Origin of the sequence: Lysinibacillus sp. NPDC098008 (genome assembly GCF_044760715.1) — a bacterium.
Lineage (GTDB): Bacteria > Bacillota > Bacilli > Bacillales_A > Planococcaceae > Lysinibacillus.
Map to the genome: position 1 here is coordinate 402883 of NZ_JBIWBA010000001.1, position 57671 is coordinate 460553.

Here is a 57671-nt window from a genome sequence, read left to right on the forward strand (position 1 = left end):
AAACTACACTATCCAATTACTATAATAGAGCTTCTATATAACTGGCACACCTGTAAAGGATTAGGGAGCACTATTTGCATTATTATGTTGCATACCTCCTAAACAAAGTATAACATCCATTTGCTCTTAAACTAACCAGATACGTTATTGAAATTCCTTCTCTTATTTATGAATGTGAAGGTCGCTTCATAACATTTCCACCTAACCGAGATCATCATGACTTTGTCATTTTATTTGGAATTTTCATTGAAAATGCCTTTGATGTAGTAAAGGACGCACAAGTTGGGTGGAACGTGATTCACCTATCAGTTGATAAAGACGATGATGTGTTAGCCAGCCTTGGCACAAATAATAGAGTTGGCAGGACAAATGAATCAAGAAGCATATTTTTGACAATGGCTATCCCACAAAATAGAAATAATACGACAATACGTAATTATTTTTTATTTTTTAGTTCTAACAGTATAGGAGCTATATTTAGTAAGATAGAAACAATTGCCAAAAACCATAATGCCTTTTCCATACTAGGTACTACATCCCCTAAAGCTGACCAATCCTCCACTTTTACCCACCGAGATACAAGGCTATATTCTGCACAGAGTGTCAATGCTGTAAATGATAATCCCATTGCCATCGCAAGTTTATAATCTTTTCCTGTTTTATACATATAAAGATTTATAAAAGTTGCTACTATGGCAATACATCCTAATATTAACCACATCATTATACCTCCATTATATTTTTATTTAAGATTAACATTTATCTACAAATTTATATTAAAAGGTCCAGTTATCTTATTGCGAAATTTAGACTGATCATTAAAGGACGTTCCTTGTTTAAAATGTACCCTCCATTAAAAAAAGTTAGGCAACTTGTTGAAGCTGCTGTCTGTATATTGCAGGCGATAAACAAAAATACCCTGTAAGATGACCTTTTTGAAAGTAGCTATCTTATAGGGTACATATTATATTAACGGTTCCACCTTTTTCCTTTAGGAATTAGCTGCTGCAACAACCCAGATGCAAATGTTAGAAAAAATAAGAAGAAAAAGTGTGTAAATTAGATACTTTTCACTTTCCTTCTTCTCTGTTGTAAAGAATAAAATTTTGATTAGCATCAACACAAATCCAAGACCGCCAAGTATTTTTGCCAGTAGGAACACAGACACCTTTGTTTTTCTCTCCTTTACTTACTAACTGATGAACATTGTGAACCTGTCTTGAATGGATGATCAAAACTCCACATCCATTTGCATTAGCAACGGTTAACGCACCTGCTCCTATTTCATCAAATTGAATTTGATTGCCAATGAACGTTAATAACGGGGGACATTGCTAGAGCGTTTTTGCTTCTTTTTAGATTCTCTATAAATCCTTGTTTTACTAAAATCCCCGTTTGTTTAAGTACATTTTTTCAACCTTATAAAGCAACTGGACTTTTAAGGGTTAATAGCATCCTTTAAGAACTTCTCCGTTAATATTTCTCAATGTTTACTGTTATATTTTCTTCGCGAATTGTTACGTTTGCTGTTTTAGAAGCATTCTTAATAGAATCTTTAACTATTTGTTGAATCATTGTATTATCAACTTTTACATCCTTCGGGAAACTTACTGATACAGAAATATCTTCAATATTACCACCTAACATTATTGCTATTGACTCACTATCAAGTTCCGTTTGTTCTGTAATAGATACTATGATGTCATTTTTTAATTCTGATAATAAATTTCCCTGCTCATCCTCTACTATGCCTTGTTCGCTTTCTAATACTTGAACTTGTTCTTCGTTCTCGTTTCCATTACACCCAACTAACAAAATTGAACATACAACTCCTGAAATTATAGCTTTTTTCATCATTTCTAATTTCCCCTTTCAACAATAAAGTGCATATTCCGCAATAATTTTCCATACATAAGTTTGACGATACTTTATATCACTAAGTTTCCTTGTAACATTTCCTCATCATCAATATTTACTAAGTTTTAGCTGCTTTCTGTAATCAGTAACTTAAGAAGTTGTCTTGCATTTATACTACAGTTTTACATACCTTTATTCATTCAACTGGTAAGATTAAAATCCCATTGTTATTGCATATTCACACAACATAGCTCCCTTCATCTTTAGACTTATATACGGCTCTAATTTATTACCAATAGATGGCACGTTTTGAAATTCAGCTAAACTAACTGGTCGATGCCTAAAATAGGTACTTTGCTTATTTTCACTTTAGCATTTCTAAGTTTTGTTTTTCATTTTTCTATTCTCAACTTATGATGTTCTTGCTCTTTTGGACATAAAAACACCCCTTTAGACAACTATAATCTAAAGGGGTAAAACGCTACGACTTTATTTCAATTCTACAAATAGACATTCTTTACTATTTTACAGACCACATTTTAACTGTGCACCACAGTTTGTACATGTGTTACAGCCACCCATTTCTTCGACTGTACCTTTACGACAAACTGGGCATGTATTTCCTACGTCTGAGCCAATTACTGTTGTGGATTCTAATGCTTGAATTGTGTCGACTAAAACAACTGGACGTGTTGTATGCTCCTCCACTAATTCCTCTTCAAATGATAATTGATCCATATCATTTTCTTCCGCTTTTAGTGTTAGAACTTGTGAATCGCGGCTACCATCTACATAAACCGTACCGCCTTTAGCGCCACCTTTATATAGTCGCTCATAAACTTTTTCCACTTGCTCTACTGTATAGCCTTTTGGTGCGTTCACTGTTTTAGAGATAGATGAGTCAATCCATTTTTGAATAATACATTGAACATCCGCATGTGCTTCTGGCTTCAGCTCCATCGCTGTCACAAACCATTCAGGAAGCTCCTGTTCATTTGCTTCTGGATGACGCTCTAAATACTCTTGGACAATTTCAGCTTTTACTTCAATAAATTTACCTAGACGACCAGAACGGTAATATGTGAAGGAGAAGTATGGCTCAAGACCTGTTGCTACTCCCACCATTGTGCCTGTTGATCCAGTTGGCGCAACCGTTAATAAATGTGAATTACGGATACCCGTTGCTAAAATTTGCTCCTTGATATGAACAGGCATTTTTTGCATAAAGCCTGTTTCTGTGAAGGCTTTGCGTAAGCGAGCTGTTTCTTCGTCTGTAGCACCTACTAAGAATGGGAAGCTACCACGCTCTTTGGCAAGCTCTGTAGACGCCTCATATGCCGTTTCAGCAATGGTTTTAAAAATTTCATCGACTAACGCATTACCTTCCTCTGAGCCATATTCCTTTTCACAGTAAATAAGTAAGTCAGCTAAGCCCATTACCCCTAAGCCAACGCGACGCTCGCCAAGTGCTTGTACACGATTTTCTTCTAAGAAATAAGGTGTCGCATCGATTACATTATCCTGCATACGAACACCCACACGTACTGTTTCACGCAATGCTTCATAATCAACTGTTTGATTGTCCTTATTTGCAAACTGTGCAAGGTTAACAGCCGCTAAATTACACACAGAGTATGGTGCAAGTGGTTGTTCCAATATTGTTATCCTAAAGGCTTTTTATCCTTTAGCTCTTACAGTTCAGTTCCTGTAAGTTCAGCATACATTTTCATTACCTATTTTTGTAATGTTGCGGTCTCGTGCCCAGATTATAGTCTACATGGTAGGATCACTGGGTATGCGTTGCCCCTGACTAACGCTTTACCATTAGCCTTCGGTTCGGATTAGCATCACAGCCTTCCCGCTTTATCCCGCAATTTTTAACGTGAGGCGAGGTTCACCACACGGGTTTGTTGCTACAACGCTTTGCCCATAGGCTTTCGCATTTGTCATATCATTAGCATTGTCGATAAAGAAAATACCTGGCTCTGCAGAGTATGTTGCACAAACATTAATTAAGTTCCATAACTCTTTTGCTTTAATTGTACGGTACGTGCGCACTTTATAGCCCATTTTCTCCCATTCACGCACATCGCCAACTTTATGCCACTCTGTGTTGTAAATGTTCATTTCTTCTTTTGTATATTCTTCAACGGCTGGGAAACGAAGCTCGAAGTCAGCATCGTTTTCAACAGCTTCCATAAATTCTTTTGTCAGCGTTACAGAAATATTTGCGCCTGTTAAAAACTCTGGGTTATGAACCGTATATGTTCCACCATCACGCAATTTATTTTCAGCTTCTCGAATAATCGCCGTATCAAATCCACCTAAACCTTCAATATTTTTATAGTTCAGGATGCCTTGATACATCGCTTCCTCTTGTGCCGTTAACGGCTTAAAGTTTAATTTTTCTTTTGCAAGACGAATAATCGTTTCATCTGTTGTATTTTCGATTAAGTACCGTAAAATACGTGGATTTTGCATTTTTGAAATAATAAATTCCACAATATCAGGGTGCCAATCTGCCAGCATTATCATTTGTGCCGATTCCTTGCGCGGGTTCGCTACACCCACTCTCTATGTCACCATAGACGTTGAGACCATATCTTACATCATTATAGATGCCCTCGCACTTCGGAGTGGCTTCACTCCTACTCTACTCACTTCCGCTTTTATAAGCGTGTTTTCGATGGTCGTTGAACCTTCCTCTTTTTAGAGGCTTGGCTGCTGATTGTCTTTATCCCACTGCTATTTTCAAGCATTCACGCTTACCGTTCCCAGTTACGTTGTAGCTAGCAGTGCATTTATAATGCGTTGTTTAACATTTTCAAAATCGTTTTTGACCTCATCTTCCCAGAAGCGGAGTAATGTAAAGCCATATTTTTCCGCTAATTGATTTTTTTCCATATCCCTCATCATAATTCTTTTTTGAACATCGTAAAAAGTGGAATAAAATTTGGGGTTGCCATGCCAAAAGTCCCCATCACATTCGATTAAAATTGTCGTACCTACTAACAGAAAATCAAATTGCGCTCCTTGCAAAATAAATGAATATTGGTAAGGAATAGCTTCCTCAATCAAGAAGCCTTCAACGATTTTTTCAATACTTGTTTTTCGAAATATTTCTCTTTCTAGTTGTTTTAAAGTAGCTTGTCGAATTTTCTCAATCGTTTCTTGACTATACACTCCTGTTTTACCACTATTCCATGAAGGTGTTCCATTTAATTTTCGTGTTTGTGCTGTTTTGGAAATGATTTTTTCAAAATGAAACTTTTTCAGTTCACAAGGCATTTCTTGATGCCATTTACTCGTATTTTGAGATCTAAGCTTACTTGTACATTGCTTGCTACAAGTCTTCGTTTGACGATGTTTTCCATCAAAACGCTTACCACAAATTACGCATTTTAATGGCTCTCCCTTTCCACGACAACTTCTACTACAAAATTGATTAGGAATACCACGTCTAAGCTTCACGATGTTAGTACATAGAGGATATTGGCACGTAATCATTTCAATGGGATAAAAATAAGATAATAAGTAATTGTCTAATGTTAAATTGTGCTCTTTTTTCAAATGAGCTGTAAACCAGCCTTGTTACATATTAAACAAGTTTGAGGTTGTTTCGCATTATAAACTTCCATATTTTTCACCTCGCTAAAAGTGATCATATTTCCATTAAAGAGTTCCCAGCAATTCACGAGGTTTGTTTACGCAGAAGCACTTAGACAATGCATACCTCTGCGCGAACCTCCTTGTTCGACAAGGTGGGTCAGTTTTGCAATATCATCCAGCCATGAAACAGAGCCAGAGGATTTGCCGTTAACACCGCGTGCTAATGTGTTGCGCGGACGTAGTGTTGAGCCATTCGTACCAACACCACCACCACGGCTCATAATTTCCATTACTTGCTTACGGTGATCACTAATGCCTTCACGCGAATCAGCGACAAATGGCATCACGTAACAATTGAAAAATGTCACATCTGTTTCAGAGCCTGCTCCATAAATAACACGCCCTGCTGGAACAAATTTCAAGGATACTAATTGCTTATAAAATTTTTCAAACCATTCTTGGCGTTTTTCTGGTGTTTTTTCAACAGCAGCAAGCCCTGTTGCATTTCGTTTGGCAATTTGTTCATAAAAAATTTCAAGAGGCTTTTCTATCACGTCAATTGAACGCGTAATCATACCCGTTTCTTGCTCTTTTGGATCATCTAAAGCACTACGATAATCTTCCTCAATCAAAATTTCTGCCGTCTTTGAAGACATGTCCAGTTTTTGAATTGTCCCTAAACCACGCGCAGGGAATTTTGGATCAGCTTTGACCGTTAAAACAACAAAATCACCAGCTTTGAGTGTTTTCTTTTCTGTGTCTTTAAATGAATAGCGATCAATCATCACCAGTCTTGATACACCTTTATGTGTAATATGCATATCAGGCGTTACTGGATGAACCTGCGGGAATTGTTCAATATCTTTGTTTAACTGTTCAAATGAATTGTTTACTTCGGGTTGATGATTTGTGAGTACCATCGTTTTGCCTCCCTTGTTTTCTGTGTTACAAAATAAATACACAATATTGCGTGTTGCTAAACACTACATATTGTGTATTTGTCTTTAAAAAAGATACTATATATAGTTTTTTAATTCAACTCTTGCTTTTTTTCATAGACTTAGAACTACTTGTTACAACTAGGCTTGGGTGCGAAAAAATATTTTTTATTTCCTAAAATTCCACTCATCACATGCATATTTTTTTTCTTCTAGTGCATGCACATACGCTAATTGCTCCTCAGAAAGTGTAAATGGTTTTAAGTCAATTTGCAACGATTTTGCAAAGCCATCGCGGAAAGCTGTCACACATTGTTCAATCGTTACAGGCTCTTTAACAAGATTGTTAATTGCGACTGCCTTTTCTGGTAGCTTTCTACGCATACGCTCCTTCGCTTCCTCACTAGAAAAATTAAAGACTGATAATAATTTCTCTTGATCGAGGTCTAATAAAATAGCCCCATGCTGCAAAATAACACCTTTTTGACGTGTTTGTGCACTTCCTGCTACTTTTTTCCCTTCAACAACTAATTCATACCAGCTTGGTGCATCAAAGCATACTGCACTTTTTGGACTCTTTAAGTCTGCTCTTTGTTCCTCTGTATTAGGCACACTAAAATAAGCATCCATTCCTAAGTTATGGAAGCCTTGCAATATTCCTTCACTTAGCACACGATATGCCTCTGTCACAGACTCGGGCATATTCGGATAGCTTTCCGTCACAATAACGCTATATGTAAGCTCATGCTCATGCAGCACAGCTCGTCCACCTGTTGGTCGACGTACAAAGCCTAAGCCCTGTTCACGTACAGCCTCTAAATTAATATCGCGCTTCGCTTGTTGAAAATAACCAATCGATAATGTCGCAGGCTCCCACTCATAAAAGCGAATCACTGGTGGAATTAATCCCTCACTATGCCAATCCAGCAATGCCTCATCTAATGCCATATTAAAAGAAGGACTACATTTTCCTGAATTTAGAAAGTACCAAGTTGTCATCTTTTCATCTCCTACAAATATAAAATAATACTTTAGGCGTTCATGTTACATATATACTTTTGTAGCACGACTAAATCTGCCACAACCTAGTTAATTTTATCAAACTCATTGGACTATCGCTAGCGCATCTTTTATAATAATAAAGAAGATAGAAAGGGGTAAGAAAATCTTGGACATACTTATCACAATCGGTGTCGTTTTAGTAGTCTTAATTGCATATATCGGTATTAATGCACTACGACTCAAAAAAGCCGTCACAAACCTAACACAAGAACAATTTATAGAAGGCTATCGAAAAGCACAGCTCATCGATGTGCGTGAGCAAAAGGAATTTGATGCTGGTCATATTCTTGGTGCACGCAATATTCCTTCCACAACACTACGTCAGCGTTATAAAGAAATTCGCCCAGATTTACCAGTATACTTATACTGTCAAAATACAGGCCGTAGCTCACGTGCTGCACTATTTCTTAAAAAACGTGGGTACAACCAAATCTACCAACTTCAAGGTGGCTTCAAAACTTGGACAGGTAAAATAAAAGCAAAAAAATATTAAATTTTCTATGAAAAAAGTCGTCTCAAAGCACTAGGAGGCGGCTTTTTTTATTAATAACGCCCTGTTGTAGAGTTTCTACTATTTGGTTTATCATACTCCTGATACTTTATAAAACCAAAAGAAAAAGCTGACTTCGACATTTCCGTTGAAGTCAGCTCCAGCTATTTATATATCTGTTGCGTACATATTGTTATACAGCAGCTCTAATTTTTTCGAAAGCTTACTATAGGCAGTTTGCCAAGCTTTACGAGCCTTATTATTATCCTCTGTTGCTGGCACATATAAGGCATGAACTTCTTCCACCTTTTTTAAATCACTTTCTGCCTGTGTAAGCTTTGCATAATTTTTAATAAGCTTCTTCTCTGCCTCGCTCAATGCATCATAGGTTGTACGAATTTCTTGTACCTTTTCCTGTAAATTTGCAGTATACTCTCCTTTTACAAGTAGCCCATTGATAGCTTCAATCACGCTTAAAGCACTATCATTTGTTTGCTGTTGTTCCTGTTGCTTTGCTATAATTGCTTGTCTAATCGCTGGCTCAATAAGACTTACTTGTTTAGCTGTTAGCTTTGCAAATGCCTTAATAACCGTGCTTGGATTTTTTTGAAACGATTTATCATATTGTTTCATAAAGGATTCAACCTTTTTTACATCAGCAAGTGCTGTTTTTAATGTCGCATAATGAGTAATTAGCTTTTTATCGCTTGCGCTTAAGCGATTATATTGCGTAGAAAGCTGCTGAATGTGCGCTATCGACACATTATATTGCTCTCCTGCAACAATTTGTGCAATCTCAGCATTAAGCTGTGTCGTACTTGGTGCATGCTCATCAATAATGCGATTATTTAATAAAGCCTCATATTGTGCTTTCGCTAAATATTGTTGATTGGCAGGTAATTTCGCATATGCCTTTTGCACGGTTTGAATTTTTTTCGCCTGCTTCGCAGCATCTGTTTCCTCTCTAGCAGCCTGCACTTTTTTATGGAAGGATTGCACACCTGAAATATCCTTTTTCGCCGCTGTCAATAAATGATAATTTGTCACATATTTCCGTGCCGCTGCGGATAAATCTTTATAAGCTGCTGATGCTGCGTCAACCGCTGCCTCTAATTGGACAAATGTATAGCTTGTGACATTTGCAAATTTCGCAATATCCGCCTTTAATGCCTCTGCAGCCGCTACATCAGCAGGCACTTTCTCATTGCCATCCACTGAAACCTTTGGTGTATTGAGTAAAAAATCATCTGCATTATAGACAAGCGATTGCTGCAAAGTGGTTAGTTTTTGATAAGCTTTCAATGTACTCGTATAGCTTGATTGCAGCTTACTTTCCTTGACACCCGCTACTTCAGCCAGCTTTTGATAAGCATCGATACTTTTAATCACTTTTTCAGCTACCTTTAAATCCTTTTGTAGCGTAGCCAGACTATTATAGTCTGTAATTTGAGCTGCTGAGGCTTTCGTTAAGCCTTTATACTCCTTGATCATGCGATTGACATTATTGACATGACTTTGCCATGAACTAGCAGATGGATGAATGGGATAAGCATCCTCTCCAATATAGCTCTCAATATCACGATTTAATGCGTCGATTTGACTTTCTTCTGCACCCTCTGCCAGCAATAACTGCTGTATATAGGCGTCTGGTACTAGCTGCAATTGTTTATACGTTAATTTCTCATAGGCAGCACGAATGGATTTTGCAGCCGTTACTTGCTTATTTGGTGTATTGCTTGGTGATAACTTATCAAACAATTTTAGAAATTGCTCCACCTTTTTACTATCCGCTTTAGCTTCCTGTAAAATAGCTTGGTTTTGTACAGCCGCACGGTAATGTGGTGATAATTTAGCAATATCCGCTTCAATCGTCGCAATAAGCTGCTGCAAAGCATCTTTATCTGTAGCTACATATCGCACATACGAATTTTCGTATCGTAGTAATTGAACAATTGCTTGCTGAATCCTTCTAACTTCCTGTACTTCCTCTACATCATTTGGCTCATTTTGTAAGCTTTTAATGCTTGTATACAGTGCATCCTCTACATCTAAGCTGCGTTGCAATAAATCCAATTGCTCATATGCCTCTGTCAATTCTTGAATATATTTAGGTAGGTTTTTCTCCTGTACCTCCCCGATTTTATCCATCTTATCATTTAAGCTGCTAACTAGCTCTACATCTGCAAGCGCTCGCTTTAACACCTCATAATTGGACACATTGCCTCTAGCTGCTGGCGATAAAGCCTGATACTTACTTTCCAGTGTTGTTACTTGTGCCTTAAACGATTCTAGGCTTGACACATTATAACGATTATCATGAACAAGCAATGCCTGAATATCATTCATTAATGTATCGATTGGCGCTTTCGACACTGTCATAACATCCGAAAAATCTGATTCTACAATAGAGTCGCCAACCTTTGCCTTTACTTTCACAATAATATCTTTGATGCCCTTATCAACAGCATCCTTTGGTATTGTATAGGTACTACCAGTTGCTCCTTCAATAATCGTAAAGGCATTCTCTCCAAGTTGATAAAACCATTGATAACTATATGTAATTTGACTACTCTGTAAAGTAGCACCTGCTCTATCTGTTACTTTCGCACCTGCTACTTTTATCGTTTCCCCTGGTGCAACAAAATCGGCTGTTGCATAGCCCTCCAATGTCGGACGTGCAATTGTTAGATTGAGCTGTTGAATCGTCCGTGGGGCACTTTGATATTTTTGCCCTTCTGTTGTAGTAGCTTCGACAAAAATCGTCTTGCCTGCAGCCTCTACAGGTACTGTTAAGGATGCAGAGGTTGCCCCAGCAATTGGTTTATTCGTTGTTGTAGGGGAACCATCTTCACTGTCAATTTGCTCAAGATAATACCATTGATAGCTACTAACAATCGTATTAGCTGGTAATTGATCCACCTTTAATACTTTATTGACTATATTCTGCCCTGTGACTGAAATCGTTTCTGTCGCTCCCGCTACTGTTGGAGCAACAAGTGCTACAGAAGAAATCGTTGCTGCTGTTAAAAATAATTTCTTACTCACTACTAATAACCTCCTCTATCCATCTAATGAATTATATCGGCTCTACTTCCAATATTTCCTTTGTTTAGAGGATATTTTTCTAAAAGGTGCATTTCTTCCTAAATTATCATTGCTACACTTGTACTATTTTGCTGTATCGTGTTAAAAAAATAAAAGCCTTCTAATCTACATTCATAGCAACTACGAAGTGATTAAAAGGTTAAAAAGATTGCATTATCCTCGGATCGTATAAGTAGGACGTTTTAATGTGTTGTATGCATAAGGTTGAGGATTATTTGCTTCACTTACTTGAATGCGAATGGTCATCCCTTCTCCAGCTTTCGTATCTAACGCAAATTTGCCATTAAAGGCTTGAACACGCTCCTGCATCCCACGAATCCCCATCGAATCAGCAAGGATAATATCATCCATATTACAGCCTACACCATCATCCGTATACATAATTTCAAAGCCTTCCTCAGTGCCCAGCAAATGCACTTCAACGGTATCAGCGTAGGAATGTTTCAGTGCATTGTTTAGTAGCTCCTGGAAAAGTCGATAAATCATTAAATTTAAACGCTCATCCTCTAAATACAGACGGTCCATCGTATAAATCAATAAAAAATCAGCACGTTTATGAATTTTTTGAATCAGTTTTTCAAGTGCCGCATTTAATCCCAATGTATCCAATAACGGCGGCTTTAAATTTTCACAGTAGCCTCTTAAATCATTTAACGAGGTCACCATCTGTTCATGTACTTTCACAAGCTGCGATGGTATAGCTTCTGTATCTTTGGCATGTATGAGAACATCCATCTCTCTTGCTATATGAAGTTGCTCTTGTAAAATCGTGTCATGCAGCTCTTGTGCCAATTGATATTTCTCTTCCTCAAAGCGTAGCCATAGTAATTTATTCAACCATGGTAGCTGTTGATTATCAGCTTCTTTCATATGCTTTAACTGATCTAACAGCTCCTCTACCATTTTCGTATTTTCAATAAAGTTATTTAAGTACAGTAGCAATAGCTCAAGCCATAGCAATTCTTCATCCTTCAGATAAATCGTTTGGCAATGATCAATCACGAGCATTCGTTTATAATGAGTATCTTGATGAATAAAGGCTATATAATAATGCTCTGTTTTTTGAATGTCGCCCAAGCTCAACCGTTCCAGCAATCCCTCATCAATTTCATACTGCTTATATGCCTTGGGTTGATTTGTTAAGGTACTGTGGTGCGTATGAAAATCGTAGGTAAGCACTGAAACATTTTCCACTTCAAGCTGAAGAATTACTTCCTGCACAAACCGCTCCAATAAATCTTCAATTTTCACAACTCTTCCAATACTATCAACGGTTGTATACAGGCGGTGAATATAGTCGCCCTTTGTGGAGAAAAGAATCTTGCGCTTGCGATAATCAACCCGCTCTTTTATGTAAAACAACGCTATTAATGAAAGAAAAGCAAAAAAGAAAATCTCCGTTAAGCGCGTCATTGATAAATCTGTTAAGACATAAAGCCCTAATAATAGCCAAAGGGTAAAGGCAAAAGAAAAATTAAAATAATAACGCAGCCTAGAAATAAAATACTCCATATCAAATATACGCTCAGTAAGCTGTGTGAAAATAAAACTAAAAGGGATTAACAGTAGAAATAATGAACTTATTTCTGCAGAGAGTAAAAAATCATTGAAAAAAATCTCTGGCAGCGCATAAAGAAAAAGGAAAGGTATAAAAGGAATAATAATGCTACTTAATAATATTTTTAATTCTGGTACTTTGTATTTAATATAACTAGCAATCATTATGCTAAGAATAATTACTAGTAATAAGAAAAATAAACTTAAAATAACATTAGATATGAGAGAATGAATACTATCGAAAATTATCCCCAATATACTTAAACATATTACAATAAGAGGGAGTATGTAAAATATCTTAATATTTTTCACAAACAACCATTTAATGCCTAAAAAAATAAAATATTCCTTTAGAAACTGCAATAACAGCACTAGGCAAAGTAGCATACTACCACGGTTTACAATAATGCCAAAAGTATTTAATACACCTGAAGCACCTATGCTTAAATAAGCCAAAGAAACAGTTAAAATAAATAGTATTAGTAAATTAATTAAAATAGTATTTTTCGGTTTTAAATATAAATATATAGCGATTACTAATGATAAAAAATAAAAAATTGATGGTATGAGAAAAACAGAATAAAACGGTTGGGTGACATCAAAAGGTTTGATATTTATATCGACTAGACTTCCATCAGGCTTCATTATAGATAATTCATTTGCAGATCGAATTACTAAATCATGCTTAATATTAGAAACTTTATCTATATCATTCCCATTTATACTTAATACGATATCCCCGGGTGATATTTGCTGTTTGACTGCCCAATCTTTATAATAAGGATTCGTTACTATCAAAACACCATTATCTTCTTCAACTTCTATATTAATAAAAGGTTTACTATAAATGATAAATAATAAATAAAATCCTATTATTAAATATACACTTACAGTAAACCAAAACCATTTTTTATTATTTAACTTTAATTCCACAAACGACTTTCAGTACCTAATTCTTCATTAAACGAATCCAAAATTGCCTTTTGCTCTAGCTCTGAGATACCGATTAGAGAAGCTTTTTTTTCTTTTAACAATGTTACTAACGACGGATTTTGCTCTAAATACTGAATCATGTTAATCATAAAATCTCCCCATTCCACTAGTTTTTTATAGTTACATCGTATGTACCCAATAGCCCTTAATATAAGGAATTATTAACCATATTTGTAACTATACCTTTATTATACTACCGCTTTCCGAGATTTCAACATAATTTTCTAAAAAATTCAAAAATATTAGAAGAAATGTAATGTTCTTTCTTATTTTTCGCTATCTTCTCCCTATAAACTGACATAAACTTTCAAATAAATAAGCTTATTTAGTGAAGCATGCATAGAAAGCGGCTAGCCCCTTTCGCACCCATTCAGCTAAATAAGCTGTTTTCTTTATTATATAAGTATTGGCTTTTTCTAACATAAAAATATTATGTAAATGAAAAATTTGTCACCGCCCTTTCTCGTATTGTCACTTATTTTTCATGTTCCTGCTGGACACATGCTTGATAAAATGACAGCAGTAATTGGTCAATCTCCTGCTTTTTCACAACTTTATTTAACCATTCAGTTGGAATATCCTCTAGCGGATAATACATACCTGCCAGCGTTCCAGCAATCGCTGCCACCGTATCTGTATCCTCACCTAAATTGACAGCCTTTAAAACAGCCTCCTTAAACGTTGCTGTAGTGCCAACACACCATAAAGCTGCCTCTAACGAATGGATAATATAGCCGCTTGATTGAATAGCATCCTCAGCAAGCTTGAAAAAGTCCTCCTGAAAAATGCGATGATAGGAGGCAAGTTCTGCCTTTGCATCCCCTTGTAAATGATTATTTACTAATAAATGGACTTCCTGTAACGCTGCTGCGAGCGAATTATTTCGGTATAAGCTTAATAATATCTCAATATAAATGATAGACCCTACAAGAGAGCGGGGATGGGCATGTGTAATCGCTGTATATTGTTGAATAAGTGCTGCGCGTTTCGTAAAATCTAGCTCATTTAGCATAGCAAATGCTATTGGAGCGATTCTCATCAATGCACCATTGCCATTATCAAATTCGCCTGTTTTTCCGCAATGCTCAGGTAAGCTACCCTTTTTATAGTTTGACACTGCCTCAGCCGTTGTAATTCCTATATCAAACATTTCGTCAAAAGGCGTGCAGTAGCCCTGCTCCATATATAGTACAAATTTATCCATTAAGCTCGCCGTATTCCCTTGCTCAATGATGTTTTCGACTAAACATAGTGTTAACGAAGTATCGTCCGACCAAGTGCCGGGCGGCTGATTATAGGTGCCATATCCAATCATATCCTCTACATAAAAAGTACCTCTAGGCTTAAATTCAACAGGTACGCCCATCACATCGCCAATGATTCCTCCATATAAAGTCGCTAGCATTCGTTCCTTTAGATTATGATTAGCCATATCATTCACGCTCCTTCTCTAAAACAGCACTTTTTTATACTACTACCTCAAATTATTGTAAGAAAAACATCTTTTTTGTATTACCATAAAAAATACTTATCTACTCACGGTATTTTTGTCTGCTTGTATGTGTTGCTAAGTCCGCATATCTAGTGGTAATAGGTAAACGGCTATCTTTTTCAATCAAATGGAGCGTAATTTGAATGGAAGTAGCTAAGTCTATCCAGTTCCCACATGATACAAAAATAGGCTTAACATCTTTTCTTGTTCTTAATGCTGCACCATATATTTTACCATTCACGTTTATATCTGTCGCATCACCTTTGTTATTTTCAGGCATTTGAAAATCTGTATCGTCTATTTTTAAATAGCTTTTCGCAACACCGATTGTAGGTCGGTTTAAATAAAAGGAAGCATGTGTGGCAATACCCATATTGCGATAATGCAAATAACCATTTCCATCAAACATAAAAATATCTGGTTGATATTGAAGTTTTTGCGCTGCCTTTATCACTAACGGCAGCTCTCGAAAAGCTAAATAACCAGCCATATAGGGTACATCTATTTGTGCATAATAGTCAACCTCCTCAATAATTTCTTTTGTTGCATAATCTATTACAACAATGCAACAAACTCCATAATCTACTTGATCTTTCGTCCAATAGGCAATATCAACGCCCGCTACTAAACGAATATCCTCAAGCTGAAAACGATTTTGCAATGAAATTTTAGTTCTCCACTTTTCTTGCTCTTTTTTAAATGCTTGTTCCATATCTTTTCTTCCTTCCAGCTACCCTCTTTAAGGCTTGCTTACAGAGATAATATGACTCCTCAATCGGATTTTTACAGCCTATTCATACGAGATAAAATCTATCGGGATATAATCAGCAAGCCATACTTGTTGGTTTCCTCGATAAAATGTAACACCATTGTTGCGAGCTGCTTCCGTATCAATCCATACGATTACTGGCTCTGGTGCTTTCCGTTTGCCAACAATCCATGCTGTTTCCCTATCTTCTGATAGATGGACATATTGTCTGGACATTGGTAACAAACCCGTTTCACGAATACTCTTCATTAATTTTGGTGAAGTACCATGATATAACCGTTTGGGCGGTATAGCCTCTTCTTTATTGATTTTCATAGGTGTTGAGTGCCCATATAAAGCTCTAATTCTATGATCCAGCAATTCATGACGCTTCTTGTCAGCTAAAAAAATAGTTTGCTGTATATCTTCTAAGCTGATATCTTGCCATTTTTCTGATTGACTAAAAGCTGCTAATAATTGCGCTACAGGAACCCAGCCCTCCGCATCTAATTCCAATTCATATTTCCACGGCTGATGGCGTAAAGCATATGATAGCTCTTTGCTTAATGCCGTGTAAAATGCTGTATCTCTCAATTTTTACACCTCCTAGTAAACAATTAAGTTGTCCTTATCGCTCCAGCCGCATGGGAAATGACCAGATTCATATATTTTCAGCAATTCTAAGAAAAACGCTGGTTCTTTTTCGTTTCTATAATAATATTCCATAATAGCATGTAGCACATCCCATTTAACACAATCTAAAATGATAGAAGGCAGCTCTCGCTGATGGACATATGCTGTTATTTCAGGTATAACACATATGTCCATCAGTGCCTTCCCTTCCTTCACGACTTTATTCCATTGCTGATATTTATCACGAAAATTTATACATAAAAATTCTGTTAATTCATTGCCTGCCTCAAGCGTTATAGCTTCCCAGTAGTCACTTTGACAATGCTCCACAGCCTGCTCCCAATTGATTGCTTGGACAATCGTAAAGGAAGTATCATTATCTAATGGCTTCCCACAATTTGCAAGCCAAGCAATATTTTTTAGTCGATCCATCATTTCTTCGTCCATCATTATTCCTACTCCTCCTATCATGCCATACCTCTAAGTGACACTGCTTTGGTCTGTAGCAATAAACATTCTCAAACTAGCTCTTTAATTACGCCCCAGCTTAATTGGCACTGACGCTTCGCTTTCGATACAAAAAAATTTGCTGAACCGAGATAAACTACTTTCAATCAAGCCACTTAGTTCTAATACAGACAAAAAACCATCCAATAAATACAACTATACTTATCAGATGGCTTCTCTATTTTTTTATGCTTTTTGATAACGCAATACTGGTGTACGAGCAGCGCGTGTTTCGTCTAGACGAGATACGACTGTTGTATGCGGTGCTTCTTGTACAATCGATGGATTTTCTTCTGCTTCCTTCGCAATTTGAATCATCACATCGCAGAATGCATCTAATGTTTCTTTAGATTCAGTTTCAGTTGGCTCAATCATTAACGCCTCCTCCACATTTAATGGGAAGTATGTTGTTGGTGGATGGTAGCCAAAGTCTAACAAACGTTTTGCGATATCTAATGTACGAACGCCTAGTTTCTTCTGACGACGACCAGATAATACAAATTCATGTTTACAGTGACGGTTATATGGTAGATCATAGAATGGCTCTAAACGACGCATCATATAGTTGGCATTTAATACAGCATATTCTGTAACAGCTTTTAAGCCATCTGGACCCATTGTACGAATATATGTGTAAGCACGTACATTGATACCAAAGTTACCATAGTAAGGTTTAACACGACCAATTGATTGTGGACGATCATAGTCAAAGTGGTATGTGCCCTCTTCCGTTTTTACTAACACTGGCTTTGGTAGGAATGGAATTAAATCTGCTTTAACGCCTACTGGACCAGAACCTGGACCACCGCCACCATGTGGGCCTGTAAATGTTTTGTGTAAATTTAAATGCACACAGTCAAAGCCCATATCGCCAGGACGTGCTTTACTCATAACGGCATTTAAGTTTGCACCATCATAGTACACTTTACCGCCTACAGAGTGAATTAGCTCTGCCATTTCGATAATGTTTTCTTCAAACAACCCTAGTGTATTCGGATTCGTTAACATTAGAGCTGCTGTATCAGAACCTACTACTTTGCGAAGGTCTTCGATATCAACTAAGCCATTTTCATCTGATTTAACAGTGATTGTTTCAAAGCCCGCTACTGTCGCTGATGCTGGGTTAGTACCATGTGCTGAGTCAGGAACGATTACTTTATTACGGTGACCTTCCCCATTTGCTTCATGGAATGCACGAATCATCATTAATGCTGTCCACTCACCATGAGCACCTGCTGCTGGTTGTAATGTTACTTCATCCATGCCTGTAATTTCTACTAAAGAAGTTTGAAGATCATAGAGAAGCTCCATTGCGCCTTGTACTGTTGATTCATCCTGTAATGGATGGACATTGGCAAAGCCTGAGAAACGTGCAACCGCTTCATTAATTTTTGGATTATATTTCATCGTACAAGAGCCTAGCGGATAGAAGCCAGAGTCTACTCCATGGTTACGGCGAGAAAGTGCCGTGTAATGACGCATAATATCAAGCTCAGATACTTCAGGTAATTCCGCTGCCTCTGCACGTACTAGGTTTGCAGGTAATAAATCTGCTAGGTCTACTTCAGGCACATCTAGTGCTTCTAAGCTATAGCCAACGCGGCCTTCTTTTGAAATTTCAAAAATAAGTGATTGATTTTCGTTATGCATGAAGAGCCTCCATTTCTGCAACAAGTGCATCAATTTCTTCTTTTGTGCGTAATTCTGTAACTGCAATTAATACATGATTTTTAAGAGAATCATAGTTTTGACCTAAAGGATAGCCACCGATAATGCCCTTTTCGATTAAGCCTTTATTAATTTCCTTTACGCATTTATTTGTTTTCACAACGATTTCGTTAAAGTGTGCGCCTTGGAATGCTACTGTAAAGCCTGCTACTTCAAAGGCATTTTTCGCATAGCGTGTTTTAGCAATATTTTGCATAGCCATTTCACGAATACCTTGTTTCCCTAGCGCTGTCATCGCTACAGAAGCTGCCAGTGCAAGAAGTGCTTGGTTTGAGCAAATATTCGAAGTTGCTTTATCACGACGGATATGTTGTTCACGCGCTTGTAGTGTTAATACATAGCCACGACGACCTTCACCATCCACTGTTTCACCAACAAGACGACCTGGCACTTTACGCATTAATTTCGTTGTCACAGCAAAGAAGCCACAGTGTGGGCCACCAAATGCCTCAGAGATACCGAAAACTTGTGCATCCCCTACACAAATATCTGCGCCTAGCTTACCTGGAGGTGTTAAAATACCTAATGCAAGAGGGTTAGAAGATACAACGAATAAGCTTTTTGCCTCATGCGCAATATCCCCAATTACTTGAAGGTCCTCTACTTGACCAAAGAAGTTTGGATATTGGGCAATAACAGCTGCTGTATTATCATCAATAAGTTCTTTTAATGCATCCACATCTGTCACACCATCTTTTTGTGGAATTGTCACAATTTCAATGGATTGACCATAGGCATATGTAGCCACAACATCACGGTATTCTGGATGTACCGCTTCTGATACTAAAATCTTCTGACGACGTGTATGACCAGCCGCTAGCATACCTGCCTCTGCTAAAGCTGTGCCGCCATCATACATAGAAGAGTTCGCAAGGTCCATGCCTGTAAGCTCTGCAATCATTGTTTGGAATTCAAAGATAGCCTGTAGCTCACCTTGTGAAATTTCTGGTTGGTATGGTGTATAAGCTGTATAGAATTCTGAACGGGAAATAACATGATCTACGATTACTGGCTTATAGTGATTATAAACACCTGCGCCTAAAAATGATACATTGGCATTTGTATCCTTATTTTTAGCAGCAAGTACCGTTAATTCCTTTAATAAAGCAGATTCTGCTTTTGCTTCCTTAATGTCATAAAGGCCCTTAAAGCGGACTTTCTCAGGAATATCCTCGAATAATTCATCGACTGAGGATACACCGATTACGTCTAACATGTCTTTTTGATCTTGCTCCGTCATTGGTAAATAACGATGTTTCATAAATGTAGGTCCCTCTTTTCAACTATTATTTTGAACGCTTGTAAAACGGTGTTTCAACTGTGATTACCTTTAAGTGCTTACCACGAATTTCGATTTCTAGCTCAGTTCCGATTGTTGCGAATTGACTGTCAATTAATGCGTGACCAACATTACGCTTAGAGGAAGGAAGCTGTGTTCCTGTTGTTACTTCACCGATTTCCTTACCATCCATTAATACTTTATAGCCATGACGCGGAATACCTTTATCAATCATTTCAATACCAACCAATTTGCGTGGAAGACCATTTTCCTTTTGTGCTGCTAATGCTTCATGACCAATAAAGTCCTCTTTATTTAATTTCACAGCAAAGCCAATACCAGCCTCTAGCGGCGAAATTGTTGCTGATAGCTCTTGTCCATATAATGGTAGACCTGCCTCAAAGCGCAGTGTATCACGACAGCCTAAACCTGCAGGAACAACACCTTTGTCTTGACCAGCCTCTAAAATTTTCCCCCAAAGCGCTTTAATATCCTCTGGAGCACCATACAATTCAAAGCCATCTTCACCTGTGTAGCCACTACGAGAAACTAATACTTTATGTCCTGCAACCTCAACATTCTCTTGGAAGCGGAAAAATTTAATGGCACTTACATCTGTTGAAGTAAGGGATTGAAGCACTTCTTCTGCTAATGGACCTTGAAGAGCAATTTGTGCATAGGCATCAGATTGATTATCAATCGTCACATCATATTGATGCTGATTTTCCATCATCCAATCATAGTCTTTTTCAATATTCGCTGCATTGACACATAATAAATAATGGTTGTCTGCTAATTTATACGTTAATAAATCATCTACAACACCGCCATCTTCATAGCACATCGCTGTATACTGTGCTTGACCTGTTGCTATTTTGGATACATCATTTGTTAAAAGATTTTGTAAAAAGTTAAGTGCATCAGGGCCCGTTACTAAAATTTCGCCCATATGTGATACATCAAATAAGCCTGCACGGTTACGCACTGCATCATGCTCTTCTTTAATAGAAGAAAATTGAACAGGTAACTCCCATCCACCAAAATCAACAGTCTTTGCACCATATTTCGCATATTCTTCAAATAGAGGTGTACGCTTTAATTCATTTGCCATTCATTTTTGCCCCCTTATTGTTCGTTACATGTTTACTCGTAGTAGTTCGTCTGTACTTTGACCTAAAAGACATAAAAAAAGACAGACGAACCCCTTTTTCGGGATTCTCTGTCCTTGCACCTGAAAGTTACACCAAACTGACTCGCAATTCGTTGCCAATTAGTCGGCTTTCCCCTTTGGTGGCTGTTATTGTTATACTACAGCTCTCTCCAGAGTTGCGTCTTGTACGAGTCCTTTTACCTGAGAGATTCATAGCCCATTGCTACTTGCTCCTTCGGTGGCGTCTATACGCGCTCTCCCCGCACAATCATCCGCCCAAGATCAATCTTGGTACTATTTAGTATTCAATGAACATTTAGTTACTTATTTGTCTATATCCTAACATTAAATGCATTGAAAAGGCAATCATTTTTTAAAAAGATAACCAAACACGAATATTCAATTCTTTTTAAGATATTATCGTTCGCCTTTTAACCTTTTCACTTGGAATACTAAATACTCTAGAATTTGACGAATCGTTCTTCCTTCCGTTAGCACCTGTATATGCCCTGCATCACGATAGAACTTTCTTCTGTAATGATACAGCTTTTCAAGCTCTTCTTTTGTGGAGCTTTGAACAATTGGTCTATTTGGGTCATGCTGAATGCGCTTATAAATATCTTCAAACGACGCATCCAGAAAAAACACCAATCCACTGCGTCGCATAATTTTTCGATTTTCAGCATTCATAGCCACCCCACCACCTGTAGAAATAATACAAGCTTCATCTCGGAAGTTTTTCAAAAATGCTGTTTCGATTTCTCGGAAATGTGCCTCCCCGTACTTTTCAAAAATTTCTGGAATGGTCATCCCCTGCTGTCGCACAATTTCATGATCCATATCATAATATGGCATCTTTAATAAATAGCTTAGACGTCTTCCTAACGCACTTTTTCCGCTGCCCATAAAGCCAACTAAATATATTTTTCGCAATTCGAGTCACCTTCTTATAACTACGATTCTACACTGTCTGACAAAATTTGTCCTAATAAATTTATCGTAGCCCGAACATTCAACTTTTCCAGCCCATCATAAGTTCGAAACTGCATTTCATAAGACATACAATACGCAAGAACAAAAGTAGTTACAAAAAATAATAATGCAATTGCGATTAAAAAAATAGCCCCTCTGTCATTTTTCAGTAATTGCCACATAGAAGGTTCGCTCCTTTTGTATACCGCTAGGAAATTTGACAGCTACTGTCAACATATTATCTGTATAGCGAAATTGACATGCATCGACACCATTTAATAGTGGCACATGCCCACCATTTACTTGCTGCTCGCGAATAAGATTGCGGTAACAATCAATATGATAGACTTTTTCAGTGGTTTGTAAGGTAACTCTTTTTTGGTCATTTCGAATCGAAAATGCTGACACATTGTGCAAGTATTGATTGAAGTCGTACACAAATAGCTCCCATTTGGATTGCTCATCCGTTAGCATCGTTGAGGACATTTCAGCAAACCATAGCATAATTAGTATGAGAAGATGGGAAGCTACTACAAAAACAACTAATTGAAATAAAGCTTCTAATAATGTATAGCCTTTGTTATTCATAGACTTCACCCGTTAGCCGAATGCATTTTTGGCGTGGCTTATGCATATTATGAAAGCTTACGCAAATTTCCTGTCCATCATACTGCCAATGATAGTCAATTTGTTCAACCGTCCTAGAGCCTGCTGTTTGTTGTAAAGCTTGATATTGTTTTAATCCCTCATAGGCTGTTTCAGCCGCTATCATCTCTAATTTTTTATTCGTTAGATTAGTTTTCATTGTATAGGTAATTGGCAATAACGATGTGCAAAGTAACATGAAAATACTAATAGCTAAAATTGTTTCTACAAATGAATAGCCTGACTCATTCAACTCTTGCTCTCCCTCGCCCTAATGTAATAATTACCTTTTTCTTGCCCTGCGGTGTTTTAAACGACAATGTGCCAGCTGTCATAACATTGCCTTTGCCATTGTAAACAAGCATATACATGGTGCTTTCTTCTGGTAAAAATGCGACACCTTTTGGAAAAGGACGCTCGTATATATTTGTAAAAGCATTTTTTTGAATGACATAGCGATTAGCTGTTCCACCCTCAAATGTCATTGCTATATATTGGCGTTGGTTCATACTATATGTTTGAATATATTGAATATCTAATTGAAGTTGTGTAAAAAACCGCTCCAGCTCTCTTGTTTCCGCTGTTTTTAAAGAAAATTTCAGCACAATGGCAGTAAGGCTCATGACAATCACTAAGACAATAAGCATTTCTAGCAATGTAAAGCCTGCTTCCTGTTGACGATGTCGCATTAGCCACCTGAACCTGCTTCAGATTTGGCATTGGCTAAACGTACCTCTCCTTCGCTTGTAATCATAATTTCTTCTTTATTGGGACATGTAGTTTCATTTTCTTTGAGGTAGCCTTCCCTCACCAAATCCTCTAATGTTGGATAGCTCATAAAATCTACACGATAGGCCTCGACCTGCCCTTGCACCATTGAAATATAGGCTGTACATCCCTTTTTATCAATTGTGGCGAAATGCTTGGTAATATTCGGTATAGTAATAAGGATCAATACTGAGATAATTAACAATACAATTAACATTTCAATTAACGTAAAACCTGTTTGCTGTTTAATATGCTTCATTCTTTCCCTCCTATACGATTTCAATCATATGATAGATTGGCAGTAATAAACTCATATAAGCCGCTACGATACATAGTGCAATTAGAATAAAAAAGCTAGGCTGTACAAGCGACAGCATTTTCTGCAAAAGATGCTCCTGCTTGTCCATTAATAACTCACTGTACAATACTAGTTCTTTGCCTAAATAGCCGCTTTGCTCACCATGCTCTATAAAAATAGGAAAGTCCTTCTGAAAAACAGCTAGCATCATAACTGCCTGTGCCAAGGATTCACCAAAAATAACTCTTTCTTTTATACGTTGTGAAAGATTTTGTAAAAAGGGCTGAAGCTGCTGCTCCTCTAAAATTTGAAGGCTTGCTTGTAATGAAAAGCCACTTTGCAGTAAGCTTCCTAAATAGGCTGCGAATTGTCTTGTTAATGTTAAACGAAAATAGCGTTGAAGAAATGGAATTTTTAAGAGGATGGTGAGCTGCTTAGCAATGGGTTGCCGTGTCAGTATAAGGCGACAGAGTCCTATTAGACAAAGTGTTAGAAGTATAACGACAATCACCACATCTGGCACATGCAACAGCAAATTAGACAATGCAACGGCTGCTGGTTCTGATTCGACTGTACGGCTTGTTGTCATTTTTTCAATATTGGGTAAAAACACTGTTCGAAATACAAAAAACAGCAATAATAAGAAAAATGTTAATGCAATAGGATAAGCAAGTAGCTTCAACAATTTTTTCTTTGTTTGCTCATTAACAGCTAGCTGCTTAGCAATCCCCTCTAGTGCCTCAATCATATGCCCATTATTCTCAGCTACTGTAATCGCCACTAGATGCTGCTTGCTTAGCTGCAATGTTTCAAGTATGCCTGCTACACCTACCCCTTGCCTCAATTTATCATCAATTTGCCGCTGAACATCCTGATGTGATTCAATATGATGGGGTAACAGCATGGCAAGCGCCTGTGGAAATAAATAGCCCTCCTGCATAAGCACACATAAACGATTGAAAAATTGTGCCTGCTCTCTTAACCGCCATTTTGTTGCCTTTTTATACCGAAGAAGCAGTCGATCAATAGACTTTTGTAACCGCATATTGCTGACTCTCCAATAATTCTTTTTGCCCCATTAATGTTCGTTCATACGGAAGCTCATAGTATGCCTTTGCTGCTATAGCCGAAATAGCCTTACTTAAATAAACATCATCCAAAATTTCATAAATGGCTCGGCGCTCCTCATGTATAGCTGGGGCTTGGAAAAGTATTTGTGCAACAATACCAATCACCGTTTGTCGCAGCTCCTCAATGGACACACCTAAATCCATTAAACGGTACAGACAGTTAATCGAATCTTTTGCATGAATGGTTGAAAGGACTAAATGACCTGTCAAGCTTGCCTCAATCGCAATTTTGGCGGTTTCCTTATCTCGAATTTCACCAATCATAATAACGTCAGGAGAATGCCGTAAAATAGCTTTTAACCCTGTTGCATATGTAACGCCAGCTCGCTCATTTACTTGAATTTGCAGTAAATTGGCTTGGCTGTTTTCTACAGGGTCTTCTAACGAAATAACATGTCGATGTAATTCTGTAGAACAATAATGAATTAAGGAATATAGCGACGTAGACTTGCCAGAGCCTGTTGCACCTGTAAAAAACAAAATGCCTTGCTTATTTTGCACAAGTGCCATTAATTGGTGTGCTGCACTTTCAGAAAAACATAGGGAAGTTAGTGGGAATGTATGGTTTTGAAGAAGTAAACGGATAATTAAGCTTTCTTTTAAAAATACCGAGGGGAGTGTTGATACACGAAAGGCGTATGGGTTTTGTTCCATCGCTTTTTGAAAAGAGCCGCTTTGAGGTTTACGGCGCTCGCTAATATCTAATTCTGCTAGAAATTTATAGTACGAGATCATTCTTTCAGCTAAATCATTGGGCAGCTCACCTGCTTGCAGGAGCTTATCATATTTCCGAAAATAAAGCTGATATTTTACACTGCCTGGCACTAGCAACACGTCAGATGCACCAAAATGATAGGCTTTTAGTAAAAGCTGCTCACACTTTTGCTCAACAACCGTTTCAAAATTTTGCATATATGCACCTCTCTTCTAGTTCATTCGAATATGACCGCTCTATTCGTTACCCCTAGTATAAATAGAAAGCTGTTATCAGAAAAGCCCTTTGCTGAAATTAAAAATTTGCGCTAAAAATATATGAGAATGTACAATTTTCAGCCTTTTCCTTAAAGAGCTTTCTGTGATAGTTAAAGTTTTATCTTGCTTCAGCAGACATTTGGACACCTGCTAAACAATGTAGTTTGGTATGCATAGATAAAAAATTGTTTAAGTTGCTTTATCAAGATCTAAATCAAAAAAATTTATAAAAAACGAGGAGTGATACCTACTAGCTACTTACTTATTTGTTACCGAGCTGTTCCGCCAAACCGAATAGCAGTCCTTCGATTCCACGAATGTAGCAGAGTCGATACAAGTCCTCGTACTGAACCACTTCGCCAACTCACTGAGCACCATGCTTAGTGAGTTTCGATACCATTTCGTCAATGTCTTCAACGGTGAACATAACGCGTAGATAACCGAGGGCGTTTACAGGAGCAGTCCGGTGATCTGCTATAGTAGGCGGGCTGAGAAATTGCGAAAGTTCAAGTCGACTGTGGCCATCCGGGGTAACCATCATAGCAATCTCTACGCACTGAGAACCCAATCCAGTTACACGGCCAGCCTATTCACCTTCGACAGTGGCTCGCCCTTCGAGGTTCAAGCCAATCTCCTCAAAGAAAGAGATTGCGTCATCAAGTGATTCTACAACGACGCTGACATTGTCCATTCTTAGTAATTTATTTTTTGTCATCGTCTTATCTCCTTATGTGTAAAAATTTATTATCTCTATAAATTATTCTATTAAAAAATTCCAAATTCCTTCCAAATAACAAACACCTTGTCATAGAATAGGAAAATGTGAAATTTGATTTTCAGGAAGAAACAGAAAACCTTCACCATCCACTAACATGTATCTCCTGCTGTTATCCTCTAAAATTCCTTCTTGCATCTTCATTACTCCATCTACAAGATCCATTCTTTTTGACGCTTAGGCTACGTCCCCCAACAATAACAATGTTTAATTTTTTGATAATTATTATACATCCTTTTTAATATATCAACTATGTACAAAAAAGAGGATATATGCGCATATATTGAACATAGTGTCCTCTCATGATTATAGTATAGTTAATTTACAATAAAACCAATTTAAAATAATATAGTTGTTTGACTAGTGTTCAACAATCGGGTCATAACGGGGAATAATCAAATTTGTCATTATTTGAATATGTAGCAAACTTAGTAATTACATTTTTCTCGTCCCATTACTTGGAATGATTTTTTTATTTTTTAAACAAAGAGGAAAATCAATATGGAAGTAGTATATTTTGCAGGCGGATGTTTATGGGGCGTACAAGCCTTTATAAAAACCTTACCTGGCGTTCAGCTTACAGAAGCAGGAAGAGCGAATGGCACAAGTCAGACACTTGAGGAGGATTATGATGGGTATGCCGAATGTGTAAAAACAGAATTTGATCCGACAGTTGTCACAATCAGGGAATTAATGGGGTATTTTTTTGAAATCATTGATCCCTACAGCTTGAATAAGCAAGGACAGGATGTTGGGGAGAAATACAGAACAGGCGTCTATAGTGAAAAGCCCGAACATTTACAAGAGGCGAAGGCGTTTATTGGTAAGAGAAATGATTCCAACCTTATCGTTGTTGAAGTATTACCACTTACAAACTACATAAGAAGTGCAGAAGAACATCAAGATAGGTTAGCTAGATGTCCAAATGATTATTGTCATATTCCCGAAGAACTATTAAATATGTATAAGTAAGAGAGATGATGAAAAGATGATTGAGAGAATCTATAGTTTTCAGATATGCTTAAGCATACAATAAAGGGAATAGAACTGTTTTTAAGAAGAATTAAACAATTTTTAAGAGCCTTATTACATATCTCATGTAGTAAGGCTCTTGTAAATGAAACCACTTTATTATTGGCTCCTGTCAGAGATGAGCGATTGCTATTATTCTGTCATTAAACTGTGAACTGTAATTTTTTTGATTTTTAAAGATACCAGCATGGAAACCAGATAGCCTAATAGAAGGATTCCAATGCAAAGTAGTAGAACGGTCGGTAAATGGATGGTAAAATCCAAACGTTTTACGCCTGCACTTGATAGTAATACAGCAAGCATTGGATTAGTGAAAAAGTAACCAAGTGCACCACCAATTGTAACGCCTGTAATGATAACTGGTAGAAAGCTGATGGCGATTTGATGCATTAGTTGCATTGTTGAATAGCCGATAGCTTTCATCACACCAAATTCCTTTTTACGCTTAATAATCATTGTTTTAATGACCAGGTATAGAATCATGACAACAACTAGCACGGTGATGGCTAGAACCGTCAGTAGCACAGCAAACACTGCATCTGTATACATACCTGTTTCGCTCTCTATATTTTCATCGATATCTACTGTTCCAACTAGATAATCCCCATATTGCTCTTGGACATTTTTGATAAAATCTTTGTTCGATATACCATCTAAATAAACATTAAGGGTAGATCCTTTATAGTTTGTTTGTAATTGTTGAATTCCTTCTAATGTTAATGCGGCTACCTGGCCTGAATGATGAATTAATTGACTGATTCCAGTTACTAGAAAACTAGCTGTTTCATTCTCAAATTCTACTTCAACTGTATCCCCAACTCCTTTATTAATTTGGCTTGATACAACCCAAGAGATGGATATTTCATTTTCATATTTTGGCTGGCGACCTTCGTAGACGATATTGTTTTCTAACTGGTCATAATGATTCGTAACATTTGTATACACGATTTGACCATCAATTTTCGTTTGAATTTTATCCAATAGATTCACTTTCCGTACATATTCCATTTGTTCAATATGACTCAAAAGTTCTCTTATATCTACATCTGATTTGATAATTACATACACATTTGCAGGTTCTACACCGAATAAGTCCACAAATGCCGTCTTATCTGACGCAATGTTATAATAGGACACTGCTGAAAAGACAGAGGCAAAAGTTAGTGCAATAATGATGAAAAGAATCATCATATTTTGTTTTGCATTTGCAAGCGTTGATTTAATCGCAAGTAAGAAATGAAGTCCGCCTCTCGCTTTTTCCAATGGAACACGATTTTTTCTAAAGTTATGCGTTTGAATGCCGCCACGAAGTGCTGCAACAGGCAGAATTTTCTTAACACGAAAGGCGGATAGTAGTGTAACGATTAAAACAGCAAGTGTAACAAAGAAAATACTGATCAAATTAGCCATAGGACCAAATGTTTGCGTCCATATTAAACCAGATAACGTTGAAATAATACTTCCGAAGAAAGACATAAAAACATATGACAGCGCAATTCCTATCACACTTCCACAAAGAGCAATGAAGATAAATTGTAGAATCATCGATGAAAGAATTTGCCTACTTGTGTAACCAATCGCTTTAAGTACCCCAATATTTTCCACACCATCTTCAATACTATTTGCAACTCGGAATTTAATGACAATGAGTGAAACAAGTACAATTATTATTGCAAATGCTACCAGTATTGTCGCTAGAAGATTAATCGTTAATGTAGTTACACTTTTCACTTGTTCAATATCTAATCCCCAAATATTAGCATTCACTTCTATTGATTGGTGGAATTCTTTAAAAAAATTGTTTTTTAACGTCGATGATTGTGTTTGATCGTCCAATATTGCAGATATAACCAAGCCTTCTGATTGGGTACTTAATTCATCTGCCAATTTTAAATAGGAAGGTTCCGGCAACATAAATTTCATAACGCCCATGTTATTCGTACCCATCATCGTTGTTTCAAAAAATCCTCCAATTCGATACTCATATTCCTTGTCTTGATAGGTGATGGTAAAGTGATCACCTAATTGATAGCCACCATTTGTTTTAAAACTATACGGCACAAAAATATCATGAGAACCATATGTATTCAGTTTTTCTATCAAATTTAACGGACCAATCCTACGTTTTGTATCCGCATTAAAAATAATGACATTAGTCGATAATTCACTATTGCCAAAGTTAAATTTAGCCATGTTCATTCTGATCATTTCTTCTGTTTCTGACTCTGTCACCCCAGGATATTTCGTTATAAATTCTCCATAACTTGAATGATAATTTGCATAATCCATCATTATTATTGCGTGAGGATCTTTTAGTTGTTCAGCTTTACTTTCAAAAAATGTATTGATTTGTGTGATAACCATTAAACCGATATTCAAAAGTAAAGCAGCGACCAAAATAAAGATAAATAAAGAAAAGGTCGCAGATTTGCTTTTTCGAATATTCGCCATCGCTAGGTTGATGATCTTCACCTTACCACCCCATTTCTGCAAGGAAATTTTTGAGCTTTTTATGGCGCTCGACATTGTCTTTCTCGCTGTATGTACCTAACTGCAAGTCACCGCAAATAACACCATCCCGCAAATAGAGAATCCGATTTCCGCGCAACGCGGTTTTCATATCATGCGTGACCATCACGATACTTTGCCTGTTACGATTGACATTGGTAAATACATCCAGAACACTAGTACTAGCTGCTGAATTTAACGCACCGGTTGGTTCATCCGCAAACAATAATTTCGGGCTGTTTATTAATGCTCTAACAATTCCAACTCGTTGCGCCTCCCCGCCAGAAAGCTGTGTTGGGAACTTAGACCATGCATTTTCGCCGATTCCTACTTGATTCAATAATTCTTTCGCTTTTTCTTCAACTTCACGCTTATTTTTATTCACTAACAGACCACTTGCCAGTACATTATCAAGCACACTCATATTGTCTAATAAATAAATTTGCTGAAAGACAAAGCCACAATGATTTCGTCTAAATACCGCCAGCTGGTCGTTGTTTAATTTTGCTAAATTTTCACCTGCAAAATCAATTGTGCCTAATGTGGGCTTATCCATACCACTCATAGCATAAAGCAGCGTCGATTTCCCAGAGCCTGAACTCCCCATAATGATGGTAAAATCCTCTTCTAGCAAACAAATATCCAAATTTTTTAATACATGCTGTTGAATTCCAGCGCTTGAGAAGGTTTTACATAGCTTCTCTGTTTTAATAATTGCCTTTGTCATATTTTTTGTACGCTCCTTTATATTCAATTCAAAAAAGACTGTAATGAAGATTACAGCCTTATCATACAAAATAAATTCTTAGCCAATCTTTAGGCAATTCTTAACTAATCCTTAATTCTTATGCCAGTTTAATTTTTAAGACAACTGTAAAGCCATCTTGGCGGTTGTAACAGTGAATATGGCCCTGCATATTTTCCATAAAATATTTTGAGATATAGAGACCAAGCCCTGAACCATTCTTCCCTTCAACATTTTTTCCGCGATAATATTTATTAAACAATAGGGGCAATTCTTTTTCACTAATGCCACATCCGAAATCTATCATATGGAGTTCGAGATAACCGTTATTAATTTGCGACTTAACGATGACCTTTGTGCCTGCATATTTATAGGAATTACTAATAATATTGTCTATTACCTGCTGCATACGTAAGGGGTCTGTTAAAATAATGCATGGTGGAATAGCATCATAGACGATTTGATGATCATAATTAACATTTTCAATCATCTCTACAAGGATTTCGCTCGATTGCTCAGTTACCGTTAACTTTAATTGTTGTAGTTCTTCCAACGTAGCGTGGAACATATCCGTCACAAGTAAATTAATTTGCTCTGCCTTTGAGGAGATCGTCTGCACCTGCTTTATGACCTTGTCCTCCTTTGCCTGCATCAGCATCAATTCACTAACTGCCTTGATGGAGGCGACAGGTGTCTTAATATCATGACTTAATGTGGCAACTAACTCCTTCTTACTGCGATTGGATTCATACTCTCTTTGACGAGCAGCATCAAGCTCTTCCCGTAATAGATCAAAGCTTTCCGTAAATGCGCCAAAGTAATTGTTCTTGCCCATATTTAAAGGTATATCGAAATGACCCCTCGCCACATTTGCGGCAAAAGCCTGAAGCTGCTGAAATGGCTTTAATAAGGTCCTGTAAATATAGGTAATATAAAGAATGCTAATGATCATTAATACAGTAAAAATCACAAGAATGGATTTGACTAGTTCACTTTTCATTTGTTCCACTATTTCTTGTTCGTTATTATGGATAATGATTTTTCCTACTATTTCGTTATCTTTCTTTACATCCATCACTATATCCCTATTTTTTATGGCATCGTATATATAATGAAAAGAAGTATCTGATGTTTGGTAAATCACGTTTTCAGAGGCATCTATAATTGAATATGGCTGGAGTATGCTACTGCTGTGAAAAGTTTCTTCCTGAATTTGTCCCCAATTTTTTTCAACTGTTTTGACCAAATCATTTATGGCGATAAGATCCACTTCTTCAGTATTCTTATTGTTAATAATGATGGTTGAGCAAGTAATGCCAACAGCAAAAAACACTACAATCATTATAATGAGCCATTTTATTTTCATCCGCTTGTATCCTCTAAAATATAGCCTGTCCCCCATACAGTTTTAATCAATTGCGGGTTCTTGGGATCCTCTTCAATTTTCTCACGTAAATGCCGAATATGTACATTAAGCGTGCCATCGCCTACAAAGGAATCGCCCCAAACATTTTGAAACAACTCATCTTTTGTGATGATGCGATTTTTATTTTTTGCCAAATAATGCAGCAGTTTATATTCCATCGTTTTTAGTTGAATATCAACTCCCTTTATCCGCATACGATGAAGTTTTGTATCCATTTGGATTTGTCCAAATGTCAAAGTTTCTTGTTGGTTGCTAGAACCATTCCCATATCTTTTAAGTACAGCTTTGACCTTTGCTAGTAAAATACTTAAAGTATAGGGCTTTTGTATGTAATCATCCCCGCCTATGTTAAGCGCAATTAAAACATCATCATCGCTGGAACGGGCACTAATAAATAGAATTGGAATTTGCGTTGTTTTACGCAATTTTTTACATAAATCAAACCCCGACTCATGCCCAAGATTGATATCGAGAAGAATTAATGATGGTTCGTGTTCCTCCAAAAAACGCTCACATTCCACCGCACTTGTCACAAATGCTGTTTTGACCTCAAACATATTAAAATATTCACAGGTCGTTTCAGCTAAAGCCATTTCATCATCCACAACTAAACAATCTACTTTCATCATAAGCCTCCTTTGTACACTTTCAAAAACCATTTAACGGATCATTTGAACTAGACACTGTCCTCTCTTCGATAAAGTTATAGCATACTTTAATGGTATTGCACCATACTTATCTAAAGTATTTTAGTGATGATCAATCAGCGTTGCTTCACCATTAGATTTTCCATTTTTTATCGCTAAACCATTCATGAAAGATTGTACCTTATGTAATTTTTTATTATTTCTTACACATACAAAATTAAGCGCCTTCTCTTGTGTTTTACTATTTTTAAGTGCATCTTCATCACAAATGGTTAATATAATAAAAAATAAATACATGAAAAAATTATTATTTAGACAGAAATAAACTGTATCTTTTTCAATAATACAATATAATAGAACTATCACGATTATTTTCCTAGCATCTGGTAGACGAATAACAATCAAAAAATTTAAAGAGGTGAAGTATATGATCCATCCATTAAAAATTACTAGTACACTAGCTGATGAAACACGATATTCAATCTATGAATATATTTTAAAAGAGAAGAAAACGATTACAGTTCAACATATTGCAGATGAATTTGGCATTCATCCAAATGTTGCTAGACTTCATCTAACAAAGCTTGCAGAAATTAATATTATCACGGCTGACTATATGAAAACAGGCAAAGGTGGTCGACCAGGGCGCGTTTATAAGGCTTCTGAAAAAGGTGTGTCCCTATCATTTCCAAGGCGCGATGAAGAGCGTTTATTAAAATGGACAATTCAATTAGTGCAGGACATAGGTCCATCAGCGCTAACAAAATGTCAGGAAATTAGCTATCAAGATGGCTTTCAGCAAATGAAAACTTATATAAATGCTGAATTAACATTAAGTAATTCCCTTTCCTTCGATGATAAGCTTCAGCTATTAACAGATAATGCTGCATTAATTGGCTATATTCCGCACGTTCAACAAACAGAACATGGCAAAAAAATAATATTCTCCATTTTCAATTGTCCATTCCAAGAGCAGCTAACTGCTCATTCCGAAATTGTATGTTCATTACATGAATCCTATTTAAAAGGTCAACTAGATGCATTATTCTCAAACAATGAATTTGTACAAATGGAAAGTATGGTACATAATTGTGATTTATGTAAATATGAAATAAACGTGACAGAAATGGATCGCTAGTTTAAAAATCCATTTGTTTGTCACAAAGAAGCAGAAGTTCCAGTTTACAGACACCTTTCATATCATTTATAATGAGTAAGAGATTATTGTGTCGTGGGCAAAAGGAGGGGAAATCTTCATGGATAATATGTATAAAGTTATGGCTTTCTGGACAGGTATTTTTGCCGTTATGTTCTACCTTGGTGGTATGAACGAGGTATCGCTATTATTCGTAGGTAATACAGGTTTATTCTTATTATTAGGCTTCTTAAACCTTTCAGAACGTATGTACATGTACATTTTCGGAGCATATTTAACTGTATTCTTCGCTGGCTTCACGTACTATACAACATTCATTCACGTACCTGGTGGCGGTCATTAATCAAAGAAAATCGCGCATCTCATGCTATAAAATGAGATGCGCTTTTTTTGATTGTTTTAATCGGCAATATTGAATTTATCTATCAATGATTAAAAGCCATTTAAAAATGGATTGGTTTCCATTTCTGCGCCAACCGTTGTATAGCTGCCATGCCCAGGATAAATAATCGTATCCTCTGGTAGCGTTAGTAATTTCTCATGAATAGAGGTTAGTAATACTTTAGTGGAGCCACCTAATAAATCTGTACGCCCTATTCCCTGCTCAAATAATGTATCTCCTACAATCGCAAAGCCATCGTTCTCAAAGATATAGGAAATACTCCCAGGCGAATGTCCTGGCGTAAAAATTGCTTTAAAACTAAAATTACTTATTTCAAATGATTGCTCTTCTTTAATAATATACTCTTCGGCTGGAGCAGCTACAATATAATCTGGTAATGCTGCATATTTACTGGAGCCATTTTTCACGGGATCCCCGAGCCAGCTTACTTCCTTCTCATGAATCCATACAGGCACAGAAAAAGCCTCACGTACAGCCTCCACAGCGCCTATATGGTCAAAGTGGGCATGTGTTAAAAAGATCGCTAATGGCTTTAAGCCATTGCTACGAATTGTTTTAATAAGATGCTCTGCTTCCTCACCTGGATCAAATATTATACATTCCTTGTCTTTATTCGATACGATATAGCAATTTGTTTGGACTGGCCCAAGCGCATAGCTTCGTACATTCATCATAGTGATCACCTCAATAGTTTATTATACAGGCTTTGCCACAATTTGACGATAAATGTTCATAGTTTACGCTATTTTAGTTCTCGACAAAAACAGGTGGAACGTATACAATTAAGGAGGAATATTGTTTGCGACATTCATTTTCTGATGTCGAAAGGAGTGTCTATTTTTAATGAACTTATTAATGGTTATTTTTGGTCTAGTAGCGATTTTAGCTGTAGTTGGTACATTCCAAGCAATTAAAGAAAAGAACCTATTAAGCGTTGTTTTCAACTTATTAAGTGCTGCCGTATTCGGTTGGTTTGTCATTATGACAATCATTCATAGCGGTTACCCACCAAAATTACACTAAAATTTAGACAGAAAAAGAGCAATCTCTTAATTTAGAGATTGCTCTTTTTTCTTGGGCTTTCACCCAAAGAAAAAACCAAATGCTTGTGTAAAACACCTATTAAAAGCGTTTCTCAAACGTCTGGTTTTTCTTGATGATTCAACCTTTTGGAATGGTCGAATCGCTTTAATTATTTAACGGAGTCTTGCTTTAAATTGCCTGTCTTTTCATCATAGAAACGTAGCAGGTCACCATTAATAATGGCATCTGAGTTTTCCAGCTCTGTTGTTGCGCGATCTGCATATGGCTGGCATGACTCACTGTCTTCTACTTCTTCACCAGTTGTTTTGTCATAGCAAACTTCACCAGCATAAACATACTTATCTGTAATAAAGCGTCCATCACGGAATACAACAAAGTCCTCATGCTCTGGAGAGAATAAATCTGCGCCCATTTGCATGTCTTTTGATGTTTCCACACCAAGAAGATGTAAAATCGTTGGACGTAAATCCATTTGACCAGATACCTCTGTCATTTCTTGACCATCGCCAGAACCTGGAATATGGATAAATAAAGGTACTTCTTGTAGCATTGCATTATCAAATGGTGTAATTTGATCTTTACCTAAATATTGTGCCATCGCTTTATTATGGTTTTCAGAAATACCATAATGGTCACCATACATCACAATAATCGAGTTATCATAAACACCTTGATCTTTTAATGCTTGGAAGAAATCTTTTAATGCTTCATCCATATAGCGCACTGTTTGGAAATAACGATTTAATGTACCTGAGTTTGAATCATATTCAGGAATCATCACATCTTCAGGGTCAAGTGTAAATGGATAGTGGTTTGTTAATGTAATCAATCTTGAATAGAACGGCTGTGGCATATCCTTCATTAAAGCAGCAGATTGCTCTAAGAATGGAATATCTTTCATACCCCAGTTTACCGCTTGCCCTTCTTCCACTGTATATGAGTCTATATCATAAAATTTATCGATTTTTAGTGATTGGTACATCATATCACGGTTCCAGAATGATTTATTATTTGGATGCATGACATTTGTAAAGTAGCCATTTTCTCCAAGGCGTTCAGCCATTGAGTTATATGTGTTACCACCATGTGTAAAGAATACTGCACCTCGACCTAAACCAAACAATGAGTTTTCTACAATAAACTCTGAGTCAGATGTTTTTCCTAAGCCTGTTTGGTGATAGAAATTACTGAAATAATACGTATCTTTATCTTTTGTTAAAGAGTTTAAAAATGGTGTAACTTCATGACCATTCATATCATTATTAATCACAAAGTTTTGTAAAGATTCCATTGATACAACAATTAAATTGCGATCTTTATATTTCCCAAACATCTCTGGGTTGACAGTTGCTTGGTTTGAGCGAATATAGTTATTCACTTCTACTAGCTCACTACCATCCGCTAATGCACGTTGCGCTGATGATTTTGATTGAATATAAATATCATACAAATGATAGTTGTACGTACCAATGTTTTTTACTAATAACTCGCGGTCAAAGCTACGTGTTAAAAGCTGTGGACGTTCTGTTTCTGCTAATCCTAAGTTTAAAAATGACATTGCAATTGCTAATACAAAGAACGCACGACGGAACTCAACATTGACTTTAAATGTTTCTTTCATTTTCGGTAAAAACTTATTCGCTAAAATTAAAATAAGTACATCAATGAAGTATAATACATCCCAAGGCTCAACAATCGCTGCTACTGATGTTCCTAAGTCACTAAAGTTACTTGTTTGGAACAATACTGGTAGCGTAATAAAGTCATTGTAGAATCGGTAGAACGCAACGTTTCCGTATAATACAATGGACAAAATAATGCTGACCGTAATTAAGTAACGGTTTCTGGCTTTTGCTGATTTAAAGAATAGTGACAAGCCATACGTAAATAGCAAGAAGCTCAATGGATTAATAAATAAAATAAATTGTTGCATGGCATTTTCAATTTTCATCTCAAAGCTTGTGTGATACACAATGACCGTTTTAATCCATGTTGTTATAATTGCTAGTATCATAAATGAATGTTTAGGCCACTTTATTGATTTCATTCCTAACATCCTCCCTACTTCTTTACAAAAACATAATAATTTTTTACATTTTGTAACTGAAACAAAATATATCTTAATCCTTTTTTTACAGATACGCAACATATATCTTTTGGAATTTATTTCTCCACGCCTCGCTATGCGCCAGATATCTATATATACGTTTTACAGTGTAAAAAGTTTCTTAAAAACATAAAAACAGCGGAAATCCACTGTCTTTAGAATATTACATACATGTTACATCAACTTTACACTACCCATATTTATTTTCTTTCAAACATTACTTTTTATTTTCTTCTACACGCAGTCTTGTTGCTTCCTGTCGAATTAGTAGCAATGCCATTTGGTAATCCTTCATATCTAGTACATTCGCTTTATAAAGCTCGCGTATTTCATCCTCCATTAACACTAAATCGCCAATGGGATCACGTGTATAAATAAAAGTACCATATGTTTTCAAAAGTTCATAAATATCTAACATTTTATCCATTTTCTTTCGCTCCTCGTTGTAGTCGACAATCGATACGGGTTGTCGGCGTCACAATGATATCTACTGGGCAATCATGTGCTTCGGCAGGAACATGCTGAACAATTTGCTCATCAAATAGCAAAGAGATCAATTTTCCTTTTGTATAGTTTAATACATAGCGATCATAATAACCACCGCCATAGCCAATTCGGTAACCAGTCTTATCAAAAACAACACCCGGTACAAGGATTACATCCATATCATTTGCGTCAACAAACTCACATTTTTCAGGAATAGGCTCACGCAAATGCATATATACCGTTTCAAGCTGAGCAAATGATTCAATAGCGTAGAATGACATTTCCCTTGTTTTCGGGTTACATTTTGGCACAGCGACCTTTTTGCCAAGCTGCCAAAGTTCTTCAATAAAAGAGAGTGTGTCGACTTCTGGCTTATGTGAAATGGTTATACCAATTGTATTTGCTTCTATTATATATGGCTCCTGCAGCACTTTTTTTACTACAGTTAATGATTGACGACAATAGGCTTCCTCACTCATTGTGGCAAGCGTTTGTCGTACCTTGTTTCGCAATGTTGTTTTATCCATCTGGGTCAACCTCCCTGTCAATGAAAGCCTTTTAATATCGATATTCCAACAAAAAATAAGCAAAATTAAAATGCCAAAGCGTTGATTTAACAGCGTTTTGGCATTTTAAAGTTCAAGTAATGTTGTTAAAAAGGGACTTCTATAACAGCCCCTTAATGAGCGATTACTTTGTTTCACGGTGAAGAGTGTATTTCTTCTCGCGAGAGCAATATTTTTTAAGTTCAAGACGCTCTGGATTGTTGCGTTTGTTCTTTTTAGAAATGTAGTTACGTTCGCCACAATCTGTGCAAGCTAAAGTAATGTTTACGCGCATCATTAACCCTCCCACTCTATATCAAGAATTAAAATTTGAGCATGATTTATACGACTAACCTATTATAACATAAACTGAAAAAAAATCTACCTTCATTTCATATTAAGTTTGCATATGGTAAAATACCTTATAATTACATACTATAATGAGGTGAAACTATTGGATTTATCCATCCTATTAATGAGCATCGGCATTGTTCTAATGATCCTATCGTTCTTTTTCAAAAATAGCACGAAAAAACTCGAAAAAGATGTTGAAGAATTATCTATTGCTATTTTTCAAGAAACCAATCATTTAAAACGTCGCTTAAAAATTGTGGAGGAAGAGCTATTATTAGAGCCCGAATTCCAAGTAAAGTCGAAATCTGCTCCTACTCATACAGCGCAAAATCCTAAAGTACAGCAAATGATGCAGGCTGTACAACAAGCTGCTCAAACAGCAAAGGTCACTCAAACAACAGCACAAGCAAAGCCCATTCATCAAATTATTGTTAGTCAGGTGCTTGAATTAAATAGGCAAGGTCTTTCTGTTGCAGATATTAGTATTCGTTCTAATTTAACAGAAGAACAAGTTCGTCAAGTGATTGCAAATGGAGGGCGCTCGTAAATGAATAAATCTGCTATCCGCGCATTTGGTCTGGCTATTTTTCTTGTTGGTGCATTGCTCGCTCTTGCTAGTCGCTTCGATATCAATATCGGGCTTCCAACAGAGGCTTCCTCAACAAAGCAGGAGGTCGAAGAATTACAAAATAAGCTACAGCAAGCTAATGAAAAAATTGTGTCATTACAAGCACAATTAAAAACAGCACAAACGACTGAAACATCTGCTGCAAATATGGCTGAGTCAGCTAACAAGCCAGCTGCTGAGGTGACAACAATGACACTGCAAATTTATAGCGGTATTACACCTTATATTGTTGCCCAAAAGCTGGAAGACGGCGGGATTATTACAAATAGTGTGGAAATGGAACTTTTACTTGCCAATGCTAAATATGCACGCAGCTTACAAATTGGCTCCTATGAAATTAATTCTGCCATGTCTTTAGAGGACATTGCTAATTTAATTACAGGCAAAAAGCAATAAGCTAAAGCGGGGCTGGAACATTAAGCAATATAAACAGAAAACTTGAATTATAAGGTTGATTAAAGTGAAGACGATATGTTTTCGAGAGGCTTATCACCCCCCTTGAAAAACATGCGGATTATAACCGAAATCAACCGTTTACTTTAGCAAAAGCTGTCACCTCTTCAAAATAGGTGACAGCTTTTTAGATACATTAGGCGATGCTTGCTAAGAAGGTTTGTATCATCATACTACCTTCTTTTGTACCAATGGATTCAGGATGGAATTGCAAGCCAAAAAGTGGATATTTTTGATGCTGAATCGCCATAATCTCCCCATCATCACAAGATGTAGCAATCACCTTAAAATCCTTGTGTAATGTCTGTGGTTCAATAATTAAGGAATGATAACGCATCACCTGAATATCGCCCGTTAATTGTGCAAATAGACCTGTTTGTTCATATTGTAAGGATGACAGCTTCCCATGCATAATTTGCTGTGCTTGCACAATGTTTGCACCAAATGCCTGACCAATTGATTGATGCCCTAAACAAATACCTAGTATCGGAAACTGCTGATGTAGCTTTTGAATCACTTCCACCGTGATGCCCGCTTCTGTCGGTGTTCCTGGACCAGGCGATAAAATAATCGCCTCTGGTGAGAGCGCTTGGATTTCTTCTATTGTAATAGCATCATTTCGCACAACTTTCACGTTTTTCCCTAGCATACTAATTTGTTGAAAAAGATTATACGTAAATGAATCGTAGTTATCAATTAATAAAATCATTTTTTTACCTCCAATAGCGCACGAGCTTTATTAAGTGTTTCCTCATATTCAGATAATGGTACAGAATCATAGACAATGCCTGCTCCTGCCTGCACATGAGCTTGCTGATCCTTGATAATCATCGTTCGAATCGCAAGTGCTAAATCCATATCACCTGTTGTTGAAATATAGCCCACTGCTCCAGCATAAACACCACGTTTCACTGGCTCTAATTCATTAATCAGTTGCATCGCACGAATTTTAGGTGCACCTGATACCGTACCAGCAGGTAAACAAGCTCGAAGTACATCTAGCACATGGAGGTCATCTCGTAAATCTGCAATTACCTCTGATACAATATGCATCACATATTTATAGCGCTCAATCGTCATATATTTCATGAGCTGAACAGAACCGACTTTAGCAATGCGGCCAAGATCATTGCGACCTAAATCCACTAACATACGATGCTCAGCGATTTCCTTTTCATCCTGTAGTAACGCATTCGCAATTGCCTCATCCTGCTCGACTGTTGCACCACGAGGCTTTGTGCCTGCAATTGGATTTGTTGTAACCTGTCGATTTTTTACTTTTACAAGACTTTCAGGAGAGGTTCCTAAAATAACATAGGAGCCATAATCCATGTAAAACATGTATGGTGAAGGATTTGTTGTACGCAATTGTCGATACAATGCAAATGGTGCGCCTGTAAATGGTGCTGAAAAGCGTTGTGATAGCACAATTTGGAAGATATCTCCCTTTAAAATATGCTGCTTAGCACGCTCCACCAGCGCTACAAATTGCTCCTTTGAAATCATTGGCTTAAATGCCAATGAATCTACCTTTGCAGCATCAAATCTTGCTCCTGCATAAAGCTGTTGCTCCAGCGCCAAAACAGCGGACTCCATCTCCTCTAATGTACGTCCCTCCTGAAATAAATCAATGGAAGCCAGTGTAACCTCCTGCTTTAAATGGTCAAAAACAATAAATGTATCATAGAAAAACACATGGACATCTGGCATAGCTAAATCATCCTGCAAATACTCGCCAATTTGTTCCGTATAAAAGGCCGTTTCATAGCCAAAAAAGCCAATTGCACCGCCAAAAAAGGCAAATGGATAGGATTCTTTATGGAAAGGCATCACTTGCTTTAATTTATCTAGTACATTGCCGTCCACTTGCTCCTGCCTGTTTCCCTTAGAAAAGGTGTACCCTGTTTGATTGCCCGTTAATTCAGCAATAGGATTCACTGCAATAAATGAATAACGCCCACTTTCCTCATGCTTGGCGGATGATTCAAACAGCATTTTATACTGTCCTGTTAATGCCTGATATACCGAGATGGGGGTCATCATATCCCCCTGTAATACTTTCATCGCATACTTGCTAAGCTCAACTGTCATACATCTCTCTCCTTCTCTAAACTCTGCTCGTCTTACACCATCTAAATAACATAAAAAGGCCCTTCCATCACAAAAAGGACGGAAAAGCCGTGGTGCCACCTTTATTGGTCTTATTGTAAGACCCACTCTAAGCCTTATAACGCAGGCAGACGCTAATCCATACTTTGTATTCTGGATTAGAGCTCCGAAGTCCATTCACCATCCATTTGCACTAGTTTCCACCAACCACTAGCTCTCTATAACAAATACTAATAGCTACTACTCTTCATCAAAGCCGATTACTTGATACTATTGTAAAGCAAGTTATCTTGCAATTCAAACTTTTTTTATAATAAGCTTATTCATTATCGATTGGACTTACTAATGGAATGGCGAAGTCCTCCATAATTTGACGAATCGCAAATAAAATATCCTGTCGCACCTCCAACATCACTGCGGTATCATTTGTTGCTATAAAAAATCGTACAAGCACACGATAGCAATTATGGTGCAGCTCATCAATATAAACATGAATAATATCCTTCTCTGTTTGGTCATGTAAATAAATTTCTTTGTGAATAGCGGTTAAGGCGCTTCGTAATGATTCCTCCTCATTATCAACAGCCACGTACAAAAAATGCTCACATTTCCGTTTTTCACGCCGTGATAAATTATAAATGGGACGATTCACTAAATAGGAGTTTGGCACATAGACAAGTCCTTTATCGCCAGTTTGAATCAATGTACTTCGAAGATTAATATCCTCTATCGTCCCTTCAATTTTTTGATCCTCTGTTGCTATCCAATCGCCAATTTGAAATGGATTATCTAATGCAACGGACATCCCGCCAAAGACATGTGCCAACGTATCACGAATCCCAAAGGCAAGCGCTACACCCGTTAAACCAATCCCTGTTAAAAAGCCATTCAAGTTAAAATTCCAAAATGAAGCAATGGTAAACATCGCAAAAAGCATTGTCAATACTTTACCAATCCTTAGGAAAAACGGCAATAACACATTTTGATCTTCCTCATCCGATAATTGGAATGGTTGTTTTGTATAAAAATGCAAAACATCATATACACCTTTAAAAGCAAAAAACACCATAATTGATAATACAAAATTTTTCGTTGATTTATGTGTAAATAACGGAACATCTATTAAATAAGAAAGACTTAACACAATTACGGCTGCTAAAAATGCATAGCCAATTGCTTTGCTAAATTGGGCAAGTACATTGGCTTGAAAATTACGATGGCGATTTTTTAAAAATAGCGCCATACGATTAATAATTTTTTGAATGACAAAGCGTTGAATAAGCCAGCCAATCAGGCAAATCACAATCGCAATCACAATATCTAACCACGTTGGTACTGCAAATTTAGGTAAAAACCATTTTAATGAATCCATGTTGTTCTCCTTTAACGTGCCTATGTATCTCCAACAAAAAGGAGCTCACCATGCTAAAGGTCAGCTCCCTTTTGTTATTGTATCGCATTATCTGCAAAAAAAGCTTTATGAGCAAACCAAAATTGCTGTTTATTAAAATGTTCTTCATGCATCGCAATCACCAAAAATTCGGCATGGTATTTTTGGGTCATCTCCTCTAGCATCATTTTTGCCTGTTTACTAACAAGATGCTGCCCATCAACTGGCGCTCCTTCTGTAAAAAGAATAATATCTGCTTCAGTGCCTTGCTGATTTTCCTGCAATAATGCTTTGACAAACTGTAAAACAGGTAACATCGCTGCTTCTCCACTTGCCTTATATTCAATAAAGCTTTTAAAATCAGCTACATTCAAATGGCCATTTTCAAAGCGATAGTGCACATGTATTTGACGGTCATATGGTACTATATATAAATCACGTCCTTCGTGATGCGCATTCATAAACCATGGTAAAATCATGCTTTTACAAAGCTCTGAATAAGCTGCCATCCCTGTTGTTTGTTCCAAGCAAATAATAATAGGACCAGGTTCTTTTTTATGATAATGAAATGGCACATATAGCACGTTGTTATTTTTAGTGATTTGCTGCTTTAGCTGTTGACGTCTTCGTTCTGCCCATTTCCGTTCATAATATAGACGTTGCTCACGACCATTTGCTAATCGTTCAGCTTGCTCAATTGCAGGCATATTTTCTTGCATCTCCTGCATAATATCTGCCAATTCGAGCGCAAATGCCGCCATATTTCGCAATGGCTCACTCTTGAAAAAATAGTCAATAAAATATTGCTGCTCTTTATCGCTTAGTTCTTCTAGATGTAAATGCTCATATAGAAAACGTAAATAGTTACGTTGTTCAAGCGTTATTTCAATATCTAATTTTTCGATTAGTGCTTGCAATGCATCTGACATATCGTAGCACCTCCTAAGTACCACATTTTTGAATAATGTCTATAGTATAACCAAAAAATTTTTTTGACAATACAAATCCACTTGCTATATTGACGCTGGATCATCAACAATGTTGCCATTCTATAAAATTTTATATTTAGCCATAGAAAAAAGAGCTACTAGTGCAGCTCTTCTCCGTTAATTATTTAATTCATAATGCTTGCCCTTTACTAAATAAAATAGATGCTCAGCGATATTTGTAGCATGGTCAGCCGAACGCTCTAAATAGCGGCAAATAAATGTTAAATGTGTAATTTGTGAAATATGCGCTGGATTGTCAATACCTGCACGTAGTAGTAGCACAATGGTTGCACCATATAAATCATCTACATAATCATCAAGCTCAGCAATTTCTTTTGCGCGTACTGTATCTTCCTCTGTAAAAGCTTTTATAATGCTTTCTAACATTTCCACTGTTTTATCACACATTGTTTGTAAATTCGTGAAAGGGAAGACGATAGGCTCTTTACCGATTCGTATTGCTTCCTTTGCAATATTAACTGCATAGTCACCCACCCTCTCCATATCTGATGCCGCTTTTACAAGCACCATTAAACGGCGTAAATCCGTGGCAACTGGCTGCTGTTTAGCAATCATTAAAATGACATGATCATTAATTTCTTCTTCAAGGCGATTAATCACTAAATCATCTTCAAGAATTTTTAAAGCTTTTTCTAAATCTTGTTCCACCAATGCTGTAAAAGCCATTTTTAATGCATCAATGCTACGGTTAGCAATAGCAATAAATTGCTCCTGTGCATCTTTTAATTCTTGTTCAAAACGCTCACGCACAATCATCTATTCGCTCCTCCTTAGCCGAAACGTCCAGAAATATAATCTTCTGTACGCTGGTCTGCAGGTGTTTGGAAGATAATATCTGTTTTATCGTATTCCACAACCTCTCCATTTAGGAAAAAGGCTGTACGGTCAGAAATACGTGCGGCTTGCTGCATATTATGTGTCACAATAATAATGGAGTAATCTTTTTTCAGCTCCTGTACAAGCTCCTCCACTTTTAACGTAGAGATAGGGTCTAGGGCAGATGTTGGCTCATCCATTAAAATAACATCTGGCTCAATCGCTAAACAACGTGCAATACAAATACGTTGCTGCTGTCCACCTGAAAGACCATAAGCATTTTGATTTAAACGATCCTTTACTTCGTCCCAAATTGCTGCGCCTCGTAGTGATTTCTCAACAATTTCATCCAAAATCTTTTTATTTTTAATACCATGAATTCTTGGTCCATAGGCAATATTATCATAAATTGATTTTGGGAATGGATTTGGCTTTTGGAACACCATACCTACACGTGTTCTTAATTCCTCCACTGTATAGCTTTTGTCTAAAATATTACGCTCACGATAGACAATTTCACCTGATGTTCGAACGCTTGGTACAAGCTCTACCATTCGATTTAATGTTTTTAAATAGGTCGATTTACCACAGCCAGAAGGTCCAATAATAGCTGTTACTTCATTTTCATAGATGCTTAAATTAATATCCTTTAAGCCATGATGGTCACCATACCATAAATTTAAATCGCGTGTATCATAGACAATATTTTTAGCCACAGCCTCAGAAGATTTTGTTGTTTTATGAATCGATTGGATATTTGTTGTTTCCTTTTTTATATCAAGTACCATAAGGTCACCTCATTAATAACGTTTTTGGAATTTATTGCGAATAAAGATCGCTAGAGAGTTCATTAATAACAGCATGGTCATTAGCACTAAAATACCTGCCGCTGCAACATATTGAAAGGCCTCTTGCGGACGCTTTGCCCAGTCATAGATTTGCATTGGCAATGCGGTAAATTGACTTAATAAGCTATTCGGTAAAAACTGTAGAATAACTGGAATTCCTAAGACAACAAGTGGTGCTGTTTCACCAATCGCACGAGAAAGCGCTAAAATACTACCTGTTAAAATCCCTGGAATTGCGGCTGGTAGTACAACACGTAAAATGGTTTGCCATTTAGTTGCCCCCATACCATATGAAGCTTCACGCTGCTCATTTGGCACTGCACGAATAGCCTCCTGTGCAGCCACAATAATAACGGGTAAAATTAATAAACTCATTGTAAAGCCAGCAGCTAGCACACTTTTACCTAGCCCTAGCATACGTACAAAAATAGTTAATCCAAGTAAACCAAAAACGATGGAAGGCACACCTGCTAAATTGGAGATATTCATGCGAATAAAGTCGTTAATTTTATTTTTCTTAGCGTATTCCTCTAAATAAATCGCTGTCCCTACGCCTAAAATAATGGATACTGGCGCAACAACTGCCATTAACCAAAGCGAGCCTATTAATGCAGCCTTAATACCTGCTTTATCTGCAAATCGTGATGCAAAGTTTGTTAAGAAATCGATATTTAAGTAATCGACCCCTTGTGTAATGATGCGATATAGTAAAATCGCCAATGTCACAAGCGCAAAAGCCGTTGCGAGGAAAAATAAGGTTTTCCAAACTTTATTGAACGTAATACGCTTTGTCATTCGTTTCATCACGACTGAATCATCTATATAGCGCATGCTAGTAAACCTCCCTGAAGCGTTTCGAAATATAATGAGCAAGTAGATTCATTACCAATGTAAAGATAAATAGTGTGAATCCAACAGAATAAATAGAATAATAGATGGTTGTACCATAGCCCGCATCACCTGTTGATACTTGTACAATGTATGCTGTCATTGTTTGAATGGAATCTGTAACATTCAAATCAAATTTCGGCGTAGAACCACCTGCAAGCGAAACAATCATCGTTTCACCAATTGCCCGGGAAATAGCTAGTACAACAGAAGCTACAATGCCTGATAATGCAGCTGGTAATACAACTTTGATTGCCACCTCAAATTTTGTTGCACCTAGCGCTAAAGCCCCTTCACGCATACTATTTGGCACAGATGACATCGCGTCCTCAGAGAGAGAGGTAATCATCGGTAAAATCATAATTCCTACAACAATTCCTGGACTAAGTGCATTAAATAATTTAAGTTCAGGGAGAATGCCTTGTAATAAAGGCGTAACAAATGTTAATGCGAAGAAACCATACACAATTGTTGGTACGCCCGCTAATACCTCTAAAATAGGCTTTACTGTGCGTCTTGTTTTTTCACTTGCGTATTCACTTAAATAAATAGCCGAACCAATACCAAATGGTACAGCTACTACAATGGCAATCAGTGTGACTTTCAATGTACCAGCAATCAGTGGTAAAATCCCAAAGAGCGGTTCATTCCCTGAAAACGGAAGCCATTGTGTACCAAAAAGGAAATCTGTAATCGACACACGCTTGAAAAATTCAAACGTTTCAAAAATAAGGGTGAAAACAATACCAAATGTTGTTAAAATTGAAAGTATAGCTGCAGAAAATAATAGAGTTGGCATTGCTTTTTCCACTATTTTCTTTGTTTTATTGTTGCGCGAATTTGCAATTAATTGCTGCACAGAGGATGTCTTATTTTCCTTTTGAGAAACCATTGGGAACTCCTTTCAAATAAGAGAGGGAAAGAGCATACACCTCTTTCCCTCTATGCATGTCTTCTTATTTTAAGCCTTCTAAAGTTTTTAAGCCTTCAGTATATTGTTCTTCAGGTAAGCGAACATAGCCAACTGCCTCAGCCATATCGCCTGCATTTTCTAGTGTAAATTTAATGAAATCATATGCTGCTTCATTATCTTTCATTGCACTATTTTTTACATATGTGAATAGTGGACGTGAAAGTGGTGTATATTCACCTGCTTCAATTGTTTCATTTGTTGGCTCTACACCATTGATTTTCACGATTTTTAATTTATCTTTATTTTCTAAGTAGTAAGCATAACCAAAGAAGCCGATTGCGTTTTTGTCACCTGCAACACCTTGTACAAGCATATTATCATCCTCTGATAATGTCGCTGCGCTTACAAGATCAGCACCATCTAAAATCACTTCATCAAAGTAATCGTATGTGCCTGAATCCGTACCTGGTGAATAGAAAACGATTTTGTCATCTGGCCAAGATGGATCAATATCAGACCATTTTTTCTCTGTGCCATCTTCAATCCAAATTTTTTGTAATTGTTCTACTGTTAAGTCTTGTGCCCAGTCATTTTCTGGGTTCACGACTACTGATAAACCATCATATGCTAAAGCTAGCTCTGTAAAATCAATGCCTGCTTCTTCTAATTTCGCTTTCTCTTCATCTTTTATATTACGAGATGCATTTGAAAAGTCTGTTTCACCTGCGATGAATTTTTCAAAACCACCACCAGTACCAGAAACCCCTACTGATACCTTGACATCTGGTTGTGTACCTGCATACTCTTCAACGACTGCTTCAATAATTGGTGCTACTGTTGAAGAACCATCTCCAGCCACAGAGCCTTGTAGCTTTTCATCAGATGCCTCTTGTCCTGCGTCTGTTGATGCATTTGTTTCTGTGCCATTACCATTTTGGGCAGACTCGCCACCACATGCACCAAGCATTAATGCAGAACCCATTACCGCTGTCATTGTTAAGTACTTCCACTTTTTCATTTCATTTGCCTCCGTCACTAACTGTTTTATAGTTATTACTCTTACAGTCTTTACTATAATGATTAATTGTTGAATTCGTATAAAGGCTTTGTAAAAGAACTGTAAAGGTGTGTAATGCTTTGTAAACGATTGTAAAGACATATTTACAATAAAGTGAACCTTCAATCAGTGAGGGGCCTTATCCCCACCGATTCGTGATAGAGGATAAAAGAAATTTGCTTCTTATAGGAAAGATGTTATAATAAAAAATTGTGTCGGAAATATTTTATATGAGGAGTTTGACCTTTGTGATGAAACATGCAAATGTACAAAATGCCGATTATTTTAAAACATATTTATCTCTTATAATGGAGCGTCGGGAGCTAACATTACAGGAGGCTATCGATTTTATGGTAGCATCTTATTTCTATCATAATATAGAGCATTATGGGGTAAAGCCGAGAGAGCAATTTGAATTAGCGATTCAGCAGCTATCTGCCTAAAGATAAGAGGGTGTTTGCTACTTTTAGCAAACACCCCCTTTTTACATCTATTTTTTCTGAATACTCCCCCACATCCTAATTCCCCCTACCATTTGTAAATACCCTACAAATTACTCAAATCCTCATATGACATCTTATTCAATAAATTATACAATATTGTTATCTAAGACTAAACATTCCATTTTATATAGCGTCAATTAAAATTTATAGTTAGTCCTGAAAAGCATAAAAAAAGTAGATTTGGAAAATAATTTCTTTTCCAAATCCACTTTTATATAAGTTTTATTCTTGCTCACCTTCACCAATTTTTTCCTCTGTAGCGGCTGGTAAAATCGGTTGCTGTACATTACTATCTGATATATTTTCAGCTTGATATTTTGCTTTTAATTCAAAATACTTATCTAATGAACGTCTAGCAATGACATTATTTTGATAGTAGTGAGGATCTAAATTTGTATTAACCCATGGAATCACAACAGCATAGGCAATTTCAGGATTTTCATATGGTGCAAAGCCAACATGTGTTAGGTTAATCGTGTTTGTACCATAATGCTCTTTTAATGGTCCATAGTACACTACCTCTGCTGTTCCTGTTTTCCCTGCAGCTGTATATGGTGCATCCGCAAACTGAGCTCGTGCTGTCCCTTGTTTACCAGTGTATACACGACGTAACCCTTGTTTGACATAATCAATTTCTTCTTTAGGGTTATCTATTTGATTTAAAATCCTTGGCCCAACCTCTGTTACTAATTGCCCTAGTTGTTTGCCATCCTGTGATGGATCACGTACCTCTTTTACTACATGTGGCTGCACACGATAGCCACCATTGGCAATTGTTGAAATATATTGTGCAAGTTGAAGCGGTGTATACGTATCATACTGACCAATCGCTAAGTCCAATGTTTTACCACCCATTGTTGGACCAGCTGGACCTTGTACCCCACTAAATTCATTTGGTAAATCAATACCTGTTTTTACACCTAAACCAAATTGCGCATAATTATTACGCATTTTTGCGAATGTATCATCCTTTAAACGTAAAGGCATACCATAGCTATAAGGTGTGCCATTAATCATCATGGCGATTTTAAACATATAAACGTTGGAAGAGCGCTCTAAAGCACTTAAATCATTCATCGTAATATAGCCGCCTCTGTTAAAGATCGATGTTTTAGGGGCTGTTCCAGCTAATTTAATTGGTTCATCGCCCATAGGAGTACCCATCGAGATAACATCTTGATTATAGCCCATTAGAACTGTTGCAGCCTTGACAGAAGAACCTGTTTCATAAGCTGTTGTAAATGTACCATAGGCATAGTCCACAACTATATTTTTTCCTGTTTCAGGGTCCTTTTCGATTTTTTTACCAACCATCGATAAAATATCGCCTGTATTCGGGTCCATCATAATTAAAAAGGCACGATCTAATAAATAGGAGCCGCCCATGGCCTTTAAGTTAAGCAGTTCTTCTTCTACAATTTTATCGGTTTCTGCTTGTAGCTCACTATCCAATGCTAAAACTAAATCTTTACCGGGCTCTCCTTCATAGGTTGTAACCGTATCGACTACTTGCCCCTTTTTATTGGTAATATTTTTTACAACTGTTTTTTGACCTTGTAATAACTCCTCGTATTGCGCTTCAATATAGCTTTCCCCAACACGGTCATTCCGTGAATAGTCACGTGCTAAATAATAATCAAGCCTTTCTTTTGGTATCCCCTTTGTTGGGACAGTGGTACGGCCAAGAATAGATAAGGATGATAGCTTTACACGCTTCCAGTCTGTTGTTGTATTGACGCCTGGCAGCTCTGTTAAACGCTCTGATACACGTGCAAATTCATCTGCCGATACATTTTCACTTTTAATAATTTGAGGTGATAAATTATAGCCAGAAGCCATTTCTCGATAGATTGCTAATACTTCTAAATCTTCCTCTGTTAATTGTAAAAGCTCCTCATTTGTAATACGTTCACGCACAAGCTTATCAATCTCTGCATTGATTTGACTTGTTGTAATATCTTCTTTTTGTCGAATTTTATCTTCCTCAGCCTTTGTTACTTTTTCATAGGCAGCATCATGGTTTTTAAGTATCCAGAAATCCTGCTTATCGCGCAATGTCACACGATTTGTTGGCTGTTCAATTAATTGTGCTAGCTTCTCAGCGATTTCCAGCATTTCCTCTGTTGTTGTTGTCTGCATTTTCGTATAGGTAATAGCATTTTCAGGGTGATTATCAACTAAAATACGCCCATAACGATCATACATGCGGCCCCTTGGCACACTTGTATTAACAGGCACTTCCTCTGTACTCGCTAAAAGTCGTACATATTCTTCTCCTTTTACGATTTGCATATAACCCAGTCTAAAAATTAACATTGAAAATACGATAAATATTGCAAAGAAAAGGATATTCATACGAAATGTTAAATTAGAATGATGTTTTGCCTTAACACTCGCCGCGCGATTTTTTCCTGGTACTTTACGCATATATTCCCCTCCTTATCTTGTTATCGTTTCAATACACGATACTTAGTATAGCATTCGTAGGCAGGTTTTGAAAACATCATTTATTTGACGGTGCTTGCTCATGAAAGGTTGCTCTTACAGCGCCTTTTTGGACTCTATCCGCCACTTTTGCCCTTTTATCCACCCGCCACAAAAAAAAGACTATGCCAAATCTGTGGCATAGTCCATTGTTTAATGATCATTTGTCTTCCTGTTATTAAGTTCTCCCCTCCCCCTCACCCCCACCAAACCCTTACCACTACTGGCTTTATCGCTATTTTCCTTACATTTAATCTGTAATTAAGTTCTTCCCCAAAATAGGCTTAAGCGGGTAGATTTTAGAGGTTAGCGCGGGCATTTTTAGGCGCAAAAATGATATTAAGTTCTTCCCTGAAATATGGATAAGAGAGTAGATTAAAGCGCGGGGAAATGCACGATAGCCAACGTTACAAGTCTTGCCAAATCCTTGATACGACTGTATTTAGCCAACAAAAAAGAACCGCACCACGTACAAAAATTGTACGAGCGCGGTCCTCAATCATCTTCATTTCTAAAATCTTACCCCTACTCTGGGTACCAACTTAAAACAGCCGAGAACCAACTTTAGAAGATGGGGAAAGACTTAGTTACAGGAAGATAACATTATTGTATTCCTGTAATTAAGTTCTTCCCTCCCCAAAAATCCCACCAAACCCTTACCACTACTGACTTCATCGCTATTTTCCTTACATTTAATCTGTAATTAAGTTCTTCCCCGAAATAGGCTTAAGAGAGCAGATTTTAGAGGTTAGCGCGGTCATTTTTAGGCGCAAAAATGATATTAAGTTCTTCCCTGAAGTATGGATAAGAGAGTAGATTAAAGCGCGGTGAAATGCATGATAGCCAATGCTACAAATCTTGCCAAACCCTTGATATGACTGTATTTAGCCAATAAAAAAAGAACCGCACCACGTACAAAAATTGTACGAGCGCGGTCCTCAATCATCTTCCAATCTAACCTCTTACCTCTACTTCGGGTACCAACTTAAAACAGCCGAGTACCAACTTTAGAAGATGGGGAAAGACTTAGTTACAGGAAGATAACATTTGTATTCCTGTAACTAAGTTCTTCCCTCCCCCTCACCCCCACCAAACCCTTACCACCACTGACTTTATCGCTATTTTTCTTACATTTAATCTGTAATTAAGTTCTTCCCCGAAATAGGCTTAAGAGAGCAGATTTTAGAGCTTAGCGCGGGCTTTTTTAGGGGCAAAAATGATATTAAGTTCGTTTCAGTATGGATAAGATCTTAGTGATTAGATGATAGAAAAGTGCTTGGATTTCTTCTCACCTAAACCTCCCCAAAACCTTGATACAACGCGATTTACGGCACAAAAAAAAGAACCGCACCTCGTACAAAAAATTGTACGAGCGCGGTCCTCTATTTGCTTCCAATCTAACCTCTTACCTCTACTTCGGGTACCAACTTAGTATCAGCAGGAACCAACTTTAGAAGATGGGGAAAGACTTAGTTACAGGAAGATATTATTAAATATTTGTAGCGTATTTTTCAAGTTGCTTTTCTTTTTGAGCTACCAATCCTGTTTTAGAAAACTTATCGAATTGTTCTTTATCCAAAACCTTTGTTAATTGGTTCATCACCATTTCAGTAATTATATCTTTCATCTCACCAGTACCTTGTTCATTCTCTTTAGATTTAGGTAGCTTCGTTTCTTTAATCATCACTTTCTCGCCATTTGCTTTCGTAACGTAATGACGTATATAGCCGTTTTCTTTTCTGATTTCATATGTTGCTTTAGACTTTTTATTTTTCTCTAAAAATAAATCCTCTGATAAACGGTTAGAGCTATCCTTTTTTAGAGTATTGAGGTAACTATTATTTCCTAATTGAATATTCATTATAACCTCCCGATGTGTAATATATTTACTTTTGTATCGGTTGTCCTTTGTTCAAGTTTAAACATTATACAGAGCTATTAGAAAAGGACATATTTATAATGTCGTTAAATATTGGTATCTAAATCTCACTTTAGAAAAATCAAATAACATCCAGATAACATCTTATTAACCATTAATTGTGAGTTTAGTTAACCGATAAGATAGGTAAATACAAATTTCAAAAGGGGATGTTTGAAATGAGGTCAGTAGGTATTAACGAAATGACATTAAAACTATTAGGGGTCGAGATATCTGATAAAAAGATACCGATGATGACACCACAATTTAACGGGATTGATTCAATGACAACGAAAACAGCTCCTGCTATGAGTGAAGAGGCTTATGAGGAAGCGATTCGCAAGCAGGCAAAAAAGGATTTTGAGGAAGGGAAATGTGGCGGTGAACATAATACAGCTTATCGTGCGTTGAAAAATAGCTATGTTTCTGTTGCATCACCAGACCGTAAAGGCTATATCGCCAAAAGTTTTCAGCAAGTTCCGATGAATAAACGTAATCAAATTTCGTATATGAAAATTAAAGATGCAAGTGGTCAAGAAATTGCAAATTATTCTCCTAATACAGGCTGGACAGGGGTCATGACAAAGGACGAGATGAAGAGGGAAAGTAAATTTATGGCGATTTATATGGATACTTGGAGAAGCTTAAAAGCCGAAGCACAGCAACAAGTAAAACCGACTTCGAGTTCGATTGATACATTTATTTGAGATATGCAAACATATACACAATAATATTACAAAACTAAAGTTGAACAATGTACAAATTCTTTTCTATTAGCATTCGTAAAAGGAGGCTACATAATGATAGGGAAAGTTGGGCAAACATCAAGTGATTTTTTTGAAAATACACTGCGAAGAAACCCCATTAAACAGATGGCACAGTCAACTACTAAAACAGACGAATTTATCCGTTCTTCAGGTAAAAGCGATTTGTGGAACTATTCGATGAAAGAGGTTAAGAGTCCGATATTAAGAAGTTATTCAACATTTGGTTCTTTACCTGAGCCAGATTGGCGTACGATTCCTACAAAAGGTGGGCGAACATTATCGAATGAAGAAATGCTTGAACAAATGAAAATGTTAGCACAGCGTGAAGCTATGATGAGGCATACGAACAACTATGAGCAATCTGACAGTATAGCGCAAATAAAACAATATTTATCTACTCAATATATTTCAGATGTTTCGCCAGACAGAAAAGCCTTGTACACACAAGCAAAAAAAATAAGTCAACAAGGTGAGCAGGAACAATCAAAATACCCTTTATCCTTTACACTCGTTGATATTATGTGCGATTTAGATAAAGTCGAAGGATTTAATAACAATTATGGGACGCTAACTACTTGTTATACGACAGGTTATGGGACAGATTATGAACTGAATATGGGTGGACAGTGTGTATTAAGCACGTCAAGAGGTATTTGGCAGTATCATTCAACACCTTTAGAAGGAATGAAGAGAGAGGAATTTTACAAAATTTACAATAAGGAATTAGCATCTGCACAACGGAGTTTAGATAATCAACAGTAAATTCATGTTTCTTAAAAATTAAATAACGTTTCGAAATATAAGTTTCTGTATGTGCTTCCTTGCCACGAATACGGAACGGCTGTAAAACATTAATATGACGACAAAAAAGGACCATACCGCGCACAAAAATTTGTACGAGTGTGGTCCTCTATTTCCTTCCAATCTAATCCCTTGCCCTTACTTCAGGAACCAACTTTAGAAGATGGGGAAAGTCTTAGTTACAGGAAGACAAAGCAATAAAGGCATATTCTTAAAAATCAACCTCATTTATATTATTTAAAATACTTATCTAAATTTATTGGTTTGCCCGTTTTCTTGACCGCAGGAGGTAAGAATGGGTTTTGTGCTAAATTTGGCTCAATGACCAGTAGAAGTTTTTCATACAAATCAATTAGTGCATTGCCGTAATCGATTAGTTCTTGATGAATGTCATTTAACGTATAGCGAGAGCTTTCTTTTAAATAATCTTTGGCATAAAATTCGTCCCCGTTCGTATATAACACATCTACATACAAATCATCATTCATTTCAACTTTCATTGTACCAAGTGGAACAGATGGATTGTTTTCTTCAAAAAACGGCACATCCATTTGCATTTTCATTTGATTGTCTTTTAAACTGCTTTTCACCCCGTTAATATCAACATTAAAATCATACGGCGCATGGAATTCTTCTAATTTTAAACTGTGGTTGTGCTTCATTTGATTGGCGATAGTCCGCACAGTAAACGGCTTGGTTGGATTAAATATGTAGTCAGCTTCAAACTTCTTGATTTCCGCAACGAAGGCTACGATTGCAGGATTCGTTTGTTGTTCTAAATAGTTCACCACTTTATCATAAGAGCATTTTTTCTCAGCTTGTTCCACCCAGTCTACTGTATTTCGCGCAATATTGTTTTTATACTTTTTATCTTTTGTCCGCAATGGACCACCAGGATTATACTGCTCCCAAATACGGAAGTGGAACCACGGCACCTGAAGAAGCAAATCGAAACAGTTATTTAAATCCAGCAGGGCGTGGCGTGTATGAATACGCCGAACCAGCTTTTTCTCCATTTCTTCTGCATCATATTCCGCTTCATCGGCATATGTCACAGAAATCGAAGCATCGTAGAAAGTTTCCAACATGTCATTGGCTTTCACAACCGATAAGCGAACATCGTAGTATTGAATTTCCATATAAAATTCTGGATCCTGGAGCTTCGGTACAAATTTCTTAAATCCCATTTTTACACTACCTCTCGTTTTTTATTCAAATAAGATTAGATTAAGAAAATGTAAAATAATATCAATTTATATTTTCACAGAATATATTTTCTTAGGTATCATTTCTTTTTCAGTATTTGAGTACATCATTTCGTAAAAATCAAATTCTCTTCGCCCTTCTTTTTGACACTTATCCATAATAATATCAATAATTTTAATACGGTCTTCTTTAGGGGTTTTCATGCCAAAAATAATTGCTTCCAAATCTTCAAATCTATATTCAAGGAGCCTATCTTTTGGATCTGAAAAGCTATCCAAAACACTACTTAATATAATTCGGTATTCACGCTCATGTGACCATGCGGATAGTTTCTTTAAAAAAGCTGTTTCAAACTGATTCCAGTGATTTCTTCTCCATTCATCTTCATAAAAAAACAAATGATTGCTACAAACGCTATACTCACCTTCCTCATTTTTATACCATTGTTTTTCCAAGTGTGGCTTAGGCAAAGTACCGAGATTTCTAAAAAAATCAAATTCATCGAATTCATTCTGGTAAATTATTTTTTTCATAGGAAAATCAACAAATTTATATATATTTCCATTTACTGAAGAAAAACCTGTAATAGTTTTCAAACAGAGTGAAGGATTATGTTCATCTTTAATTTTATATTTTAAACATACACCCCTGTGATTATCCCCATAAGTTCCCCAAATTGACGAATTTGTACAATTATCCATAAAACATGCAAGATATGC

At 36.8% G+C, this 57671-nt stretch carries 54 protein-coding genes, 4 pseudogenes, 1 riboswitch and 1 other annotated feature (1 of these 60 running past the window's edge); of the genes and pseudogenes, 10 read left to right on the forward strand and 48 right to left on the reverse strand.

Annotated elements, in window-relative coordinates; genetic code table 11:
- Positions 1–436: 436 nt before the first annotated feature.
- From ACIQVU_RS01980 to ACIQVU_RS02010, 7 genes and pseudogenes are all read right to left on the reverse strand, one after another.
- Positions 437–721 carry a hypothetical protein gene (locus ACIQVU_RS01980; protein WP_340808584.1) on the reverse strand — a complete coding sequence of 95 codons (285 nt, stop codon included), beginning with the start codon at positions 719–721 and terminating at the stop codon, positions 437–439.
- Positions 722–1473: 752 nt separating this feature from the next.
- Complete coding sequence (locus ACIQVU_RS01985) at positions 1474–1857, reverse strand: topoisomerase (protein WP_340806391.1); 384 nt, start codon at positions 1855–1857, stop codon at positions 1474–1476.
- A gap of 525 nt (positions 1858–2382) precedes the next feature.
- Positions 2383–3510, reverse strand: a pseudogene (locus ACIQVU_RS01990) (vitamin B12-dependent ribonucleotide reductase); the annotation flags it as partial.
- 243 nt (positions 3511–3753) lie between these two features.
- Positions 3754–4407, reverse strand: a pseudogene (locus ACIQVU_RS01995) (hypothetical protein); the annotation flags it as partial.
- A gap of 228 nt (positions 4408–4635) precedes the next feature.
- The gene (locus tag ACIQVU_RS02000) at positions 4636–5427 is read right to left on the reverse strand and encodes a DUF559 domain-containing protein (protein ID WP_402893523.1); all 792 of its coding nucleotides are present in this window, start codon (positions 5425–5427) and stop codon (positions 4636–4638) included.
- 161 nt (positions 5428–5588) lie between these two features.
- Positions 5589–6386 (reverse strand): annotated as a pseudogene (locus ACIQVU_RS02005) (ribonucleotide reductase N-terminal alpha domain-containing protein); the annotation flags it as partial.
- Between the two features lie 186 nt (positions 6387–6572).
- A complete protein-coding gene (locus tag ACIQVU_RS02010) occupies positions 6573–7403 on the reverse strand; it encodes a lipoate--protein ligase family protein (RefSeq protein ID WP_340806395.1) in 831 nt (276 codons plus the stop codon).
- A 169-nt stretch (positions 7404–7572) separates the two neighbouring features.
- Between ACIQVU_RS02010 and ACIQVU_RS02015 the strand changes: the two genes are divergently transcribed.
- Positions 7573–7959 carry a rhodanese-like domain-containing protein gene (locus ACIQVU_RS02015; RefSeq protein ID WP_340806397.1) on the forward strand — a complete coding sequence of 129 codons (387 nt, stop codon included), beginning with the start codon at positions 7573–7575 and terminating at the stop codon, positions 7957–7959.
- Between the two features lie 165 nt (positions 7960–8124).
- Here the strand turns inward: ACIQVU_RS02015 and ACIQVU_RS02020 are convergent, their stop codons facing one another.
- From ACIQVU_RS02020 to ACIQVU_RS02110, 19 genes and pseudogenes are all read right to left on the reverse strand, one after another.
- On the reverse strand, positions 8125–11001 hold the full coding sequence (locus ACIQVU_RS02020) for a hypothetical protein (RefSeq protein WP_402893527.1): 2877 nt from the start codon (positions 10999–11001) through the stop codon (positions 8125–8127).
- Between the two features lie 213 nt (positions 11002–11214).
- Positions 11215–12573, reverse strand: coding sequence for a sensor histidine kinase (locus ACIQVU_RS02025; protein ID WP_402893530.1), 1359 nt, complete (start codon positions 12571–12573; stop codon positions 11215–11217).
- A 968-nt stretch (positions 12574–13541) separates the two neighbouring features.
- On the reverse strand, positions 13542–13700 hold the full coding sequence (gene comX / locus ACIQVU_RS02030) for a competence pheromone ComX (RefSeq protein WP_402893533.1): 159 nt from the start codon (positions 13698–13700) through the stop codon (positions 13542–13544).
- 386 nt (positions 13701–14086) lie between these two features.
- On the reverse strand, positions 14087–15043 hold the full coding sequence (locus ACIQVU_RS02035) for an ADP-ribosylglycohydrolase family protein (RefSeq protein ID WP_402893536.1): 957 nt from the start codon (positions 15041–15043) through the stop codon (positions 14087–14089).
- 100 nt (positions 15044–15143) lie between these two features.
- Positions 15144–15815, reverse strand: coding sequence for an endonuclease V (locus ACIQVU_RS02040; protein WP_340806402.1), 672 nt, complete (start codon positions 15813–15815; stop codon positions 15144–15146).
- Positions 15816–15893: 78 nt separating this feature from the next.
- Positions 15894–16445, reverse strand: a complete 552-nt coding sequence (locus ACIQVU_RS02045; protein ID WP_340806404.1) for an RNA 2'-phosphotransferase — start codon at positions 16443–16445, stop codon at positions 15894–15896.
- Positions 16446–16457: 12 nt separating this feature from the next.
- Positions 16458–16934, reverse strand: coding sequence for a hypothetical protein (locus ACIQVU_RS02050; protein ID WP_402893539.1), 477 nt, complete (start codon positions 16932–16934; stop codon positions 16458–16460).
- A gap of 243 nt (positions 16935–17177) precedes the next feature.
- Complete coding sequence (gene gcvPB, locus ACIQVU_RS02055) at positions 17178–18641, reverse strand: aminomethyl-transferring glycine dehydrogenase subunit GcvPB (protein WP_340806408.1); 1464 nt, start codon at positions 18639–18641, stop codon at positions 17178–17180.
- Positions 18634–19980 (reverse strand): aminomethyl-transferring glycine dehydrogenase subunit GcvPA, encoded by a 1347-nt coding sequence (gene gcvPA / locus ACIQVU_RS02060; protein ID WP_402893541.1) that lies wholly within the window; start codon positions 19978–19980, stop codon positions 18634–18636. Before gcvPA ends, gcvPB begins: the two co-directional genes overlap by 8 nt.
- A 25-nt stretch (positions 19981–20005) precedes the next feature.
- Positions 20006–21109 (reverse strand): glycine cleavage system aminomethyltransferase GcvT, encoded by a 1104-nt coding sequence (gene gcvT / locus ACIQVU_RS02065; RefSeq protein ID WP_340806412.1) that lies wholly within the window; start codon positions 21107–21109, stop codon positions 20006–20008.
- 218 nt (positions 21110–21327) lie between these two features.
- Positions 21328–21420: riboswitch (glycine riboswitch) on the reverse strand.
- A gap of 145 nt (positions 21421–21565) precedes the next feature.
- Positions 21566–22081 carry a shikimate kinase gene (locus tag ACIQVU_RS02070; RefSeq protein ID WP_340806413.1) on the reverse strand — a complete coding sequence of 172 codons (516 nt, stop codon included), beginning with the start codon at positions 22079–22081 and terminating at the stop codon, positions 21566–21568.
- Positions 22082–22101: 20 nt separating this feature from the next.
- Positions 22102–22302, reverse strand: coding sequence for a hypothetical protein (locus ACIQVU_RS02075; protein WP_341299668.1), 201 nt, complete (start codon positions 22300–22302; stop codon positions 22102–22104).
- On the reverse strand, positions 22280–22708 hold the full coding sequence (gene comGF, locus ACIQVU_RS02080) for a competence type IV pilus minor pilin ComGF (protein ID WP_340806415.1): 429 nt from the start codon (positions 22706–22708) through the stop codon (positions 22280–22282). Before comGF ends, ACIQVU_RS02075 begins: the two co-directional genes overlap by 23 nt.
- Positions 22701–23018 carry a hypothetical protein gene (locus tag ACIQVU_RS02085; protein ID WP_402893545.1) on the reverse strand — a complete coding sequence of 106 codons (318 nt, stop codon included), beginning with the start codon at positions 23016–23018 and terminating at the stop codon, positions 22701–22703. Before ACIQVU_RS02085 ends, comGF begins: the two co-directional genes overlap by 8 nt.
- Complete coding sequence (gene comGD, locus ACIQVU_RS02090) at positions 23011–23454, reverse strand: competence type IV pilus minor pilin ComGD (protein ID WP_340806419.1); 444 nt, start codon at positions 23452–23454, stop codon at positions 23011–23013. The genes ACIQVU_RS02085 and comGD overlap by 8 nt, the downstream gene beginning before the upstream one ends.
- Positions 23454–23792 carry a competence type IV pilus major pilin ComGC gene (comGC, locus tag ACIQVU_RS02095; protein WP_340806421.1) on the reverse strand — a complete coding sequence of 113 codons (339 nt, stop codon included), beginning with the start codon at positions 23790–23792 and terminating at the stop codon, positions 23454–23456. Before comGC ends, comGD begins: the two co-directional genes overlap by 1 nt.
- A gap of 10 nt (positions 23793–23802) precedes the next feature.
- The gene (comGB, locus tag ACIQVU_RS02100) at positions 23803–24876 is read right to left on the reverse strand and encodes a competence type IV pilus assembly protein ComGB (RefSeq protein WP_340806423.1); all 1074 of its coding nucleotides are present in this window, start codon (positions 24874–24876) and stop codon (positions 23803–23805) included.
- Positions 24854–25873, reverse strand: a complete 1020-nt coding sequence (comGA, locus tag ACIQVU_RS02105) for a competence type IV pilus ATPase ComGA (protein ID WP_340806425.1) — start codon at positions 25871–25873, stop codon at positions 24854–24856. The genes comGB and comGA overlap by 23 nt, the downstream gene beginning before the upstream one ends.
- Before the next feature lie 322 nt (positions 25874–26195).
- Positions 26196–26648 (reverse strand): annotated as a pseudogene (locus ACIQVU_RS02110) (VOC family protein).
- 561 nt (positions 26649–27209) lie between these two features.
- Between ACIQVU_RS02110 and ACIQVU_RS02115 the strand changes: the two are divergent.
- Positions 27210–27680, forward strand: coding sequence for a peptide-methionine (S)-S-oxide reductase (locus tag ACIQVU_RS02115; RefSeq protein ID WP_402893550.1), 471 nt, complete (start codon positions 27210–27212; stop codon positions 27678–27680).
- Between the two features lie 192 nt (positions 27681–27872).
- Here ACIQVU_RS02115 and ACIQVU_RS02120 read toward each other — a convergent pair whose 3' ends face one another.
- The 4 genes from ACIQVU_RS02120 to ACIQVU_RS02135 all read right to left on the reverse strand — a co-directional run bounded on the left by ACIQVU_RS02120 (position 27873) and on the right by ACIQVU_RS02135 (position 33045).
- Positions 27873–30266: an ABC transporter permease gene (locus ACIQVU_RS02120; RefSeq protein WP_402893552.1), complete on the reverse strand. Its 2394-nt coding sequence runs from the start codon at positions 30264–30266 to the stop codon at positions 27873–27875.
- The gene (locus ACIQVU_RS02125) at positions 30214–30975 is read right to left on the reverse strand and encodes an ABC transporter ATP-binding protein (protein ID WP_402893554.1); all 762 of its coding nucleotides are present in this window, start codon (positions 30973–30975) and stop codon (positions 30214–30216) included. The genes ACIQVU_RS02120 and ACIQVU_RS02125 overlap by 53 nt, the downstream gene beginning before the upstream one ends.
- Before the next feature lie 118 nt (positions 30976–31093).
- Positions 31094–32359 carry a HAMP domain-containing sensor histidine kinase gene (locus tag ACIQVU_RS02130; protein ID WP_402893557.1) on the reverse strand — a complete coding sequence of 422 codons (1266 nt, stop codon included), beginning with the start codon at positions 32357–32359 and terminating at the stop codon, positions 31094–31096.
- Complete coding sequence (locus tag ACIQVU_RS02135; RefSeq protein ID WP_402893567.1) at positions 32356–33045, reverse strand: response regulator transcription factor; 690 nt, start codon at positions 33043–33045, stop codon at positions 32356–32358. The genes ACIQVU_RS02130 and ACIQVU_RS02135 overlap by 4 nt, the downstream gene beginning before the upstream one ends.
- 448 nt (positions 33046–33493) lie before the next feature.
- Between ACIQVU_RS02135 and ACIQVU_RS02140 the strand changes: the two genes are divergently transcribed.
- Both ACIQVU_RS02140 and ACIQVU_RS02145 read left to right on the forward strand, forming a co-directional pair.
- Positions 33494–34204 (forward strand): helix-turn-helix transcriptional regulator, encoded by a 711-nt coding sequence (locus ACIQVU_RS02140; RefSeq protein WP_340806436.1) that lies wholly within the window; start codon positions 33494–33496, stop codon positions 34202–34204.
- A 118-nt stretch (positions 34205–34322) separates the two neighbouring features.
- Positions 34323–34565: a DUF2626 family protein gene (locus ACIQVU_RS02145; protein WP_024361272.1), complete on the forward strand. Its 243-nt coding sequence runs from the start codon at positions 34323–34325 to the stop codon at positions 34563–34565.
- Between the two features lie 89 nt (positions 34566–34654).
- Here ACIQVU_RS02145 and ACIQVU_RS02150 read toward each other — a convergent pair whose 3' ends face one another.
- Entirely contained in the window at positions 34655–35299 is a 645-nt protein-coding gene (locus ACIQVU_RS02150) for an MBL fold metallo-hydrolase (RefSeq protein ID WP_340806438.1), read from the reverse strand.
- A gap of 169 nt (positions 35300–35468) precedes the next feature.
- Here ACIQVU_RS02150 and ACIQVU_RS02155 point away from each other — a divergent pair, with 169 nt between their 5' ends.
- Positions 35469–35648 carry a DUF2759 domain-containing protein gene (locus ACIQVU_RS02155; protein ID WP_053994384.1) on the forward strand — a complete coding sequence of 60 codons (180 nt, stop codon included), beginning with the start codon at positions 35469–35471 and terminating at the stop codon, positions 35646–35648.
- Between the two features lie 169 nt (positions 35649–35817).
- On the opposite strand, the gene ACIQVU_RS02160 is transcribed toward ACIQVU_RS02155, so the two are convergent.
- The 4 genes from ACIQVU_RS02160 to rpmG all read right to left on the reverse strand — a co-directional run bounded on the left by ACIQVU_RS02160 (position 35818) and on the right by rpmG (position 39102).
- Positions 35818–37716 (reverse strand): LTA synthase family protein, encoded by a 1899-nt coding sequence (locus ACIQVU_RS02160; RefSeq protein ID WP_340806440.1) that lies wholly within the window; start codon positions 37714–37716, stop codon positions 35818–35820.
- 277 nt (positions 37717–37993) lie between these two features.
- Positions 37994–38203, reverse strand: a complete 210-nt coding sequence (locus ACIQVU_RS02165; RefSeq protein WP_340806441.1) for a YqgQ family protein — start codon at positions 38201–38203, stop codon at positions 37994–37996.
- Complete coding sequence (locus ACIQVU_RS02170) at positions 38196–38789, reverse strand: 5-formyltetrahydrofolate cyclo-ligase (protein ID WP_340806442.1); 594 nt, start codon at positions 38787–38789, stop codon at positions 38196–38198. The genes ACIQVU_RS02165 and ACIQVU_RS02170 overlap by 8 nt, the downstream gene beginning before the upstream one ends.
- 163 nt (positions 38790–38952) lie before the next feature.
- Positions 38953–39102, reverse strand: coding sequence for a 50S ribosomal protein L33 (gene rpmG / locus ACIQVU_RS02175; RefSeq protein ID WP_008408521.1), 150 nt, complete (start codon positions 39100–39102; stop codon positions 38953–38955).
- A gap of 150 nt (positions 39103–39252) precedes the next feature.
- On the opposite strand from rpmG, the gene ACIQVU_RS02180 reads away from it, so the two are divergent.
- A complete protein-coding gene (locus ACIQVU_RS02180; protein WP_340808585.1) occupies positions 39253–39708 on the forward strand; it encodes a hypothetical protein in 456 nt (151 codons plus the stop codon).
- Positions 39709–40185: a hypothetical protein gene (locus ACIQVU_RS02185; protein WP_340806447.1), complete on the forward strand. Its 477-nt coding sequence runs from the start codon at positions 39709–39711 to the stop codon at positions 40183–40185.
- A 193-nt stretch (positions 40186–40378) separates the two neighbouring features.
- Here ACIQVU_RS02185 and ACIQVU_RS02190 read toward each other — a convergent pair whose 3' ends face one another.
- The 9 genes from ACIQVU_RS02190 to ACIQVU_RS02230 all read right to left on the reverse strand — a co-directional run bounded on the left by ACIQVU_RS02190 (position 40379) and on the right by ACIQVU_RS02230 (position 49234).
- Entirely contained in the window at positions 40379–40951 is a 573-nt protein-coding gene (locus tag ACIQVU_RS02190) for an anthranilate synthase component II (protein ID WP_340806448.1), read from the reverse strand.
- Positions 40948–42333: an anthranilate synthase component I gene (gene trpE / locus ACIQVU_RS02195; RefSeq protein ID WP_340806450.1), complete on the reverse strand. Its 1386-nt coding sequence runs from the start codon at positions 42331–42333 to the stop codon at positions 40948–40950. Before trpE ends, ACIQVU_RS02190 begins: the two co-directional genes overlap by 4 nt.
- 71 nt (positions 42334–42404) lie before the next feature.
- Positions 42405–42614: a binding site (T-box leader), on the reverse strand.
- A gap of 56 nt (positions 42615–42670) precedes the next feature.
- Positions 42671–43723 (reverse strand): mechanosensitive ion channel family protein, encoded by a 1053-nt coding sequence (locus tag ACIQVU_RS02200; RefSeq protein ID WP_402893576.1) that lies wholly within the window; start codon positions 43721–43723, stop codon positions 42671–42673.
- Between the two features lie 74 nt (positions 43724–43797).
- Positions 43798–44670, reverse strand: coding sequence for a vWA domain-containing protein (locus ACIQVU_RS02205; protein WP_402893578.1), 873 nt, complete (start codon positions 44668–44670; stop codon positions 43798–43800).
- A gap of 177 nt (positions 44671–44847) precedes the next feature.
- Positions 44848–45507, reverse strand: coding sequence for a phosphate signaling complex protein PhoU (phoU, locus tag ACIQVU_RS02210; RefSeq protein WP_340806453.1), 660 nt, complete (start codon positions 45505–45507; stop codon positions 44848–44850).
- A 14-nt stretch (positions 45508–45521) separates the two neighbouring features.
- Positions 45522–46355 carry a phosphate ABC transporter ATP-binding protein PstB gene (pstB, locus tag ACIQVU_RS02215; RefSeq protein ID WP_340806454.1) on the reverse strand — a complete coding sequence of 278 codons (834 nt, stop codon included), beginning with the start codon at positions 46353–46355 and terminating at the stop codon, positions 45522–45524.
- A gap of 12 nt (positions 46356–46367) precedes the next feature.
- The gene (pstA, locus tag ACIQVU_RS02220) at positions 46368–47246 is read right to left on the reverse strand and encodes a phosphate ABC transporter permease PstA (protein ID WP_340806455.1); all 879 of its coding nucleotides are present in this window, start codon (positions 47244–47246) and stop codon (positions 46368–46370) included.
- A 1-nt stretch (position 47247) separates the two neighbouring features.
- Positions 47248–48195 (reverse strand): phosphate ABC transporter permease subunit PstC, encoded by a 948-nt coding sequence (gene pstC, locus ACIQVU_RS02225; RefSeq protein ID WP_340806456.1) that lies wholly within the window; start codon positions 48193–48195, stop codon positions 47248–47250.
- Between the two features lie 64 nt (positions 48196–48259).
- A complete protein-coding gene (locus ACIQVU_RS02230) occupies positions 48260–49234 on the reverse strand; it encodes a PstS family phosphate ABC transporter substrate-binding protein (protein WP_340806457.1) in 975 nt (324 codons plus the stop codon).
- A gap of 290 nt (positions 49235–49524) precedes the next feature.
- Here ACIQVU_RS02230 and ACIQVU_RS02235 point away from each other — a divergent pair, with 290 nt between their 5' ends.
- Positions 49525–49716, forward strand: a complete 192-nt coding sequence (locus ACIQVU_RS02235) for a hypothetical protein (RefSeq protein ID WP_340808586.1) — start codon at positions 49525–49527, stop codon at positions 49714–49716.
- Between the two features lie 282 nt (positions 49717–49998).
- Here ACIQVU_RS02235 and ACIQVU_RS02240 read toward each other — a convergent pair whose 3' ends face one another.
- Positions 49999–52203, reverse strand: coding sequence for a peptidoglycan D,D-transpeptidase FtsI family protein (locus ACIQVU_RS02240; protein ID WP_340806458.1), 2205 nt, complete (start codon positions 52201–52203; stop codon positions 49999–50001).
- A gap of 1546 nt (positions 52204–53749) precedes the next feature.
- On the reverse strand, positions 53750–54121 hold the full coding sequence (locus ACIQVU_RS02245; protein WP_402893583.1) for a hypothetical protein: 372 nt from the start codon (positions 54119–54121) through the stop codon (positions 53750–53752).
- A 236-nt stretch (positions 54122–54357) separates the two neighbouring features.
- Here ACIQVU_RS02245 and ACIQVU_RS02250 point away from each other — a divergent pair, with 236 nt between their 5' ends.
- Together ACIQVU_RS02250 and ACIQVU_RS02255 are read left to right on the forward strand one after the other, a co-directional pair.
- Positions 54358–54885 (forward strand): hypothetical protein, encoded by a 528-nt coding sequence (locus tag ACIQVU_RS02250; protein WP_402893585.1) that lies wholly within the window; start codon positions 54358–54360, stop codon positions 54883–54885.
- 93 nt (positions 54886–54978) lie between these two features.
- On the forward strand, positions 54979–55707 hold the full coding sequence (locus ACIQVU_RS02255; protein WP_402893588.1) for a hypothetical protein: 729 nt from the start codon (positions 54979–54981) through the stop codon (positions 55705–55707).
- Positions 55708–55979: 272 nt separating this feature from the next.
- Here ACIQVU_RS02255 and ACIQVU_RS02260 read toward each other — a convergent pair whose 3' ends face one another.
- Together ACIQVU_RS02260 and ACIQVU_RS02265 are read right to left on the reverse strand one after the other, a co-directional pair.
- Entirely contained in the window at positions 55980–56933 is a 954-nt protein-coding gene (locus ACIQVU_RS02260) for a hypothetical protein (protein WP_402893590.1), read from the reverse strand.
- Between the two features lie 66 nt (positions 56934–56999).
- On the reverse strand, positions 57000–57671 hold the 3' portion of the coding sequence (locus ACIQVU_RS02265) for a DUF2971 domain-containing protein (RefSeq protein ID WP_402893683.1). It continues 318 nt past the right edge of the window; only the last 672 of its 990 coding nucleotides appear in the window; its start codon lies beyond the right edge, outside the window; the stop codon is at positions 57000–57002.

Coding starts and splice junctions, on each gene's coding strand:
- ACIQVU_RS01980 (WP_340808584.1), bottom strand. CDS start 721: ATGTGGTTAATATTAGGATGTATTGCCATAGTAGCAACTTTTATAAAT.
- ACIQVU_RS01985 (WP_340806391.1), bottom strand. CDS start 1,857: ATGATGAAAAAAGCTATAATTTCAGGAGTTGTATGTTCAATTTTGTTA.
- ACIQVU_RS02010 (WP_340806395.1), bottom strand. CDS start 7,403: ATGACAACTTGGTACTTTCTAAATTCAGGAAAATGTAGTCCTTCTTTT.
- ACIQVU_RS02025 (WP_402893530.1), bottom strand. CDS start 12,573: ATGGAGTATTTTATTTCTAGGCTGCGTTATTATTTTAATTTTTCTTTT.
- comX (WP_402893533.1), bottom strand. CDS start 13,700: ATGATTAACATGATTCAGTATTTAGAGCAAAATCCGTCGTTAGTAACA.
- ACIQVU_RS02035 (WP_402893536.1), bottom strand. CDS start 15,043: ATGGCTAATCATAATCTAAAGGAACGAATGCTAGCGACTTTATATGGA.
- ACIQVU_RS02040 (WP_340806402.1), bottom strand. CDS start 15,815: ATGGAACAAGCATTTAAAAAAGAGCAAGAAAAGTGGAGAACTAAAATT.
- ACIQVU_RS02050 (WP_402893539.1), bottom strand. CDS start 16,934: ATGATGGACGAAGAAATGATGGATCGACTAAAAAATATTGCTTGGCTT.
- gcvPB (WP_340806408.1), bottom strand. CDS start 18,641: ATGCATAACGAAAATCAATCACTTATTTTTGAAATTTCAAAAGAAGGC.
- gcvPA (WP_402893541.1), bottom strand. CDS start 19,980: ATGAAACATCGTTATTTACCAATGACGGAGCAAGATCAAAAAGACATG.
- gcvT (WP_340806412.1), bottom strand. CDS start 21,109: ATGGCAAATGAATTAAAGCGTACACCTCTATTTGAAGAATATGCGAAA.
- ACIQVU_RS02075 (WP_341299668.1), bottom strand. CDS start 22,302: ATGTGGCAATTACTGAAAAATGACAGAGGGGCTATTTTTTTAATCGCA.
- comGF (WP_340806415.1), bottom strand. CDS start 22,708: ATGAATAACAAAGGCTATACATTATTAGAAGCTTTATTTCAATTAGTT.
- comGD (WP_340806419.1), bottom strand. CDS start 23,454: ATGCGACATCGTCAACAGGAAGCAGGCTTTACATTGCTAGAAATGCTT.
- comGC (WP_340806421.1), bottom strand. CDS start 23,792: ATGAAGCATATTAAACAGCAAACAGGTTTTACGTTAATTGAAATGTTA.
- comGB (WP_340806423.1), bottom strand. CDS start 24,876: ATGCGGTTACAAAAGTCTATTGATCGACTGCTTCTTCGGTATAAAAAG.
- comGA (WP_340806425.1), bottom strand. CDS start 25,873: ATGCAAAATTTTGAAACGGTTGTTGAGCAAAAGTGTGAGCAGCTTTTA.
- ACIQVU_RS02115 (WP_402893550.1), top strand. CDS start 27,210: ATGGAAGTAGTATATTTTGCAGGCGGATGTTTATGGGGCGTACAAGCC.
- ACIQVU_RS02120 (WP_402893552.1), bottom strand. CDS start 30,266: ATGTCGAGCGCCATAAAAAGCTCAAAAATTTCCTTGCAGAAATGGGGT.
- ACIQVU_RS02125 (WP_402893554.1), bottom strand. CDS start 30,975: ATGACAAAGGCAATTATTAAAACAGAGAAGCTATGTAAAACCTTCTCA.
- ACIQVU_RS02130 (WP_402893557.1), bottom strand. CDS start 32,359: ATGAAAATAAAATGGCTCATTATAATGATTGTAGTGTTTTTTGCTGTT.
- ACIQVU_RS02135 (WP_402893567.1), bottom strand. CDS start 33,045: ATGAAAGTAGATTGTTTAGTTGTGGATGATGAAATGGCTTTAGCTGAA.
- ACIQVU_RS02140 (WP_340806436.1), top strand. CDS start 33,494: ATGATCCATCCATTAAAAATTACTAGTACACTAGCTGATGAAACACGA.
- ACIQVU_RS02145 (WP_024361272.1), top strand. CDS start 34,323: ATGGATAATATGTATAAAGTTATGGCTTTCTGGACAGGTATTTTTGCC.
- ACIQVU_RS02150 (WP_340806438.1), bottom strand. CDS start 35,299: ATGATGAATGTACGAAGCTATGCGCTTGGGCCAGTCCAAACAAATTGC.
- ACIQVU_RS02155 (WP_053994384.1), top strand. CDS start 35,469: ATGAACTTATTAATGGTTATTTTTGGTCTAGTAGCGATTTTAGCTGTA.
- ACIQVU_RS02160 (WP_340806440.1), bottom strand. CDS start 37,716: ATGAAATCAATAAAGTGGCCTAAACATTCATTTATGATACTAGCAATT.
- ACIQVU_RS02165 (WP_340806441.1), bottom strand. CDS start 38,203: ATGGATAAAATGTTAGATATTTATGAACTTTTGAAAACATATGGTACT.
- ACIQVU_RS02170 (WP_340806442.1), bottom strand. CDS start 38,789: ATGGATAAAACAACATTGCGAAACAAGGTACGACAAACGCTTGCCACA.
- rpmG (WP_008408521.1), bottom strand. CDS start 39,102: ATGCGCGTAAACATTACTTTAGCTTGCACAGATTGTGGCGAACGTAAC.
- ACIQVU_RS02185 (WP_340806447.1), top strand. CDS start 39,709: ATGAATAAATCTGCTATCCGCGCATTTGGTCTGGCTATTTTTCTTGTT.
- ACIQVU_RS02190 (WP_340806448.1), bottom strand. CDS start 40,951: ATGATTTTATTAATTGATAACTACGATTCATTTACGTATAATCTTTTT.
- trpE (WP_340806450.1), bottom strand. CDS start 42,333: ATGACAGTTGAGCTTAGCAAGTATGCGATGAAAGTATTACAGGGGGAT.
- ACIQVU_RS02200 (WP_402893576.1), bottom strand. CDS start 43,723: ATGGATTCATTAAAATGGTTTTTACCTAAATTTGCAGTACCAACGTGG.
- ACIQVU_RS02205 (WP_402893578.1), bottom strand. CDS start 44,670: ATGTCAGATGCATTGCAAGCACTAATCGAAAAATTAGATATTGAAATA.
- phoU (WP_340806453.1), bottom strand. CDS start 45,507: ATGATTGTGCGTGAGCGTTTTGAACAAGAATTAAAAGATGCACAGGAG.
- pstB (WP_340806454.1), bottom strand. CDS start 46,355: ATGGTACTTGATATAAAAAAGGAAACAACAAATATCCAATCGATTCAT.
- pstA (WP_340806455.1), bottom strand. CDS start 47,246: ATGCGCTATATAGATGATTCAGTCGTGATGAAACGAATGACAAAGCGT.
- pstC (WP_340806456.1), bottom strand. CDS start 48,195: ATGGTTTCTCAAAAGGAAAATAAGACATCCTCTGTGCAGCAATTAATT.
- ACIQVU_RS02230 (WP_340806457.1), bottom strand. CDS start 49,234: ATGAAAAAGTGGAAGTACTTAACAATGACAGCGGTAATGGGTTCTGCA.
- ACIQVU_RS02235 (WP_340808586.1), top strand. CDS start 49,525: ATGAAACATGCAAATGTACAAAATGCCGATTATTTTAAAACATATTTA.
- ACIQVU_RS02240 (WP_340806458.1), bottom strand. CDS start 52,203: ATGCGTAAAGTACCAGGAAAAAATCGCGCGGCGAGTGTTAAGGCAAAA.
- ACIQVU_RS02245 (WP_402893583.1), bottom strand. CDS start 54,121: ATGAATATTCAATTAGGAAATAATAGTTACCTCAATACTCTAAAAAAG.
- ACIQVU_RS02250 (WP_402893585.1), top strand. CDS start 54,358: ATGAGGTCAGTAGGTATTAACGAAATGACATTAAAACTATTAGGGGTC.
- ACIQVU_RS02255 (WP_402893588.1), top strand. CDS start 54,979: ATGATAGGGAAAGTTGGGCAAACATCAAGTGATTTTTTTGAAAATACA.
- ACIQVU_RS02260 (WP_402893590.1), bottom strand. CDS start 56,933: ATGGGATTTAAGAAATTTGTACCGAAGCTCCAGGATCCAGAATTTTAT.